This window comes from Azospirillum palustre (assembly GCF_002573965.1).
In the GTDB taxonomy this organism is placed as follows: domain Bacteria; phylum Pseudomonadota; class Alphaproteobacteria; order Azospirillales; family Azospirillaceae; genus Azospirillum; species Azospirillum palustre.
This window is the reverse complement of sequence record NZ_PDKW01000040.1, coordinates 736446-792264: the sequence shown is the minus strand read 5'-3', so window position 1 is coordinate 792264 and position 55819 is coordinate 736446. Positions and strand designations below refer to the sequence as shown.

The window sequence follows — 55819 nt, the reverse complement described above, 5'->3', positions numbered from 1 at the left end:
CCGACTTCCACGGCAACCGCTCGCCGCGGGCGGACGCCAGCCTGCGCGGTGCGATCAGCGGGCTCCGCCTGTCGGACGGGCTGGAGGATCTGGCGCTGCTCTATCTGGCGACGGTGCAGGCGGTGGCCTATGGCACCCGGCACATCGTCGCGGCGATGAACGAGCGCGGCTATGCCATCGACACCATCCTCGCCTGCGGCGGCGGCACCAGGAACCCGGTGTTCCTGCAGGCCCATGCCGACGCCACCGGCTGCACCCTGGTCCTGCCGGAGGAGCCGGAGGCGGTGCTGCTGGGCGCCGCGGTGCTGGGAGCGGTGGCGGGCGGCGCCTTCCCCGACATCGCCGCCGGCATGGCCGGGATGAGCCGCGCCGGCCGCCGCATCACGCCGGCCGAGGGGCCGCTGCGGGCCTATCACGACGCCAAATACGCCGTGTTCCTGCGCATGCACGAGGACCAGATGGCCTATCGCGCCCTGATGGAGACGGGGATGGAAAAGGCCGGCTAGACCTCACATCATCACGCACTCGCTCACCCCCTCCCGCTCCATCGGCGCCTTCTGCTTCTCGCACAGGTCGCCCGGCAGATCCTCGCCCTGGAGCAGGGGGCAGCGCTCGAACAGTTCGGCCAGCCAGTCGACGAAGACCCGCACCTTCGGCGACAGGTGGCGGTTCTGCGGGTAGACGGCGGAGATCGGCATCCGCGGCGGCCGCCAGTCCGGCAGGATCTCGCGCAGGGCGCCGCTGCGCAGGTGCGGCAGAACCATGAAGCGGCCGGGCTGCAGAATGCCCTGCCCTTCCAGCCCGCAGGTGACATAGGCGTCGGCGTCGTTGACGGAGATGACGCCCTTCATGGCGATGTCGACCACCTCGTCGTCGCGGCGGAAGCTGAGGTCGAGGTTGCGCCCGGTGCGGTTGCTGAAATAATTCACCGCGATGTGGCGCTCCAGATCCTCGATGGTCTTCGGCACGCCATGCTCGGCGAGATAGGCCGGGCTGGCGCAGGTGACCTGCTGGATGGCGCCGATCCGGCGCGCCAGCAGGCTGGAATCGGCAAGCTCGCCGATGCGGACGACGCAGTCCACCCCCTCCTGCACCAGATCGATGGGCCGGTCGCCCAGCCCCAGCATCAGCTCGATGTCGGGGTATTTGGCGTGGAATTCGTGGATCGAGGGGATGATGACCAGCCGGCCGATGGAGCCCGGCATGTCCACCCGCAACCGGCCGCGCGGCGTCTTGCGGGCGCTGGTGAAGGTGGATTCGATCTCGTCGATTTCCGACAGGATGCGGCTGGCGCCCTCCAGATAGGCGGCACCGTCCAGCGTCAGGTTGAGCTTGCGCGTGGTGCGCTGGAGCAGGCGGACGCCCAGCGCCGCCTCCAGATTCTGGATGGTCGTCGTCACCGAGGCGCGCGGCAGCCCCAGCGTTTCCGCCGCCTTCGAGAAGCTGTTCGCCTCGACCACCCGGATGAAGACGCGCATCGCATGCAGCTTGTCCATACGGACCCCGTCCTTTCAATCGCGGCTCCCGCAAGTGGGGAGAGTGTCCGCCGAAGAAGGGCGAATAGCAATCGGGCGGGCGCTGTTCAAGGGGGGGTATGTCGCGATGGGATGGAACGGCGTGGAACGCTTTCCGGCGGCTGTTCCATCTAGCGCCGGCCGGAGAAGGCGCCGATGGCGCGGCGGCTCACCGGGCCGGGGTTGAGGTTGGGGTATTCCTCATACTGGTTGAGCGTGTAGGGGAAGAGGCCCTTCGGTCCCGCCGCCTCCGGCTGGGCCAGGACGGCGGCGACCAGGGCCGGGCTGGGCGGGGTGCGCTCACGCAGTTCGCCGGGGATGTCGTCGTCGAGTTCGGGAACGGTGACGGCGGGCGGGTCTTCAGGACGGGGGGCAGGCCGGGGATCAGGCTTGGGATCAGGCTTGGACGCGGGTTCGCGGGCGGGCTGATCGAGGCCGGCGAACAGGCCGAGCCGTTCGGCCAGCCAGCGCACGGTGGCGGGATCGCCAGCGGAGACCAGACGCTCGATCTGCTCGGCCACCAGCACCCGCAGCGAGGACAGGCGCAGCTCGGCCTCGCGGTTCAGCGCCTGCCGCTCCCACCACACCCTGTGACGGAAATCCTTGGAGCCGTAATAGGCGCGCCACAGGGTGGTGCGGCTGCACCCCATGGCGCGCGAGACCTGAAGGAAGCTGTTGCCGCGGGCCAGCATGCCGGCGGCCATGATCCATTGTTCTTCATGGAACTGCGAACCGGGGACCAGCGCGCCTTCGGACGGCGTCGGCGGCTCTTCGGCCCAACGGGGGAAGTTGTCGTCGGTGAAGCTGCGGGGATCGAGAGGCATAGCGAGGCTCCGCAAGTGGGTGGACCAAATGCGGAGAGGGTATGGGACTTTAGTCCTTTAATGGAGAGTTTTTGTGAAAAGCCGGAGGCGGACACCGGGGAACGGGTGCGCCGCCGCTGTCGCCGGCAAGTGCCGGGAGAGCGGCGGCGCGGGACGCGCCGTCAGTGGAGCGTCGCGCCGTTCGACTGGGGGGCCGGGCCTGAGCCGGTGCGGACGGCCTCGCGCGCCCGCCCGATGCCGAGCAGCTGGTAGAGGCCGAGGGCGGCGATGGTGGCGGTGCCGATGCCACCGATGGAGAAGCCGCCGGCGGTGACGGTGAAGTTGCCGGCGCCGAGCACCAGCGTCACGCCGACGGTGATGAGGTTGCGCGGATCGGAGAAATCGACGCGGTTGTCGACCCACAGCCGCACCATCGCCGCGGCGATCAGGCCGAAGACGACGGTCGCCAGCCCGCCCAGCACCGGGGCCGGGATGGTCCGCAGCAGGGCGCCGAACTTCGGCGAGAAGCCCAGCAGGATGGCGGCGACAGCGGCGACGACGAAGATCAGGGTGGAGAAGACGCGGGTGACCGCCATCACGCCCATGTTCTCGACATAGGTGGTGACGCCGGTGCCGCCGCCGCTGCCCGAGACGATGGTGGCGATGCCGTCGCCGATGAAGCCGCGGCCGATGAAGCGGTCGAGGTTGCGCCCGGTCATCGCGCCGATGGCCTTGATGTGGCCGAGATTCTCGGCGACGAGGATGAAGGCGATGGGGGCGACCAGCGCCATGGCGCCGGCATCGAAGGTCGGCGTGCGGAAGGCCGGCATGCCGAACCAGGGGGCGGCGTCCAGCTCGGCGAAGCTGACTGGCGGCAGCAGGCCCATGCCGTTGGCGAGCACGAGATAGAAGACATAGCCGGCGGCGATGCCGACGAGGATCGACACCCGGCGGATGGCGAGCGGGGCGTAGACCGCGATGAGGGCGGTGGCGAGCAGCGTGAACAGGGCGACGAGGATGTGCGGACCGCTTCCCTCGATGCCTTTGACCGCGACCGGCGACAGGTTGAGGCCGATGGCCGCACCGACCGCACCGGTGACAGCCGGCGGCATCAGCCGCTCGATCCAGCTGGTACTGGTGTAGCTCACCAGCAGGCCGATCAGGACATAGACGGCACCGGCCGCGATGATGCCGCCGAGCGCCGGCCCGATGTTCGGGTTCGGCCCCTGGCCGCTGTAGCCGGTCACCGCGATCACCACGGCGATGAAGGAGAAGGAGGATCCCAGATAGCTCGGCACCCGCCCGGCGGTGAGCACGAGGAACAGCAGGGTGCCGATGCCGGAGAACAGCACCGCGAGGTTCGGATCGAACCCCATCAGCAGCGGCCCGAGGATGGTCGAGCCGGACATGGCGACGAGATGCTGGACGCCGAGCGTCAGGGTCGAGCCCCAGGGAAGGCGCTCGTCCGGCTGGACGACGGGGCCGGTCGCGAGCGGCCAGCGCGGGAAGAAATCTGCCATGGAAGGTCTGTCCGAAGAGGGGTGGAGCGGCAATGGTGCCGGTGGGATGTACGTCGCCCGCTTTTTGGCGTTTGCGGGGGCGTTGCGCCACATTTTTGTGCGAACTGTGGTGACTGAGGGGAGCGGGGCATAGCGAGGAATGGCCCAGCTCTGTCTCGCGGCTCAGCGCATCGTGTTTTCATCAAAGGCGGCGATGAGAGTTCCTCGGTCTGTAAAAGACGCGTCAGGGCGAGTAGCGGCAGCGCCGAAGGTTGGAGCTTTGCGCGAACGCTATAATGCGCCCCCATCGAATCAGGCGACGAGACCACTCTCCGTTAAGAGTGGGAAACGCTCATATCCAGCTTTGGGGCGCATCATACACATAACTTGGATCTCCAATACATTATGGATGCATAAGAAAATTCATTCATAAATATCATGTGCATAATTCAAGATTTTGTACATAACATTTGCGGCTCTTTACGAGTGAGGATTGATGTTATCCGCCCATTTACTTGCACATAAAAAACGCTCGGGGATTTCTGCTATCGCCTCACGAGGGCCAGAAACATCCCAAATATGCTCCCATCCGCCACTCGAATAATCTACGACCACCACCTGTCCGTTCCATCTTTTCAGCCATCTCTCGACCCAAGCGTAGTCAAAGGAAGGGACATCATAAGAGTCCATGGTGAATATTGTTGCATTGATAATTTCTTTCGTCACTAAACGACCCTCTTTTCTTGTAGCAATTCCTGAAGTATGCAATGTAACAATAATCAGAATTATTGCGAGCGACCGATCTGTCGCAAAATACTACATGATACCATCGAGCGTAAAGCCTGACACATCAGGCTTTACGCTCGCCCTCAATCGGCGGGCGCGGCCATCCGGCCGCTTGCCTTCGCAGGCATGGGCCTGCGGGGCCGCAGTCGCGGCCCTTACCGTCGAGCGTAAGTCAGAACTTACGCTCGACGGTATGACATATGTTCTCAGGCCATTGCCAGGTCCCGGATAATCTGATCACTTTCGTATAGTGACCCCAAGTTTCTGCCATTTAGCATGAACAGCCAGAGAGTTTAACCCATCAGATTCTCAACGTGCGATAACTCGTTGCGTTTGCTCCACACCGACAGGTAAGTCGCTGAACTATTTGGATTTCTGCCTTCGTGATTAGGCGCTCACCAACATGAATTGGCGTGCTTCTCAACGGCTCCGCATCGTTCTCCCCTTCATCCGTGCAAAAGTGGAGATGACGGAAGTCCCCAAACAGGAGCTTAGATTTCAAATATGGTCGCCCTGAACGTCGCCTTGTCGGCATCAGGCACGTGCATGTCGAATGGCGTCCGGCATAACGGTGGCGACGGCGTGGAAGGGTTTCGCGAACTCAACCTCGTAGGCGGCACCACCCCGGTATATGCCGACGACTGTTCCCACCGACCCGGCAGGCAGCACGCCGTCCTCGGGCTCCACCGGCTTGGACAGTTCCACCCGCGTAAGTTCCTCGATTGGCTCGTGCGCTCCGGTGTCAGTCGGGCGCTTTTGCGGATTCCACGTGGAGCGCTCCATGGGCACGGACATCACCACCTCCCCTGCCGGATAGCTGCTCTTATGGGACTCTGGAACATCGCCCTGGAGCTTGATGAACCGGGCATAGTCCACATCCCCGCCAAAGGCCCCCTCCACTGCTTCCAGATACGCTTTTTGCTCATCAACGGTTGTTCAGCCGGCTGCGCAGTCGCCCAACATCACGATGGCAGACTGCCCAGCGGGCCTTTAGGCAAGGCTCAATTCCCTGCCTGATTGCCGTCAGGCAACGGCTCTTTGACGACGTCTCCCGTCTCGATATCAATGATCTGCACGTCGTTATAGATGCCTTGTTGGCGGAGTTCGTTGGCCTTCTTGAGCGCACCTTCGAGAGTGTCCCGCTTCAGGCCCATAACGCCAACTTGAGAACTCCCCGTGATGTGATAGCGCATTTTCGCTTCCTCCACCGTTATGCTTTCCGTTGAGCATATAGGATCGTGCAGCCGGATGCGAATGCCCTTCACGCCGGGAGGACATCGGCCCGAATAGCCCATCCCCCACAAACAGCCACCGCCACCCTGCCGCGATTGTTCGTCCCGGCTGAATTCTGTTCCCAGCCGCAGCCGCTTTATCCCACCCGTGCACCTGCACATTATCGCTCTTGCCGCATTGCAGGAGGGGCGCTGGTCGCCGGATCGGGATGGAACGTTCACGCACGTCGCTGACGGTGGAGGGTCGCAAGGTTCCGCTGTGCCTGTTCAGGCCCGCGGTTGCCGGGCCGCTGCCCGGACTGCTGTATTTCCATGGCGGCGGCTTCACCTCCGGCTCCGTCGAGGAGGTGGAGATCACGGCGACGGCGCTGGCGGAGAGCATTCCGGCGCTGGTGGTGGCGGTCGGCTACGCGCTGGCTCCCGCCCATCCCTTTCCCGCCGCCATCGAGGATGCCCATGCGGCAGCGATGTGGCTGGCCGAGCGGGCCGGACCGCTGGGCGTCGCCGGCCACGATGCCGGCGGGCATGTCGCGGTGTCGCTGACCCTGCTCGCCCGCGACCGCGGCGGGCCGGAGATCGCGGCGCAGGCGCTGTTCGGGCCGATGCTCGATCCCAGCCTGACGCGGGTAGGAGATGGCGAGGGCAGCGTGACCGACTGCGCGCGCTGTTACCGCGCCTATCTGCCGGAGGCGGCGCTGCGGCTGCATCCCTATGCGGCACCGCTGGAATCGCGCCGGCTCGGCCGGTTGCCGCCGATCCTGATCGCCACGGCGCAGAACGACGTGCTGCGGCCGGAGGCGGAAAGCTATGCCGCCCGGCTGATCGATGCCGGGGTGCCGACCGAGGTCACCCGCTTCGCCGGGGTCAGCCATGCCGGCCTCGCCCACCACCCGCCGGCGCTGGCCGCCGCGGCCGATTTCTTCCGGCGCCGCCTGACCGGCGCTCCTCCCCATCCTTCGAGCCACAGGTAACGTCATGTCCCGCAAGACACTTTCCCTTCTGATCGCGGCCGGTGTTTCCGTGGCGGCGCTGACCGGCGCCGTCACCCTGCGAAGCCCGGCCGAAGCGCAAACGGCCTCGCCCGCGCCGCCGCCGGCCGAGGTCGATGTCGCCACCGTGCTGGCCCGGCCAGTGACGGACTGGCAGTCCTATTCCGGCCGGCTGGAGGCGGTCGACCGCGTCGACATCCGGCCGCAGGTGCCGGGAACCATCGTCGCCGTGCATTTCCGCAACGGCGCCCTGGTGAAACAGGGCGACGTGCTGTTCACCATCGACCCCCGCCCCTATGAGGCGGAGGTGGCGCGGGCCGAGGCACAGGTCGCCGCGGCGCAGGCGCGGGTGCGCTTCACCGTCGCCGACCTCGACCGCGCGCAGAAGCTGGTGCGCGACGACACCATCTCGCGCAGCACCATGGACCAGCGCGACAATGCCGCCCGCGAGGCGGCCGCCAACCTGAAGGCGGCGCAGGCGGCGCTGGACATCGCGCGGCTCAATCTCGGCTACACGCGGGTGACGGCGCCGGTGTCGGGCCGGGTGTCGCGGGCCGAACGGACGGTCGGCAATGTGGTGGCCGCCGGTGCCGCCGCCGAGCCGCTGACCACGCTGGTGTCGCAGTCGCCGATCTACGCGTCGTTCGACGTCGATGAGCAGACCTATCTGCGCCACATCGCGCCGATGCGCGATTCGGGCACGATCCCGGTGCGGCTCGGCCTCGCCAACGAGGAGGAGTATTCGCGGTCGGGCATGGTCGAGCATGTCGACAACCGGCTGGACAGCGTGTCCGGCACCATCCGCGTGCGCGCCCGCTTCGACAATGGCGACGGCACGCTGGTGCCGGGGCTCTATGCGCGGGTGAAGGTGGGGGGCACCAAGCCCTATGACGCGCTGCTGGTGGACGACCGCGCCATCGGCACCGACCAGGACAAGAAGTTCGTCCTGGTGGTGACGGCGGAGAACAAGGTGGAATACCGGCCGGTGAAGCTCGGCACCTTGCAGAACGGGCTGCGCGTGGTGACGGCGGGGCTGTCGGCCGGGGAGCAGGTGGTGGTCAACGGCATGCAGCACGCCCGGCCGGGCATGGCGGTGACGCCGAAGACGGTCGCCATGGGGACGGAGAAAACCCAGACGGCGGCCCGCTAAGACACGAACAAGACGGGCATGCGCCTTACCTAACCCTCCTCGCAAAACGCGGGGAGGGATGGGGAGCGTGCAGCCTGGGAGACCCCAGATGAACATCTCGAAATTCTTCATCGACAGGCCGATCTTTGCCGGCGTGCTGTCGGTGGCGCTGTTCCTGGCGGGGGCCATCGCGGTCTTCCGCCTGCCGATTTCCGAATATCCGGAGGTGGTGCCGCCATCCGTCGTGGTGCGCGCGCAGTTCCCCGGCGCCAACCCCAAGGTCATCGCCGAGACCGTCGCCTCGCCGTTGGAGGAGCAGATCAACGGCGTCGAAGGCATGCTCTACATGCAGTCGCAGGCCAACAGCGACGGCAACCTGGCGCTGACGGTGACCTTCAAGCTGGGCACCGACCCGGACAAGGCGCAGCAGCTGGTGCAGAACCGCGTGGCGCAGGCGATGCCGCGGCTGCCGGCCGACGTGCAGCGGCTGGGCGTCGCAACGGTGAAAAGCTCGCCGACGCTGACCATGGTCGTGCATCTGCTGTCGCCCAACGACCGCTATGACATGACGTATCTGCGCAACTACGCGGTGCTGAACGTCAAGGACCGGCTGACCCGCATCTCCGGCGTCGGCGAGGTGCAGGTCTGGGGGGCCGGCGACTATGCCATGCGGGTGTGGCTCGACCCCGGCAAGGTGGCGCAGCGCGGGCTGACCGCGACCGACGTGGTCAATTCCATCCGCGAGCAGAATGTCCAGGTGGCGGCCGGCGTGATCGGCGCCTCGCCCTCGCTGCCCGACGTGCAGATGCAGCTGTCGATCAACGCGCGCGGCCGGCTGAAGACCGCCGACGAGTTCGGCGACATCGTGCTGAAGACCGGCGATGAGGGCGGCGTCACCCGGCTGCGCGACGTGGCGCGGGTGGAGCTGGCCGCGGCCCAGTATGGGCTGCGCTCTCTGCTCGACAACAAGCCGGCGGTGGCGCTCGGCATCACCCAGACGCCGGACGCCAACGCGCTCGCCATCTCCGACGAGGTGCGCAAGGTGATGGCGGAGCTGAAGGGCGACATGCCCGACGGCGTCGACTACTCCATCGTCTACGACCCGACGCAGTTCGTCCGCTCCTCCATCGAGGCCGTCGTCCACACGCTGCTGGAAGCGGTGGCGCTGGTCGTGCTGGTGGTGATCGTCTTCCTGCAAACCTGGCGGGCGTCGATCATCCCGCTGCTGGCGGTGCCGATCTCAATCGTCGGCACCTTCTCGCTGCTGCTGGCCTTCGGCTTCTCGATCAACGCGCTGTCGCTGTTCGGCATGGTGCTGGCCATCGGCATCGTGGTGGACGACGCCATCGTCGTGGTCGAGAATGTCGAGCGCAACATCGCCTCCGGCCTGTCGGCCCGCGACGCCACCATCCGCGCCATGCAGGAGGTCAGCGGCCCGATCATCGCGATTGCGCTGACCCTGGTCGCCGTCTTCGTGCCGCTGGCGGCGATGACCGGTCTGACCGGCGAGTTCTACAAGCAGTTCGCGATGACCATCGCGATCTCCACCGTGATCTCCGCCTTCAACTCGCTGACGCTGTCGCCGGCCCTGGCGGCGGTGCTGCTGCGCGGCCATGACGAACCGCAGGACTGGCTGACCCGCGCGATGAACCGGGTGTTCGGCGGCTTCTTCCGGCTGTTCAACCGGGTGTTCCACCGGGCGTCGGAGGGCTACGGCCGCGGCGTCGGCGGGGTGGTGCGGCGCAAGGGCGTGATGCTGGCGGTCTATGCTCTGCTGATCGGCGCCACGGTGCTGCTCGGCCGCTCGGTGCCGTCGGGCTTCGTGCCGATGCAGGACAAGGAGTATCTGATCAGCTTCGCCCAGCTTCCCAACGGCGCCTCGCTCGACCGCACGGAGGCGGTGATCCGCGAGATGACCGACATCGCGCTGAAGCGCCCCGGCGTGCAGAGCGCCGTCGCCTTCCCCGGCCTGTCGGTCAACGGCTTCACCAACTCGTCCAGCGCCGGCATCGTCTTCGTCACGCTGAAGCCCTTCGCCGAACGCAAGGATCCGTCGCTGTCGGCCGGCGCCATCGCCATGGATTTGCAGCAGCGCTATGCCGGGCTGAAGGAGGCCTTCGTCGCCATCTTCCCGCCGCCGCCGGTGATGGGGCTGGGCCAGCTCGGCGGCTTCAAGATGCAGCTGGAGGACCGCGGGAACCTTGGGTACGAGGCGCTGAGCGAGGCGGTGAACGCCTTCGTCAAGCGCGCCGCGCAGACGCCGGAGCTGGGGCCGACCTTCTCCGCCTACCAGATCAACGTGCCGCAGCTGGACGTCGATCTCGACCGGGTGAAGGCCAAGCAGCTGGGCGTCAACGTCGCCGACGTGTTCGACACCATGCAGATCTATCTGGGTTCGCTCTACGTCAACGACTTCAACGCCTTCGGCCGCGTCTACCAGGTGCGGGTACAGGCCGACGCGCCCTTCCGCGACACCGCCGACGACATCGGCGTGCTGAAGACCCGCAACGCGGCGGGGACCATGGTGCCGCTGTCGTCGCTGGTCACGGTGCAGCCGGGCTACGGGCCGGAGATGGTGGTGCGCTACAACGGCTTCACCGCCGCCGACGTCAATGGCGGGCCGGCGCCCGGCTTCTCGTCGGGACAGGCGGAAGCGGCGGCGGAGCGCATCGCGGCCGAGGTGCTGCCGCGCGGCGTCAAGCTGGAATGGACCGACCTGACCTATCAGAAGATCCTGGTCGGCAATGCGGGCCTCTGGGTCTTCCCGATCAGCGTGCTGCTGGTGTTCCTGGTGCTGGCGGCGCAGTACGAGAGCCTGACCCTGCCGCTCGCCATCCTGCTGATCGTGCCGATGAGCGTGCTGTCCGCCCTGTTCGGGGTGTGGCTGACCGGGGGCGACAACAACATCTTCACGCAGATCGGCTTCATGGTGCTGGTCGGGCTGTCGGCGAAGAACGCCATCCTGATCGTCGAGTTCGCGCGGGAACTGGAGCATGAGGGGCGCGGCGTGGTGCAGGCGGCCATCGAGGCGAGCCGGCTGCGGCTGCGGCCGATCCTGATGACCTCCATCGCCTTCATCATGGGCGTGGTGCCGCTGGTCACCTCCAGCGGGGCCGGTGCCGAGATGCGGCACGCCATGGGTGTGGCGGTGTTCGCCGGCATGATCGGCGTGACGCTGTTCGGTCTGGTGCTGACCCCGGTGTTCTACGTGCTGCTGCGCAAGCTGGCCGGGGCGGAGCGCCGGGTGGAAGCGCCGGCGGAAGGCGGGGTGCCGCCGGCGGAGTGGAAGATGGGGTGATGACGAGAGGCTAACACTCCCTCTCCCCCCCGGGGAGAGGGTCGGGGTGAGGGGGATGCATGGGGTGGATTCTTGGGGATCCTCGCTGTGCGTCCCCCTCACCCTAACCCTCTCCCCGGGGGGGAGAGGGGATTATTCCCGGGGCGGGAGAGGGCGTTTATCCGATTTCCTCATTCGTCCGGCAGCATGTTCTTCGGCAGGTTTTCGCGGAAGATCACTTCCGCCCTTGGGCTTTCCACCGCCTGCATGGGCGGCCGGCCGGCGCGCAGGTTGGTGAAGATGCCGACGCAGGCCGACAGGGTGTTGCGCGGGTCCTGGGTGATCACCGCGTCCAGCGCCCCGTCGATCAGCAGGCCTCTGGTCTCGGTGGTCAGGCCGTGGGTGATGAAGACCATCTCGCGCTCGCGCCGCGTCTCCTTCAGCGCGCGGGCCACGCCCTCCGCCCCGCCGCCGATGTTGTAGACCCCGGCAAGGTCGGGATGCAGGCCCAGCAGCATGCGGGTCTGGCGGTAGCTCTTCCCCTCGTCGTCATGGCCTTCGCGCAGCCCCACAACCTCGATGTCGGGGGCGATCTCCTTCAGGACATGGAGGAAACCCATCTCGCGGTCCTCATGCGCGCGGTAGCTGAGGCTGCCGGCGATCATCGCGACCTTGGCCTGGCGGTGTTTCAAAAAACGCGCGATCAGGTAGCCGGCGGTGCGGCCGGCCGCACGGTTGTCCAGCCCAACATAGCCGGCGCGCCGGCAGTTCAGGATGTCGGAGATCAGCGTCACGCTCGGCACATTGCGGTCGGCCAGCGCGTCCACCGCCTCGCGCACCGCCGGATGCTCCAGCGCCATGAAGGCGACGCCGTCGGCGCGGCGGCCATGCTGGAACAGGCTGCGCGCCAGCAGTTCCGGATTGAAGCTCCGGATGAACTCCACCTGCGCCTTCACCCCGTGCGGGGCGAGCATGGCGTCGGCACGCCGGATCATCTCGCCCAGCCCGGTCAGGAAGCGGTTGTTGCCGGCGGGCAGCAGGAAGGACAGCCGCATCGGCTTCTGACCCGCCGCGGCATGGAGGTCGCCGTCGGGCAGATAGTCCAGCTCCGCCGCCGCCTTCAGCACCCGCTGCACGGTGGCGGCGCGCACCCCCGGCCGGTTGTTCAGCACGCGGTCCACCGTGGCGGTGGAGACACCCGCAGCCTGCGCGATGTCGACCACCCGCGGCAGGCTGCGGGGTCCGGCGGCAATTTCCGGATCGTCCTTCGTCGAGACCATCAAAAACCATCAATTTCGGTGTTTGACACTTGTCGGCGCTGGACATACCGTCCATCCAACAATCATCAATTGACATCAGATCACATCAGAAACGCAAGGCCGGAAACAGCAACGTCGGCCGGTAATCCATGGGAGGTTTGAAATGACCAGTCTGAGCCGCCGCACGATGCTGAAGGCCATCGCCGCCACCCCCGCCGCCATTCCGGCGATCGGTGCCGCCGGCGCCGTCATCGGCATGCCGCACATCGCGCGCGCCGCCGAGTTCGAGCTGAAATATGGCAACAACCTGCCGCTGAGCCATCCGCTGAACGTCCGCGCCAACGAGGCGGCGGAGCGGATCGCCAAGGAATCCAACGGCAAGGCCGTGGTCAAGATCTTCCCGAACAACCAGCTTGGCGGCGACACCGACATGCTGTCCCAGGTGCGCAGCGGCGGCCTGACCTTCTTCACGCCGTCGGCGCTGGTGATCGCCACGCTGGTTCCGGTCGCCGCGATCAACGCGGTCGGCTTCGCCTTCTCCGACTACGATCAGGTCTGGAAGGCGATGGACGGCAAGCTGGGCGCCCATGTCCGCGAAGCCATCTCCAAGGTCGGGCTCTATGCCTTCGACAAGATGTGGGACAACGGCTTCCGCCAGATGACCAGCGGCGACAAGGCGATCAATTCCGCCGCCGACATGAACGGGCTGAAGATCCGCGTGCCGGTCAGCCCGCTCAGCATCGCCATGTTCAAGGGGCTGGGCGCCGCCCCGGCCAGCCTGCAGTTCAGCGAGGTCTATTCGTCGCTGCAGACCCGGATCGTCGATGCGCAGGAGAACCCGCTGCCGATCATCCAGGTCGCCAAGCTGTACGAGGTGCAGAAGTTCTGCTCGCTGTCGAACCACATCTGGGACGGCTTCTGGTTCATCGCCAACGGCCGCGCCTGGAAGGGCCTGCCGGCGGACATGCAGACCATCGTCGCCAACGCCATCAACGATGCCGGCGTGGCCCAGCGCGGCGACATCAAGGCGCTGAACCAGTCGGTCAAGGCCGACCTGGAATCGAAGGGGCTGACCTTCAACCAGCCCTCGCCCGACAGCTTCCGCGCCAAGCTGCGCGACGCCGGTTTCTACGGCGAATGGAAGGGCCGCTTCGGCGACGAGGCCTGGGGCCTGCTGGAAGAAGCGGTCGGCAAGCTCGCCTGACCGCAGCCGCAGTCCATTCAGGTCTTCCCGCATGAAGGAACATCCCGCCATGTCCCACATGTCCGAGCCGGTCCACGGCTTCGCCGAGGCTCCCGGCACTCTGGGTGCCGGCGGCGGCTCGCTGCTGCGCAGGATCGACCACGGCCTGTCCGTCGGGGTCGAGGTCGTGGCGGGCCTTCTGGTGCTGGTCGAGATCGTCGTCCTGCTGGCCGGCGTCACCGCCCGCTACCTGTTCCACACCCCGCTGGTGTGGTCGGACGAGCTGGCCTCCATCCTGTTCCTGTGGCTGTCGATGCTGGGCGCCGTGGTGGCGCTGCGCCGGGGCGAGCATATGCGGATGACCGGGCTGGTCAGCCGCGTCGGCCCGCAGGCGCGCAGCCTCTTGGAATGCATCGCCATCACCGCCCCCATCGCCTTCCTGACGCTGGTGCTCTACCACGCCGTCGATTACGCGATGGAGGAGCAGTTCATCACCACCCCGGCGATGGAGATTTCCAACGCGTGGCGGGCGTCCGCCCTGCCGGTCGGGCTGGGGCTGATGCTGGTGGCCGCCCTGTTCCGCCTGCTGCGCGTCGCCCGGCCCCTGACCGTGCTGGCGGCGGCGCTGGTGACCGGCGCCATCGTCGCCGGCTTCTGGGTCGCCGGGCCGATGCTGAAGCCGCTGGGGCAGCTGAACCTCGTCATCTTCTTCGTCGGGCTGGTCGCCGCCAACGTCTTCGCCGGCGTGCCCATCGCCTTCTCCTTCGCGCTCGCCACCTTCTCCTATCTGGCGCTGACCACCTCGACGCCGCTCCTGGTGATGGTCGGCCGGTTGGACGAGGGGATGAGCCACCTGATCCTGCTGGCGGTGCCGCTGTTCGTCTTCCTCGGCCTCTTGATCGAGATGACCGGCATGGCCCGGGCCATGATCCAGTTTCTCGCCAGCCTGCTCGGCCATGTGCGCGGCGGCCTGTCCTATGTGCTGATCGGCGCGATGTATCTGGTCTCCGGCATCTCCGGATCGAAGATCGCCGACATGGCGGCCATCGCCCCGGTGCTGTTCCCGGAGATGAAGAAGCGCGGCGCCCCTCCGGGCGATCTGGTGGCGCTGCTGTCGGCGACTGGCGCGCAGACCGAGACCATCCCGCCCAGCATCGTGCTGATCACCATCGGGTCGGTCACCGGCGTGTCCATCGCGGCACTCTTCACCGGCGGCATGCTGCCGGGCGTGGTGCTGGGCGCCTGCCTGTGCTTCGTGGTCTGGCGGCGCTACCGCAACGAGGATCTGAGCCATGTCGAGCGCACCGCCGGCCGCGAGATCGCCCGGCTCGCCATGGTGGCCTTGCCCGCCATCGCCCTGCCCTTCGTCATCCGCGCCGCGGTGGTCGAGGGCATCGCGACGGCGACCGAGGTGTCGACCATCGGCATCGCCTATTCCACCGTGGTCGGGCTGCTGATCTACCGCCAGTTCGACTGGCGCCGGCTGAAGCCGATGCTGATCGAGACGGCGTCGCTGACCGGGGCCATCATCTTCATCGTCGGCTGCGCCACCTCGATGGCCTGGGGCCTGACACAGTCCGGCTTCTCCTCCGATCTGGCGCGCTTCATGGCCGGCATCCCCGGTGGCGCCTACGGCTTCCTCGCCATCTCCATCGTCGCTTTCATCATCCTGGGCAGCGTTCTGGAGGGCATCCCCGCCATCGTCCTGTTCGGACCGCTGCTGTTCCCCATCGCCCGCGCGGCCGGGGTGCATGAGGTCCACTATGCGATGGTCGTCATCTTCGCCATGGGCATCGGCCTGTTCGCCCCACCCTTCGGCGTCGGTTACTACGGCGCCTGCGCCATCAGCAAGGTCAACCCCGACGACGGTCTGAAGCACATCTGGGGCTATGTCGGCGCTCTGCTGGTCGGGCTGGTGATCGTCGCCGCCATTCCCTGGATTTCGACCGGCTTCCTGGCCCGTTAAAGCCACCCGTTTTCCTCTTATTCGGAGTTCCCTCAATGAGCCGATTCTTCGGCCAGATCCGTCAGGCTGGCTACGTCGTGCGCGACATCGAAGCCGCCATGGACTATTGGAGCCGCACGCTCGGCATCGGGCCCTGGTTCTACAACGAGCGGGTTCCGATCCGGAACTACAGCTACCGCGGCGAATCCTACGAGGTTCACAATTCGGTGGCGCTGGCCAACTCCGGCCCGTTGCAGATGGAGCTGATCCAGACCCGCAACGACGCGCCGTCGATGTACCGCGACTTCCTCCAGGCCGGAAACACCGGGCTGCAGCATGTCGCCTACTGGACCGAGGATTACGACGCCGATCTGGAGCGTCTGCTGGCGCAGGGCTTCAAGCCGGTGATGAGCGGCGAGGTCGGCGAGAAGGGCCGCTTCATCTATTTCGACACCGAATACCACCCCGGCACGGTGATCGAGCTGTCCGAGGTCGCCGGGCCGAAGGGCAAGATGTTCGACCTGATCCGCGAGGCGTCGGTGGGCTGGGACGGCAGCGACCCGGTGCGGCCGTTCCCGGACCTGAGCAAGCTGTAAGGGGCGGCCGACATGCACGCCGACCGCATCGAAGCCACATACCTGATCGAAACCCCCCTCGCCCCGGCCAAGGTGGCCGAGGTGATGGCGGGCGAACAGTCCTGCGGCACCTTCACCCGCGTCCATGGCGAGACCGACGATTTGCGCGCCCGCGCCCGCGCCATCGTCGAATCGGTGGAGAAGCTGGACGTCGCCGAGACCCCTGCCCTGCCGAACACCTGGCTGGAGCGGCAGCGCAACCCAGGGCCCTGGCAGCGGGCGCGCGTCACCATCTCCTTCCCGACCGCCAACATCGGCGCCAACCTGCCGACGCTGGCGGCGACGGTCGCCGGCAACCTCTATGATTTGGGCGAGGTGACGGGGCTGCGGCTGGAGAGCTTGCGCCTCCCGCAGGCCTACCGCGCGCAGTTCGACCTGCCGCGCCACGGCGTCGCCGGCACGAGGCGGCTGACCGGGGTGGCGGACGGGCCGCTGGTCGGCTCGATCATCAAGCCGAATGTCGGGCTGTCGGCCGAAGAGACCGGCGATCTGGTCGGCACGCTGTGCGCCGCCGGGCTGGACTTCATCAAGGACGACGAGATCTGCGCCGATCCGGCCCATGCGCCGCTGGCCCAGCGCATCCCGGCGGTGATGGACCGGGTGCGCCGCCACCAGGACCGCACCGGCAAGCATGTGATGGTCGCTTTCAACATCACCGACGAGACCGACGCCATGCGCCGCCACGCCGATCTGGTGGAGCGCGAAGGCGGGTCCTGCATCATGGTCAGCCTGAACTGGTGCGGTTATTCGGCGGTGCAGACCTTGCGCCGGCACAGCGGGCTGGCGCTGCACGGCCACCGCAACGGCTTCGGCGCTTTGTCGCGCCATCCGCTGCTGGGCATCGGCTTCGACGCCTATCAGGCGCTGTGGCGGCTGGCCGGGGTGGACCACATGCATGTCCATGGGCTGAACGGCAAGTTCGCCCAGCCCGACGACGAGGTGATCGAGGGGGCGCGGGCCTGTCTGGCGCCGCTGGCGGCAGATGCGGCGGACGCGTCGGATGCCGTGATGCCGGCCTTTTCCTCCGGGCAATGGGCCGGCACGGTGCCGGTCACCTGGGAGGCGGTGGGGACCGCCGATCTGATGTTCATGTCCGGCGGCGGCATCATGGCCCATCCCGACGGTCCGGCGGCCGGCGTGCGGAGCATCCGGCAGGCCTGGGACGCCGTGCGGGCCGGGCGCACGCTCGACGAAGCGGCGGCGGGGCAGCCGGAGCTGCGGCGGTCGCTCGACTTCTTCGGAAAGAAGGGCTGAGGACGATGGCGGCGACTCCCCGACTGGGCTGGTACGGCGACGACTTCACCGGGGCGACCGACACGCTGGCCGCCTTGGCGAAGGCCGGGCAGCGGGCGCTGCTGTTCCTCGACGTGCCGGACGTCGCCCGGTTGGGGGAAGCCCAGATGGACGCCGGGGGGCCGCTCGATGCGGTGGGCATCGCCGGGGCGGCGCGCAGCATGGCGCCGGACGCCATGCGGGCGGAGCTGGAGCCGGTCGGCCGCTTCTTCGCCGCACTCGGCGTGGCGGTGATGCATTACAAATGCTGCTCCACCTTCGACAGCGCGGCCCAAGTCGGCAGCATCGGCGAAGCGGTGCGGACGCTGGCGCCGCATTTTCCCAACCGCTTCCGGCCGGTGGTGGGCGGGCAGCCGAACATCGGGCGCTATTGCCTGTTCAGCACCTTGTTCGCGGCGGCGGGCACCGGTGGGATGGTCCATCGCATCGACCGCCACCCGACGATGAGCGTCCATCCCGTCACCCCGATGGCGGAGGCCGACCTGCGCCGGCATCTGGCCGCGCAGGGGCTGTGGGGGATGGCGGCGCTGCATTTCCCGGAGTACGGGCTGGACGGCGATGGGCTCGACCGGCTGATGGAGCGGTTGCTGGCGGAGGGGCCGTCGGCGCTGCTGCTGGACGTGGCGCGGGCCGAGGATCTGGCGGTTGTCGGGCGGCTGATCTGGCAGCGGGCGGTGAGCGAGCCTCTGCTGGCGGTCGGGCCGAGCAGCGTGGCGCAGGCGCTGGTCGCGCATTGGAACGCCGGGTCCGACGCTTCAGTGACGGAAGAGACGCCGCTGGCCGCGGCGGACAGGCCGGTGTTCCTGATGGCGGGCAGCCTGTCGCCAGTGACGCGGCGGCAGATCGAGGCGGCGGGCTCCTACACGCGCATCCAGGGCGATGCGGCGGCGCTGTGCGGCGATCCCGGCTATGCGGAAACTTTGTTGGGAGAGGTGGCAGCGTCGCTGGCGGCCGGGCGCCACACGCTGGTGTGGACGGCCCCGGCAGAGGCCGGGACGGCGGACACCGCCCAGGCCGGGCGGGTCGCGGCGGCGACGGCGGAGTTCGTCGCGGCGGTGCTGCGGCGGGTGCCCGTGCGCCGGGTCGGCATTGCCGGCGGCGACACATCCAGCCTCGCGGTGCGGGCGCTGGGCTGCTGGGGCCTGTCCTACCGCTGCACGCTGGCGCCGGGCGTCACCGTCAGCCGCACCCATGCCGACGACCCTTCGGTCGATGGGCTGGAACTGATGCTGAAAGGCGGGCAGATGGGCGGCGAGGATCTGTTCGAGCGCTTGCTGGGGTAGCCCTCTCCCCGAGGGGAGAGGGAACCTTGCAGCCCCCGATCAGACGGCGGCGGTGACGACCACTTCGATCAGGATTTCCGGCTTGCCGAGATCGGCGACGCCGATGGTGGCGCGGGCCGGCAGGTCGTTGCCGTCCAGCCAGGACAGCCACGCGTCGTTCATCTCGTCCTTCAGGCCCATGTTCGTGATGAACAGCTGGGCGGACAGCAGCTTGGTCTTGTCGCTGCCGGCCAGCGCCAGCACCTGGTCGAGCTTGCCGCAGATCTGCGTGACCTGGCCGCCCATGCCGACGCTGACGTCGTCGGCGATGATGCCGCCGAGATAGGCCGTGCCGTTGTTGACGACGACGCGGTGCATGATCTTGGTCTTCTCGATGCGCTTGATCACGGGGAACTGCTCCTTGGTTTTTTGAAAGAACTCTGGGGTTTTTTGAAAAGAACTCAGGGGGTGATGGAGAAATCGACGTAGCGGGCGGCGATGCGCGCCAGCGTGCCGTCCTGCACGACCGCGCGGATCGCCTCGTCGAAGGACTGCTTCAGGCCAGTGTCCTCCTTGCGCAGGCCGACGCCGATGCCGGGGCCGAACACCTCGGCGTCGATCACCGGCTGGCCGACCAGCTTGACCGACTTGCCGCCGTCGCCCTTCACCCAGTCGGACGCGGTGGCGCCGGTGGTGATGGCGGCGTCGAGCCGCCCGGCCTTCAGGTCGGCCAGCAGGTTGGACGCGGTGTCGTAGGTCTTCAGCGTCGCGTCGCTGCCGAGATGCTTCTCGACATAGCGGGAATGGGTGGTGGAGACCTGGGCGCCGATGGTCTTGCCGCGCAGGCTGGCCGGCGAGCCGTCGATGGTCGAGTTGGCCGGCGCCACGAAATAGGCCGGCACCACCATGTAGGGGGTGGAGAAGCCGATGGCCTTCGCCCGCTCCGGCGTGATGTTCATCGTCGCCATGATGGCGTCGTACTTCTTCGCCAGCAGGCCCGGAATGATGCCGTCCCATTCCTGCGCCACGACGGTGCAGGGACGCTTCATCCGCTCGCACAGGGCCTGCGCGAGGTCGACCTCCAGCCCCGCCACCTTGCCGTCGGGCTGGGTGAAGTTGAAGGGCGGATAGGCGCCTTCGGTGGCGATGCGGATCTCCTGCGCGGCGGCGACACCGCCGGACGCAAGCAAGAGGAGGGCGGCAACGCCCGTGACGAGGCGCTTCATGGCAGGCTCCGGAAGTGGCGAAGATGGGTGGGGTTAGAGGCCCGCGACGACCACGATCTCGACCAGGATCGACGGGTCGGCCAGGCGGGCCTCGACCGTCGCGCGGGCGGGCGGGTTGGCCTTGTCGACCCAGGCGTCCCAGGCGGCGTTCATCTCGGGGAAGGTGGCGATGTCGGCGAGATAGACCGTGGCGGTCAGGAGGTTGCTCTTCGACGTGCCGGCCTCGGCCAGCAAATTGTCGATCTGGCGCAGCACGTCGCGGGTCTGCGCCTCCACATCGGTGGAGCCGTCGTCGACGATCTGGCCGGCGAGATAGACGGTGTCCTTGTGGATGACCATGTCGCAGAGGCGCGGGGTCAGGTGGAAGCGCTGGATCGTCACGATGGGATGCTCCAAAGGGTCAGGCGGCGAAGCGGCCGATGCTGAACGGGGCGATGGGCAGGTCGGTGGACCCGCCCGTGATCAGGTCGGCGGTGATGCGCCCGACAATAGGGCCAAGCTGGAAGCCGTGCGCGGAGAAACCGAAGGAATGGTAGAGGTCCGGCTCGGTACCGCTGGGGCCGATCACCGGGATCTGATCCGGCATCCGCGCCTCGATCCCCGCCCAGGAGCGGACGATGGTGGCGCCGCGCATGCACGGGAACAGGTCCCACACCGTGCGGGCATTGACCGACACCTGCGAGAAGTCCAGCTCCGTCCGGTTCTCGTCGCGCACCGCCCGGCCGAGCAGCCCGCCGCCGATCAGCACGGTCCCGTTGGGGAACTGCTTGAAGGACAGGGTGCGGCCGGTGGCGCCGACCACCGGCTTGATGAAGGGGGCGACGCGGGCGGTGATCATCAGCATGGGTGCGATGACCTCCAGCGGCACCGGTTCGCCCACCTGCGCGGCAATGCGGTCGGCCCAGGCGCCGGCGGCGTTCACCACCACCGGGGCCTCGAAGCGGGCACCATCGGCGGTCTCGACGGTCCACAGGCCGCCCTGGCGGGACAGCCGCGTCACCGCCCCGCCCTCCTGGAAGCGGGCGCCGAGCGCGATGGCCTTGCGGCGGAAGGCGAAGGTGGTGCGGAAGGGGATCGCCGCGCCATCGCCGCGCGACACCAGGGCACCGACGCAGTGATCGGCGATGGCCGGCACCAGCGCGCGCAGCTCGTCCTGCCCGATCACCTCCTCGTGGGTGAAGCCCAGCGCGTTGAGTTCGGCGACGCGGTCGTGCGAGGTTGCCAGCTCCGCCTCGCTCTCCGCCACCTTGATCTGGCCGTGGCTTTCGAAGCCGCAATCGTCGTCCACCAGATCCCGGATGCCGTGCCACAGCGCCATCGAGGCGACGGTCAGCGGCACCTCGGCGACATGGCGGCCGAGCTGGCGCACGCCGCCCGCATTGACGCCGGAGGCGTGGCGGGCGACATGGTCCTTCTCCAGCACCAGCACGCGGATGCCGCGCATCGACAGGTGCAACGCCGCGGAGCAGCCGTGCAGGCCGCCGCCGATGACGATGACGTCTGGTTTGAACGAGGCGGTCGCGGTCATCGGGCGCCTCCGGTCAGTGCTTGAACACGGCGTCGATGTCGGCGTCGGTCTTCGGCAGGGCCGCCAGCTCGGCCAGCGTGATCGGCTTCACCGGCGGGCGCAGCCGGTAATAGCCGACCTCTGCCGGGGAAACGCCGCGCTCCGCCGCGATGACCTCGGTCACCGTCGGGCCGCAGAGGCGGCCCTGGCACGGCCCCATGCCGCAGCGCAGAAAGCTCTTGGCCTGATTGGGACCAGAACAGCCGAGCCGCACCGCCTCGCGCACCGCACCGGCGGTGATCTCCTCGCAGCGGCAGACGATGGTGTCGTCGGCCGGCGCGCGGAAGGCTTCCGCCGGGGTGTAGAGCGTGTCGAGGAAGGCGCGGCCGGTCAGCGCGCGGTCGAGTGCTGCGCGGACCGGAGCGGCGGACTGGTCGCGCTGTTCGCGTCCGATGCGGCCCAGCCGGTGCAGGGCGTCAAGTGCCGCCAAGCGGCCGGCCTCCTCCGCCGCGCGGGCGCCGCCGATGCCGGCGCCGTCACCGGCCAGCGACACGCCCTCCACCGAGGTGGCGCCCCATTCGTCGGTGGTCGGACGCCAGCAGCGCTGCTGCTCGTCCCAGCGCTGGGCGCAGCCGGTGGCGTTGGCGAGGTTCAGGTTGGGGACGACGCCGTGATGCAGCAGCAGCGTGTCGGCGGGCAGCCGGTGCTCGGTGCCGTTGCGGGTGTAGACGACGCTCTTGAGGGCGCCCTCATCCCCGATGGCACCTTCGGCGCGGAGTGCGGTGACGTTGCCGATGACGGTCAGCTTGCGCCGCACGTCGAGCATCAGCTTCATGCCCTTACCGAGATAGGGCGAGCGCAGGAAGCCGGGCAGCAGCGGCAGGGCGGCGCGCCAGTTCTCCTTCGGCGTGGTGTCAAGGATGGCGTCGATCCGCGCGCCGGCCTGGAGATACTGCCAGGCGAGAAGCCAGAGCAGCGGGCCGCTGCCCGCCATCACCGTGGCACCCGACGGCACGAGGCCGGAGGTCTTCAGCAGCACCTGCGCCGCACCGGCGCCCAGCACGCCCGGCAGGGTCCATCCGGGGATCGGGAAGGGCCGCTCCAGCGCGCCGGTCGCCAGGATGACGTGGCGCACGGTCAGCATCGCCGCCGACCCGTTGCGCGACAGGCCGATCTGGATCGGGCGCTGCCCGTCGGCCGCGTCCTCACGGGGACGGGCGACGCTCCACACGATGGTGCCCGGCCAGTGGACGGCACCGCTGTCGCGCAACGGACCCAGCAGCTCGGCACCATGCCAATAGTCGGGGCCGAGCACCTTGCGGTCGCGCACAGGCGTCTCGGTGACGGCGCGGTAAATCTGGCCGCCGGGCTCCGCCTGCTCGTCGAGCAGGACGACCGAGGCGCCCTTGGAGGCGGCGAGAGCGGCGGCGGCGAGGCCGGCCGGACCGGAGCCGACGACGGCGATGTCGAAATCGAAGTCGAACTTGGGGTTGGGGGCGCTCATCGCTCCACCTCGCGCTTGCCGTTCTGGGTTTCCACCGCCATGCCGGGGGCCACGCGCACCTGACAGCCCTGGCGGTTGCCGGTGCCGTCGATGGTGACGAGGCAGTCGTAGCAGACGCCCATCATGCAGTAGGGACCGCGCGGCGCGCCGCTGACGGCCGTGGTGCGGCAGGCGGTGACGCCGTTCGCCAGCAGGGCGGCGGTGACGCTGTCGCCGGCCCGCGCGCTGGCCGGACGGCCGTCGATGGTGAAGGAAACCGTGTGGCTGGCGGTTTCGATCTCAGGCAGCCTGCGGAACATGGAACCTCCGGGCGCTGAAGGGCGTGAAGCTGTCGCCGAGGCCGCCGGCCGCGATCAGCGGCGCCAGCGTCAGCGCATGGTTGGCGGCAAGGGTGACGCCGCTGTGGCAGGTGGCGACGAAGGCGCCGGGTGCCGTCTTCGATTCCTCGTAGATCGGGAAGCCGTCCGGCGTCAGCACGCGCAAGGCCGCCCAGCTCCGCACCACGTTCAGCTTGCCCAGCAGCGGGAAGAAGCGAATGGCGCGCTCTGCGATGGCCGACGACACGCCGGGCTGGAGCGTGGTGTCGAAGCCGGCCTCCTCGAAGCTGTCGCCGATCATCACCCCGCCCTCGTCGGTCTGGCGGACATAGACGGTGGGGTGGTGCAGGAAGGGCGCGGTCTTCTCGGTGACGATGACATGGCCGCGCTGCGGACGGACGGGGGCCGACAGACCGACCATCGGCGCCAGCCGCGCGCTGTCATGGCCGGCGGCCAGCACGATCTTGCCGGCGCGGACTTCGCCGCCTGCCGTGCTCATGTGGAAGCCGCCGTCGCGATGCTCGATGCGCTCGACCCGGTGGTTGGGCCGGTAATCGACGCCCAGCAGGCCGATGCCCTTGTGCAGGGTGCGCAGGAGCCGCAGCGAGTTGCAATGGCCGTCCAGCGGGCAATAGGTGCCGCCGACCACGTCGGGTCCGATGAAGGGCAGTTCCTTGCGCAGCGTCTCGCGGTCCATCACCTCGTAGGGGTAACGGATCATGTCGGGCTGGTTGTGCAGCCGCATCATGGTGTTGGCGCGGGCCTGCAGATCCTCTTCCGACAGCATCGGCATGAAGCCGCCGGGACGGCGGTAGGCGACGTCCAGCCCGGTCTGTTCGCGCAGCAGGTCGGCGAAGCCGCTCCAGTCGTCGGAGGACTTCTTGGTCCAGCCGGCATATTCCGGCATGCCAAGGCCCTTGCCCTGCACCCAGACCAGGGCAAAGTTGCCGCGCGACGGCCGCACGGCGATGTCGCCCTCGTCCAGCATGGCGACCTTCTGGCCGGCACGGGCGAGGCCCCAGGCCAGCGCCGATCCGACCAGCCCGCCGCCGATCACGGCGACGTCGTATTCTCCGCCCCGACTGGGCTGCGTCATCGTCTCCACTCCCGCCGCCGCCGCACCGTTTCCCGTGCGCATCGGCCGCCGCATTTATCGTGTGGCGCGCATCGCCGCATCCGGCACCCGCATACAGTGTCGAATATTTGACGATACGCCGTAAATCTTTGAGGTCGCGCCGGATCTGCCGGCGTTACACATGGATGTATTGCAAACCGCAGGGTTTTCTTTGCCGAGACGCCGGGAGATTCTGGCCGGAGACACCCGGCCGTTCCCGTGATCCTTGCGACAGCATCGGCAGCCAACCTATAACTGTCAAATCAGATCGAAGGGGTGTTTCATGACTGAATGTTATGATTCGGTGGGGTGTGGTCTCCCTCTTCCCCCCGGGGAGAGGGTCGGGGTGAGGGGGAGGCATTGCGTGGCGCTCCCGAGAATCCTCGCTATGCGTCCCCCTCACCCTAACCCTCTCCCCGCTTTCGGCGGATCTTCGATCCGCCTGTCGCGTCAGCGCAAACTTCGTTTGCGCGTGAGCGGGGGGGAGAGGGGATTGTGTCCGCTTTGGGCAAAGGGGCGGGCGCCATGATCAATCCGCGCCAGATCGAGGCCTTCCGCGCCGTCATGCTGACCGGCGGCATCACCGCGGCGGCGGAGCTGCTGAACATCTCGCAGCCGGCGGTCAGCCGCCTGATCGGCGACCTGCAATATGCGCTGAAGCTGACGCTGTTCGAACGGCGCGGCCCGCGCATCGCCCCGACCAGCGAGGCGATCTCGCTCTATCAGGTGGTCGACCGCGCCTTCGTCGGGCTGGAACTGATCGAGCAGACGGCGCGCGACCTGACCGCGCGGCGCAGCGGGGCGCTGCGGGTGGCGGCGATGCCGGCGCTGGGGGTGGGGTTCCTGCCGCGCTATGTCGCGCGCTTCCTCAGCGACCGGCCGCGGGTGGACATCGCGCTGCGCGGCAGCACCTCGCCGATCATTCTGGACTGGGTGGCGACCGGCCAGTGCGAGCTTGGGTTCGCCCACACTCCCATCGACCATGCGGCGGTGCTGACCGAGAAGATCCACGGGATTCCCGCCGTCGCCATCCTGCCGCCCGGCCATCCTCTGGCCGCCAAAGACGTGCTGGCACCGAAGGATTTCGAGGGGGAGAGCTTCATTTCCACCAGCCCGCCGGCCCTGCTGCGCTCCCGCATCGACACCATCTTCGCCGATCATGACGTGGCGCGGCTGATGCGGGTGGAAACCCAGCTGACGATGAACGCCTGCGCCATGGTGGCGGCCGGCTACGGCATGTCGATCGTCGACCCCTTCACCGCCCAGGATTACGTGCCGCACGGGCTGGTCGTCCGCCCGTTCGAGCCGCGCATCGGCTTCGACATCGCCATCCTGCGCTCCGCCCAGGTGCCGCTGTCGATGATCGCCGAGGACTTCCTGGCCGGCTTCCTGGAGGAGGCGACCCGCTTCCGCGACAGTTTTCTCGGGATCGGCGGCACCGGAAACCCCGCTCAACTCGTTCGCAGCACGGAATTATAACATTAGCGGATGAATGATGGCGGGAATTCGATTTGACGGTTATGTGACTGCACCATCACCCTTGGTCCATGTCCTGGGCGCGAAGCCTCAAGAAATAAAGCCCGCAGCAGACGGCCGGAAAGGTCAGATGCGGTAAAAGCGGTGCTCCGGAACGCAATGGACATGCGGTCCGCAGATCGGGCTCCGATGAATCCGGGATCGTAAACAGGGACATAGGCTCTAGAGGAGAATGACGATGCGCTCGGTGATGTGCGGGTTGATGGCGACGGCGGCCCTGTGGTGCGGCATGGCCGCGGTGCAGACGGCGGCAGCCCAGGAAAAGACGCTCTATGTCGCCGCCTATGGCGGGTCGTTCGAGCAGACCATGCGCAAGGACATCATCCCGGCCTTCGAGAAGGCGAACGGGGTGAAGATCGAGTATGTCGCCGGCAACTCCACCGACAACCTCGCCAAGCTGCAGGCCCAGCGTGGCAACCAGCAGATCGACGTCGTCATCCTCGACGACGGCCCGATGTACCAGGCGGTGGCGCTGAACTTCTGCGCCGACCTGGAGAAGGCGCCGGTCTATGACCAGCTCTACGATCTGGCGAAGATGCCGTCGGGCAAGGCGATCAACTTCGGCGCGGTCGGCACCGGCATCCTCTACAACAAGGCCTGGTTCGACGAGAACAAGATCCCGGCCCCGACCTCGTGGAAGGACATCGAGGATCCGCGCTTCAAGAAGAAGCTGGCGATCCCGCCGATCAACAACAGCTACGGCCTGCACGCGCTGGTGATGATGGCCCGCCTGAACGGCGGCGGCGAGACCAACATCGAGCCGGGCTTCAAGGAGTTCAAGGACAAGATCAACCCGAACGTGCTGGCCTATGAGCCGTCGCCGGGCAAGATGACCGAGCTGTTCCAGAGCAACCAGGCCGTCATCGCCGTCTGGGGCTCGGGCCGCGCCAAGGCGCTGGCCGACACCGGCTTCCCCGCCACCTTCGTCTATCCCAAGGAAGGCGGCATCGTGCTGGGTTCCGCCGCCTGTCAGGTCGCCGGCAGCAAGAATGCGCCCGAAGCGCAGAAGTTCATCCAGCACATGCTGGGCGTCGAGGCGCAGACCGCTCTCGCCGTCAGCGCCGGCTTCGGCCCGGTGAACAAGACGGTCGAGCTGCCCGCCGAGAAGCAGGCCGGCATTCCCTACGGTCCGGAACAGGTCGGCAAGCTGCTGGTGGTGGACTGGGACACCATCAACAAGAACCGCGAGATCTGGAACAAGCGCTGGACCCGCGAGATCGAGCGCTGAGGTAAGGCTGCTTATCCCCTCTCCCCCCCGGGGAGAGGGTTAGGGTGAGGGGGTCGCAAGGTAAGGATTCTCGAGAATCCATGCAGTGCATCCCCCTCACCCCGACCCTCTCCCCGGGGGGGAGAGGGGGACTAAGGGGAAGAGGGAGACGACGGCATGGCTTATCTGGTTCTCGACCAACTGACCAAGCGCTTCGGAAACTGGACGGCGGTCGACAACGTCTCGCTGACCGTTGAGAAGGGCGAGCTGATTTCGCTGCTGGGGCCGTCGGGCTGCGGCAAGACCACCACCTTGCAGATGATCGCCGGCTTCCTCGACGCCGATGGCGGCCGGGTGATGCTGGACGGCCAGGATCTGCTGGCGAAGAAGCCGAACGAGCGCGGGCTCGGCATCGTCTTCCAGAGCTATGCCCTGTTCCCGCACATGACCGCCGCGGAAAACGTCGCCTTCGGGCTCGAGATGCGCAAGATCAATCGCGCCGACCGCGACCGCATGGTCGCCGACGCGCTGAAGCTGGTCGGGCTGGAGCAGTATGGCGACCGCCACCCGCGCCGGATGTCGGGCGGCCAGCAGCAGCGCGTCGCCCTGGCGCGCGCGCTGGTGATCAAGCCGAGCCTGCTGCTGCTGGACGAGCCGCTGTCGAATTTGGACGCCAAGATGCGCGAGGAGATGCAGATCGAGCTGCGCCGCATCCAGCGCACCGTCGGCACCACCATGATCCTCGTCACCCACGACCAGTCGGAGGCGATGGCGCTGTCCGACCGCGTGGTGGTGATGAACAAGGGCCGCATCCAGCAGGTCGCCACCCCGCAGGACGCCTACGACCACCCGGCCAACGCCTTCGTCGCCAACTTCCTGGGCCGCACCAACCTGCTGCCGGGCATGGTCGGCGGCGGCTCGGCCGGGACCGTCATCACGGTGGCCGACAGCGTCTGGCCGGTGGCGCAGCCGATGGCGGCGGGTCCGGGGGCGCTGGCCGTGCGGCCGGAGAAGATCGGCTTCGTCGATGCCGGCGGCCTCAGCGGCACCGTGCTGGCCCGCGTCTTCCAGGGCACGCAGTGGCTGTTCGAGATCGAGACCGCCGCCGGGCGGCTGATGGTGATCCGCCAGCATGACGGCTCGCCCCTGCCGGCGGAGCGCGAGCGGGTGATGGTCGGCTGGCGGGCCGACGACATGGCGGTGATGCCTGCTGGCCCGGATACGGTCTTCAATGCCCAGGAGGCGGCATGAGCATGGCGGCCTCCACCGAAAGCCAAGTGCAGGCGACTGCCGCAAATCCCTCCACCCACGCACCGCCGCCGCGCCGGCCGCGCCGCTGGCCCTGGACACCCTATCTGCTGAGCGCGCCGGGTCTGGCCCTGTTCGCGGTGCTGCTGCTGGTGCCGCTGGCGATGACCTTCCTCTTGTCGCTGAACAGCTTCAGCTTCTATGGCGGCATCGAGAATGTCTGGCAGATCGGCAACTATGCCGACATCATCGCCGACAGCTATTTCCACGAGGTCTTCCTGCGCACCTTCCGCATCGCCGCGGTGGTGACGCTGCTGTGCGCGCTGTTCGGCGCGCCGGAGGCCTACATCCTGCGCCGGATGAAGTCGCCGTGGCGGGGCTTGTGCCTGCTGATCGTGCTGGGGCCGCTGCTGATCTCGGTGGTGTCGCGGACGCTGGGCTGGGCGCTGCTGTTCGGCTCGACCGGGCTGGTCAACCAGGGGCTGATGGGGCTGGGGCTGATCGCAACGCCCATCGAGTTCATGTACACCGAGACCGGCGTGATCATCGCGCTGACCCATGTGCTGGTGCCCTTCATGGTGCTGTCGGTCTGGGCCTCGCTCCAGCGGCTCGACCCGCAGGTGGAGAATGCGGCGCTGTCGCTGGGGGCCGGGCCGCTGACGGTGATGCGCCGGGTGGTGCTGCCACAGATCGTGCCGGGCATCCTGTCGGGGTCGATCATCGTCTTCGCGCTGGCGGCCAGCGCCTTCGCCACCCCGGCGATCATCGGCGGGCGGCGGCTGAAGGTGGCGGCGACGCTCGCCTATGACGAGTTCCTGAACACGCTGAACTGGCCCTTGGGCGCCACGGTGGCGGTGCTGCTGCTGATCGCCAACGTCGTCATCATCGTCGGCTGCAACCGGCTGGTCGAACGTCGCTACAAACAGGTGTTCGAATGAACCGCAACGGCCCGCTCGCGCTGATCTTCCACGTCCTGTTCTTAGGCTTCCTGCTGGCGCCGATCCTGATCGTCTGCGCGGTGGCCTTCACCTCGCAGGGCTATCTGTCGCTGCCGACCGAGGGGCTGTCGCTGCGCTGGTTCCGCGCCATCGGCGACAATCCGGAATTCATCCGCGCCTTCAAGGACAGCCTGCTGCTGGGGGCGGTGTCCTCCACCCTGGCGATCCTGGTGGCGGTGCCGGCCGCACTCGCCATCGCGCGCCACCAGTTCTTCGGGCGCGAGGCGATCCAGGCGCTGTTCCTGTCGCCGCTGATGGTGCCGCACATCGTGCTCGGCATCGCCTTCCTGCGCTTCTTCACCATGATCGGGCTGGGCGGCACCTTCGCCGGGCTGGTGCTGAGCCATGTCATCATCATCCTGCCCTTCGCGCTGCGGCTGATCCTGGCGGCGTCGACCGGCATGGACCGGGCGGTGGAGAATGCGGCCGCGTCGCTGGGTGCCTCGTCCTGGACCTGCTTCCGCCGGGTGACGCTGCCGCTGATCCTGCCGGGCGTCGCCAGCGGCTGGGTGCTGGCCTTCATCAACAGCTTCGACGAGGTGACGATGACCGTCTTCATCGCCTCGCCGGAGACCACCACCCTGCCCGTCCGCCTGTTCCTCTACATCCAGGACAACATCGATCCGCTGGTGGCGGCGGTGTCGGCGGTGCTGATCTTCCTGACCGTGGCGGCCATGCTGGTGCTCGACCGCGTCTATGGGCTGGAGCGGCTGCTGGTCGGCAAGGGCCGCGACTGACACGGCACCTCTTCCTCAAGGTTTCCTCCCTGACCTGCCCCGCGCCTCCCCGGTGCGGGGTATTTTTTTGCGCGGCATCGGAGCCGTTCCGCCGATGGTTCGGAAAGCAAATGATTCGTCCGCGCCATTTTCTGTGTTGACCGCAGGGGGCATGCGGACGTACTTTTAACCAGCCGGTTAAAACATAGCGACCGCCACACTGGTCGCCCCGAGCCCGCCGGCCGGAGGAGACGCATGGAACCCCGCTCTCGCTCGGGCGCAGCGTTGCGCCTGCTCAATTCCGACTGGGTCCGCCCCATCCTGCTGATGGTCATCCTGCTGGTTCTGTGGGATCTGTCGGTCCGGGTGTTCGGCGTTCCCGCCTATCTCGTGCCGAAGCCCGGCGACGTCGTGCTGGCGATGATCGACGAATGGCCGCGCCTGCTGGCCGAATCCGTCCCCACCTTCACGGCCACGCTCGGCGGCTTCGCGCTGTCGGTGCTGTTCGGCATTCCCATCGCGATGCTGATCGCCGGATCGCGCGTGGTCGAAGCCTATGTCTACCCGCTGCTGGTCTTCTCGCAGTCGATCCCCAAGGTCGCCATCGCGCCGCTGTTCGTGGTGTGGTTCGGCTTCGGCCTGATGCCGAAGGTCATCGCCGCCTTCCTGCTGGGTTTCTTCCCGGTGGTCGTGTCGGCGGTGCAGGGCTTCAAGTCGGTCGACAACGAGATGATGGACCTCGCCCGCTCGATGAAGGCGTCGCGCCTCCAGACCTTCCAGATGGTCAGCCTGCCGCATGCGCTGCCGGCGATCTTCGCCGGGCTGAAGGTCTCGATCACGCTGGCCGTGGTCGGGGCGGTGGTCGGCGAATTCGTCGGCTCCAACTCCGGCATCGGCTTCGTCCTGCAACGCTCCATCGGCAATTTCGAGCTGCCCTTGATGTTCGCGGCGCTGACCGTGCTGGCGCTGATGGGCGTCGTGCTGTTCTGGGTCATCGACGTGGTCGAGCGCTTCTCCATTCCCTGGCACTCCAGCCAGCGCCACAAGGCCAATCTCGGGGCCTGACGGCACTTCAAAGCATCCATTCATCGACAAGAACCCCGACGCCGCACACCGCAGGCCGACGGGGCGATCCACCACCCATGGGAGGACCAACGGTCGTGATGAAGAAAACCATCGTCGCGGCGCTCTGCGCCTTTGCCGCCTCCACCCTGCCGGCGCAGGCCGCCGACAAGGTGACGCTGATGCTGAACTGGTACGTCTATGGCGAGCACGCGCCCTTCTATTACGGCAAGGACAAGGGGCTGTACGAGGCCGAGGGCATCGACCTGGAAATCCAGGAAGGCCGCGGATCGGCGGTGACGACGCAGCTGGTCGCCGCCAAGGGCGTCACCTTCGGCTATGTCGACGTGCCGACCATGATCAAGGCCGCCATGAAGGGCGCGCCGGTGACCTCGCCGGGTGTGCTGCTGCAGACCAGCCCGATGTCGGCGATGGGCTTCACCGAGAAGAACATCCGCAAGCCGGAGGACATCAAGAACCGCATCGTCGCCATGACGCCGGGCGACAGCATGTCCCAGATCTGGCCGCTGTTCCTGAAGAAGACCGGTCTGAAGGAGCGTGACTTCGAGGTGGTGTCGGGCGACGCCCAGACCAAGCTGAACGCCGTCATCAACGGTCAGGCCGATCTGCTGCTGGGCTATGTCATGGACCAGAGCATGAAGATCAAGGACGCCACCGGCAAGTCGGTGACGCCGATCCGCTTCGCCGATTACGGCGTCAACATGGTCTCGTCGGGCATCATCGCCAACACCGACATGATGAAGAGCAACCCGGACCTCGTCCGCCGCTTCATGGCCGCCACCACCAAGGCGGTCGAAGAGGCGGAGAAGGCGCCGAAGGACGCCGCAGCATCCATCCTGAAGGCCAACCCGAAGGGCGGCAAGCCGGACACCTTGCAGGAAGGCTTCGAGCTGACCATCCCGCTCTACCGCACCAAGGAGACGGAGAAGCTGCGGCCCTTCCAGGTCACCGACGCCAACATGAAGGAGACGGTCGATCTGCTGGTCGAGTATGGCGGGCTGGACGCGGCGGCCAAGGAGAACCCCAAGCGCTTCTACACCCGCGAGTTCCTGCCGCCCGACCCGGCCGCCGCCGCCGTGAACGCCGCCGCCAAGTAAGCGCGAGCCAGACGTGACCGACCGGCCCACCGCACGGCCCACCGCCCAGCCCACAGCAGGGAGCGACGAGGAGAGCATGGCACAGCCTCAGTTGAAACTGGTCGGCGAGGCGGCGACGCAGCGCCTGTCCGGCGAGCCGCTGATCCGCATCGACGGCGTGACCAAGACCTACCGCACCCGCGACGGCGAGGTGCCGTCGCTCCGCCCGATCACCTTCGACGTGCGGCCGGGCGAGTTCCTGGTGGTGGTCGGTCCGTCCGGCTGCGGCAAGTCCACCCTGCTGAAGATGCTGGCCGGCCTGCTGCCGGTCAGCAGCGGCACCATCAAAATCGAAGGCGACACGGTCACCGAGCCGCACGACGACACCGGCATCGTCTTCCAGAGCCCGACCCTGCTGGCCTGGCGGTCGGTGCTGCGCAACATCATGCTGCCGGTGGAGATCCGCCGCCTGCCGCGCGAGCGTTATCTGGAACGCGCCCACAAGCTGGTCGAGATGACCGGGCTGAAGGGGTTCGAGAACAAGTATCCCTGGCAGCTGTCGGGCGGCATGCAACAGCGCGCCGCCCTGTGCCGGGCGCTGGTGCACGACCCGAAGATCCTGCTGATGGACGAGCCGTTCGGCGCGCTCGACGCCATGACGCGGGAGCGGATGAATGTCGAGCTGCAACGCATCCAGCACGAGACCGGCAAAACGGTGATCCTGATCACCCACTCGATCCCCGAGGCGGTGTTCCTGGCCGACCGGGTGATGGTGATGTCGGAACGGCCCGGCACCATCGCCGCCACCTACGAGGTCCCGCTGCCGCGCCCGCGGACGCTGGACGTCATGGGCGACCCGACGTTCATCCAGCTGACCCAGACCATCCGCAAGCATTTCGCGGCGCAGGGTCACCTCGACTGAGGCTGCCGCGCGGCAGTCGACCCCTCCTTGAAAACCCCTCTCCTGCCTTGGGGAGGGAATGGCCCCTTGCGTCCGCAGGGGGAGGGAGGGCGCACGGCACATCCCGACACGAAGGACCATCCCATGTCCGCCCCCCGTCTCCGCATCCGCGCCATCGAGCTGTACGAACGGCCCGTCCGTTTCGTGAAGCCGTTCCGCTTCGGCGCGGTGACGGTGGAGGCCGCCCCGCAATCCTTCGTCCGCGCCCTGGTCGCGGTCGAAGGACAGGGGGAGGCCTGGGGGGCGACGGCCGAGATGATGATGCCGAAATGGTTCGACAAGACGCCGGATCGCAGCCCGGCCCAGACGGTGGACGGGCTGCGCCGCTCGCTGATCGAAGCGCGCGACGCCTATCTGTCGGACGACCGCCTCGACACCGCCTTCGGCCATCACGCCGCCTACAGCCCGATGCTGGAGCCCAAGCTGGCCGCCGCCTTCGGGCCGGCGCAGATCGACAAGGCGGTGTTCGACGGGCTGCTGCGGGTGCTGGGCCTCAGCGCCTTCGACGGGCTCGGCGGCAATGTCGGCGGGCTGGATGCGCGGCTGGCACCCGACCTCGCCGGCTTCGATCTCGACGGGTTCCTGCGCGGGCTGTCCCCGCTGCCGGAGGTGGAGCTGCGCCACACGGTCGGGCTGCTCGACAAGGCGGAAGATTTGCGCGCCCTGCTGGAGCGTTCGCCGCTGCGCTGGTTCAAGATCAAGCTGGGCGGCGACGCTGCCGCCGATGCCGAGCGGCTGGCGGAGCTGGCCGGCGTGCTGGAAACCGCCGCCCCCGGCTACCGCGCCACGCTGGACGGCAACGAACAGTATCGCGACGCCGCCCATGTCGCGGAGCTGCTCGACCGCATCGACGCCTCCCCGGCGCTCGCCGGCTTCCGCAGGGCGCTGGCCTATCTGGAACAGCCGATCGCGCGGGAGGCGGCGCTCGCCCGGCCGCTGGGCGCGGTGGCGGAACGGGTGCCGGTGATCATCGACGAGTCCGACGACGGCTACGACGCCTTTCCGCGCGCCCGCGCGATGGGCTATCGCGGGGTGTCGTCGAAATCCTGCAAGGGCCTCTACAAGGCGATGGTCAACCGCGCCCGCTGCGCGGCCTGGGGGCCGCCGCACTTCATCTCCGCCGAGGATCTGACCTGCCAGGCCGGTCTGTCGGTGCAGCAGGACACCGCGCTCGTCGCCTTCCTCGGCATCCCGCATGCCGAGCGCAACGGGCACCAGTATGGCGAGGGCTTCGGCAGCCCTGCCGAGGCCGACGCCTTCCTAAAAGCCCATCCCGGTTTCTACGACCGCCGCGCCGACGGCACGGTCAGGCTCGCCACCGGCTCCGGCCGGCTGCCGACCGCCGCGCTGCGCGGTCCCGGTTTCGCGTCTTCCGCGGGTCCCGACCGGACCACGCTTTCCCCCCTTTCAAACCCGACATCAGCGTTTTCCGAAGGAGTCCTCCCATGAGCACCAAGCGCCTTGGCCTCATCATGCACGGTGTCACCGGGCGGATGGGCATGAACCAGCACCTGATCCGCTCGATCCTGGCGATCCGCGCCCAGGGCGGCGTCACCCTGTCGGACGGCTCGCGCGTCATGCCCGACCCGATCATCGTCGGCCGCAATGCCGAGAAGATGCAGGAGCTGGCCCGACGCCACGGCATCGAGCGCTGGAGCGACAACATCGACGCAGCACTGGAAAACCCGGACGACGTGATCTTCTTCGACGCCGGCACCACCCAGATGCGCCCGACGCTGCTGGAAAAGGCGATCCGCGCCGGCAAGCATGTCTATTGCGAGAAGCCCATCGCCACCAACCTGGACGAGGCGCTGCGCGTCGTCCGGCTGGCCGCCGAGGCCGGGGTGAAGAACGGCACGGTGCAGGACAAGCTGTTCCTGCCGGGCCTGGAGAAGCTGCGCATGCTGCGCGACAGCGGTTTCTTCGGCCGCATGCTGTCGGTGCGCGGCGAGTTCGGCTATTGGGTGTTCGAAGGCGACTGGCAGGCGGCGCAGCGTCCCTCGTGGAATTATCGCGAGGAAGACGGCGGCGGCATCATCCTCGACATGATCTGCCACTGGCGTTACGTGCTCGACAACCTGTTCGGCACGGTGAAGAGCATCTCCTGCCTGGGCGCCACCCACATTCCGGAACGCTGGGACGAGAAGGGCAACCCCTACAAGGCGACCGCCGACGACGCCGCCTATGCGATGTTCGAGCTTGAGGGCGGGGTGATCGCCACCATCAACTCGTCCTGGTGCACCCGCGTCTACCGCGACGATCTGGTGACCTTCCACGTCGACGGCACCAACGGCTCGGCGGTCGCAGGATTGACCGACTGCGTGATCCAGCCGCGCCAGGGCACGCCGCGCCCGGTGTGGAACCCCGACCAGAAGCAGACCATCGACTTCTACGACACCTGGCAGCCGGTGCCCGACAACGCCGTGTTCGACAACGGCTTCAAGGTGCAGTGGGAGTCCTTCATCCGCCATGTGGTCGAGGACACCCCCTACAATCACGGCCTGATCGAAGGCGCCAAGGGCGTCCAGCTGGTGGAATGCGCGATGCAGAGCTGGCGCGAACGCCGCTGGGTCGACGTGCCGGCCATCGAGGGCTGAGGCGTTCGCCGGGGAGGGGTGCCGCGACCGCCCCCTCCCCCACCCCTCCCCCGGCCCCTCCGCTGCGACTTATCCCAGGAATACCGCCCATGCCGACCATCCGCCTCCCCCGCGCCGACCGCAGCATCGAAAGCTACACGCTGGCCCCGCCGCGCGGCTTTCCCGCCCGCACCGAACGGCCGCTGACCCGCATCGCCTTCGCCGCCGCCCATATGGTCGCCGACCCGCTGGCCGAGTGCGACCCGTGGCTGGCCCCGGCCATCGACTGGGACCGCACCATCGCCTTCCGCGAGCATCTGTGGGACCTCGGCCTTGGCGTCGCCGAGGCGATGGACACGGCGCAGCGCGGCATGGGGCTGGACTGGCCGACCTCGCTGGAGCTGATCCGGCGGTCGCAGTCGGCGGCCAAGGCGCGCGGCGGGGTGATCGCCTGCGGCGCCGGCACCGACCATCTGCCGCCGGAGAACGCCCGCAGCGTCGACGACGTCATCCGCGCCTATGAGGAGCAGATCGAGGCCATCGAGGATCTCGACGGCCGCATCATCCTGATGGCGTCGCGCGCGCTGGCCCGCGTCGCCACGGGACCGGAGGATTACGTCCGCGTCTATGGCCGCATCCTGTCGCAGGTGAAACAGCCGGTGATCCTGCACTGGCTGGGCGACATGTTCGACCCGGCGCTGGCCGGCTATTGGGGCACGGCCGACGTCGATGCGGCGATGGACACCGCGCTGTCGATCATCGGCGACTTTGCCGCCAAGGTGGACGGCATCAAGATCTCGCTGCTCGACAAGGACAAGGAGATCGTCATGCGGCGGCGTCTTCCGGACGGCGTGCGCATGTACACCGGCGACGACTTCAATTACGCCGAGCTGATCGCCGGCGACGGGCAGCACAAGTCCGACGCGCTGCTCGGCATCTTCGACGCCATCGCTCCCGCCGCAGCCGCGGCGCTGGCCCATCTGGCCGAGGGCGACGAGGCGGGGTTCCACGACATTCTGGCGCCGACCGTGCCGCTGTCGCGCCACATCTTCAAGGCGCCGACCCGCTTCTACAAGACCGGCGTCGTTTTCATGGCCTATCTGAACGGCCATCAGGACCATTTCACCATGGTCGGCGGGCAGGAGAGCACGCGCTCCACCCTGCATCTGGCCGAGCTGTTCCGGCTGGCCGACAAGGCCGGGCTGCTGTCCGATCCCGACCGTGCGGCCCAGCGGATGGCGGCGGTTCTGGCGGTGCGGGGGATTTCGTGATGCGCGATTTCTCCACGGACCATCGCTGGCTGTCGATCAACACGGCCACGGTGCGCAAGCAGGGCAATCTGGTGGAGATCCTCGACGCCTGCGCCCGCCGCGGCATCCGTGCCGTCGCGCCCTGGCGCGATCAGGTGGCGGCGGTCGGGCTCGACGCCGCGGTGCAGGCGGTGCGCAGCGGCGAGCTGGCGCTGTCCGGCTATTGCCGCGGCGGCATGTTCCCGGCCGACCCGTCCAAGGCGGCGGAGGTGCGCGACGACAACCGCCGTGCGGTGGACGAGGCGAAGGCTTTGGACGCGGCGTGTCTGGTGCTGGTGGTCGGCGGGCTGCCGCAATTCTCCCGCCCCGGATCGGCCGCAAGCAAGGACATCGCGCTGGCCCGCTCGCAGGTCGAGGACGGCATCGCCGAGCTGCTGGACTATGCCCGCAAGGCCGGCATGCCGCTGGCCATCGAGCCGCTGCACCCGATGTATGCCGCCGACCGCGCCTGCGTGAACACGATGGCCCATGCGCTCGACCTCTGCGACCGGCTGGATCCAGGGAAGTCGGGGGCGCTGGGGGTGGCTGTCGATGTCTACCATGTCTGGTGGGACCCGGATCTGGAGGCGCAGATCGCCCGCGCCGGTAGAGAACGGCTGCTGGCCTTCCATGTCTGCGACTGGCTGGTGCCGACCACCGACCTGCTGCTCGACCGCGGCATGATGGGCGACGGCGTCATCGACATCCCGCGCATCCGCGGCTGGGTCGAGGCCAACGGCTTCGCCGGCTATTCGGAGGTGGAGATCTTCTCGCAGGCCAACTGGTGGGAAAAGCCGATGGGCGAGGTGCTGGACACCTGCATCGAGCGGCACCGCAGCGCGGTTTGAATTCACGGCTCGACGCTTCTACCATGGGGGAGAACCAGCCCCCTCCCCCGGACCGCAGGAGCCGGCTTCCCGCATGGACAGCCTGACCGACACACCCGAGACGGTGCCGCCCGCCCCCGCACCCGCCAGAGGCGCCGCGGCGCCGGCCAAGGTGACCCGCGACCCGGAGGGCACGCGGGCCCGCATCATGGCCGCCGCGACGGAGGAGTTCGCCCGCTACGGCCTGGGCGGCGCCCGCGTCGACCGCATCGCCGAGCAGGCCGGCACCAACAAGCGCATGCTCTATTACCATGTCGGCAACAAGGAGGAGCTGTATCTGGCGGTGCTGGAGGATGCCTATGCCCACATCCGCGAGACCGAACGCACGCTGAACCTGGACAAGCTGGCGCCGCCCGAGGCCATCGCGCGGCTGATCGGCTTCACCTGGCAGTATTTCATCGACCATCCCGAATTCATGGCCCTGCTGAACATCGAGAATCTGCACCGGGCCGAGCTGCTGAAGACCTCGGGGCAGGTGCAGTCGATGCACTCCCCCTTCGTGCAGATGATCGGCGACGTGCTGGCGCGCGGGGTGAAGCAGGGGGTGTTCCGCGCCGGGGTCGATGCGGTGCAGCTCTACATCTCCATCGCCGGGCTGTCCTACTTCTATTTGTCCAACGTCCACACCCTGTCGGTAATCTTCGGCCGCGACCTGCTGGCCGACCCGGCGCGGAAGGAGCGGCTGGACCATATGGTGGAGCTGGTGCTGAAGTCGCTGCGGCCGTGAGACGATGGGAGGGGTGGTCGGAGTCTGACCACTCCTATTGTTTGGGCGCCGGGCGCAGCAGGGCGATCAGCAGCAGGCCGCCGACGATCAGCCAGGCGATGACGACGAAGCCGTCGATGTAGGCCAGCACATAGGCCTGCTTGCGCACCGCCGCCGCCAGCAGCGACAGGGCGCGGTCGGTCGCCTCCTCAGGCCCGGTGGAGCGGGCGGCGAGCCGCGCCATGCCGCCGGCCAGCCGGTGGACGGTGTCGGTGCCGCCAGCCACCACGTCGGACACCAGCCGGAAGCTGTGGAACTGCTCGCGCACACGGACGAAGGTCTGCATGAAGGCGGCGCCGAGCTCGCCGCCGAGCAGGCGCGAGGTCTGCAACAGGGCGCCCAGCGCCAGGATGTGGGCCTGGGACAGGTTCTTGATGTTGAAGTAGATCAGCGAGGTCATGGCGAAGGACTGGCCGAAAGCCTGGAGCATCTGCGACGGCAGGAAATCGGCGCCGACCCAGTCCGCCGTCAAATGCGAGGCGAGCCAGCAGGCGAGCCCCACCGCGGCGAAGCCCGCCGCCATCACCACCCGCGGATCGGCATGGCGCAGCAGCGTGCCGACCAGCGGCGCCAGCAGGAACTGCGGCAGCGCGATCAGCAGCAGCGTGTCGCCGACCTCCAGCGCGCGGTAATTGTTCACGGTGATCATGAACTGCGGCACCAGATAGGCGGTGGACAGCATGACCAGCCGCAGAAGCACCAGCAGCAGGCACAAGAGCGGGATGTTGCCGCGGAAGAGCGCGCTGAAGGTGATCCAGGGCTTGGGGCAGGTCAATTCCTGCACGACGAAGGCGCCGACCAGCAGGCCGCCGGACAGGAAGAGGCCGGTGATCAGGCCGGAATTGAACCAGTCCAGCCGGTTGCCCTGGTCGAGCCCGGCATAGAGCAGGGCGAAGCCGAGGCTGGCATAGGCGATGCCCCACCAGTCGCCGTCCTTCAGCAGGTCGCGGCGGACCGGCTCGGCCGGCATGCCGAAATGGACGCACAGCGCCATCAGCGGCGCCAGCAGCGCGGTGTCCCAGAACAGCCAGCGCCAGTCGAGGTGCTCGATCACCCAGCCTTCGACCGAGGCGGCGAAGTTCAGCGACAGCTCGACATTCATCGCATAGACGGCGATGCCGTAGACGACGTAGCGCGGCGGCAGGTTGCGGACGATGAAGCCGATGGTCAGCGGGATGAAGGTGCCCGACGACAGCCCGGCCAGCAACTGGAAGGTCAGCACCCCGGTCAGCGTGCCGGTCAGCGGCAGGGCCAGCATCGCCAGCCCGTAGGTGAGGGAGGACACCAGCAGCACCCGGCGCGGCCCGAACACCACGCCGAGGAAGGCGGCGGCCGGAGCGACCAGCATCTGCGCCACGGTGTAGGCGGTGGTGATCCAGGCCCCCTCGTCGAAGCCGGCGCCGATGGCGCCGCGGATGTCGGCCAGCCCGAAGGTGGTGATGCGCGAGGTCAGGGTGGAGATCAGCGCCCCCAGCATGACGCCGAGCAGCCCGACGATGGGATGATGGGTCAGGATCGGCTGGGCCGGGCGCAGCAGGATCCGGGACAGCCGCCCGCCGGCCAGTCCGACGCTCACGATCCCTCCTCCTTCACGTCACCATCCGTATCAATGGTGACGACGACGGACATGCCGGGCCGCAGCCGGTCCTGCAACGGGTGGGGGCTGTCGAGAACGATCTTCACCGGGATGCGCTGGACGATCTTGGTGAAGTTGCCGGTGGCGTTGTCGGGGGGAAGCAGGGCGAACTGGCTGCCGCTGGCCGGCGACTGGGCGGCGACCCGGCCGGTCAGCGTCACGTCGGGGAAGCTGTCGATGCGGACCGTCGCCGGCAGGCCGGACCGGATCCGCGTCATCTGGGTTTCCTTGTAGTTGGCGATCACCCACACCGCCGGCAGCGGCACCAGCGTGACGATCTGGCTGCCCTGCCCGACATACTGGCCGGGGCGGACCTGCCGCTGGCCGACCATGCCGTCGGCCGGAGCGCGGATCGTCGTGCGGTCGAGCGTGATGCGGGCGAGGTCGAGATCGGCCTGCCGTTGCAGCCGGGTCGCCTTGGCCTGGCGCACCTGCACGTCGATGCCGTCGAGCGCCGCCTTCTGCTGGTCGACCTGGGCCTGTCCGGCCTCCAGCGCCGCCTGGGCCCGGCGCGAGGTCGCCTGCGCCTGTTGCAGCGCCTGGAGCGTGCCGGCGACGCCCTGCTCGGTCAGGGAGCGCTGGCGCGCCTCCTCCAGCCGCGCCCGCCACGCCTCGGCCTCCAGCCCATGGACGTTCGCCTCGGCCTGATCGACCAGGGCGCGCTGGGTGCGCTTCTGGATGTCGAGCTGGGCGATGGCCGCATCGGCGGCTTCAAGCGCCGCGTCGGCCTGCTGCACGCGGGCGCGGTAGTCGTCATCGACGATCGTCGCCACCGGGTCGCCGGCCTTCACCCGCTGGAAGTCCTCGACCGGCATGTCGCGGACGACGCCCGCCACCTGGGCCGACAACGGGGTGATGTCGGCCTGGAGATAGGCATCGTTGGTGGACTGGCGCGCGGCGGAGCCGAGCCAGCGGTCCCAGCGCGTGGCAAAGGCCACCAGCAGAACCACCGCCAGCCCCAGCACCGCCAGCCGCACCAGCCAGGGGCTCCAGGCAACCGGCGGGGCCGGCGGCGGAGCGGCCGGAGGCGGTAAGGGCTGTTGGGCCGCTTGCTGGCCCACCGGCTGGGTTGGCGCTGCGGCATCGCTCATGCGGGGCTCTCCATCGGAATCGGCCTGTCGAGATGGCCGACCCTACGCGATGGCCCGCGGAAAAGCGCCTTGCACCAAGGTGTAGCTCCGCTTGGGGAGCCGGTCAGGACAGGACGATGCCGCCGTCGACGTTCAGCGTCTGGCCGGTGACGAAGGCGCTGTCGTCGGAGCAGAAGAAGGCCACCGGGCCGGCGACATCCTCCGGCGCGCCGATCCGCGCCATGGCGGTCTTGGCCTTCCAGCCGTCGCGGATCGCCGGATCGTCGAGGTTCACCCGCCCCATGTCGGTCAGGATGATGCCGGGGCACACACAGTTGGCGGTGATGCCGAGCGGCCCGACCTCCTGCGCCAGCACGCGGGTGAAGCCCATCACCGCGGCCTTCGACGCCGAGTAATGCGCCTGCTCCGGCGCGCCGTGCTTGCCGCCGATGGAGGCGATGTTGCAGATGCGGCCGTAGGCTTGCGCCTTCATCAGCGGCAGCACCGCCTGGGTGACGAGGAAGGTGCCCTTGGCGTTCACGTCCATCACCTGATCCCAGGCGGTTTCCGGGCAGGCTTCCACCGTCGCGGCGATCAGGATGCCGGCATTGTTGACCAGCGCGTGGATGGTGCCGAGTTCGGCCACCGCGCGGTCGACCATCGCCTGCACCTCGTCCTTCGCCGACACGTCGGCGTGCAGTTCGACCACCCGGACGCCCTGCGCCCGCGCCTCCGCCGCCGTCTCGGCCAGCGCGCCGGCCTGCCGGGCGATGTCGTTCAGCGCGAGGTCGAAGCCGCGCTCCGCCAGTCCGAGAGCGATGGCGCGGCCGATGCCGCGGCTGGCGCCGGTGACCAGCGCGATCTTCCCCTGTGCCCTGTTGCCCTGTGCCATGTCGGTGTTCTCCTTCAATAAGCGGTGTAGCCGCCATCGACGGCCAGGACGGTTCCGGTGATGAAGCTCGCCGCGTCGGAGGCGAGGAAGGCGACGGCCAGCGCCACCTCGCGCGGTTCGCCCAGCCGGCCCATCGGCGTGGCGGCGAGCCAGCGCTCGAACCATTCGGGGCGGGAACGGCCGGCCAGCGTCAGTTCGGTGGCGGTGTAGCCGGGGGCGACGGCGTTGACCCGCACCCGGCCGGCCCATTCCACCGCCAGCGACTTGGTCAGCAGGTTGACGCCCGCCTTGGCGGCGTTGTAGGCGGCCTGGGGCTGCGGATGGACGACGATCTCGCCGCACATCGAGCCGATGTTGACGACCGATCCCCTGCCCGCCTCGACCATCGGGCGGCCGAAGGCGCGGGCGGTGTGGAAGACGCCGTGCAGGTTGACGTCGATCACCCGGCGCCAGTCGGCCAGATCGACCTCCAGCGCCGGCCCGTTGTGGACGATGCCAGCGTTGTTGACGAGGATGTGCGGCACGCCGGCCTCGGCGACCAGACGGGCGGCGGTCTCCTCGGCCGCTGCGGCGTCGGTGACGTCGAGGGTGTAGGCGAGGCCGCCGACCTCGTCCGCCAGCCGGCGGGCGGCGTCGCCGTCGCGGTCGAGGATGGCGACGCGGGCGCCGGCCTCGGTCAGGACGCGGGCGATGGACTGGCCGATGCCGGCGGCCCCGCCGGTGACGACGGCGAGCCGGCCGCTGAGGTCGAACTCCTTCATGGCGCGGGCTCCCTGACCGGGGTTGCGACCGGAGTTGCGGCCGGCGTTGGCACCGGCCCGTTCAGCACGCCCTTCAGCGCCGGATAGAGGGCGAGATAGCGCTGGTAGATCTCCTGGTAGAGGGCGGATTCGCGCGGGCGCGGCTCGATGCTGGTGCCGGGGCGGACCATCGCGGCGATGCCCTCGTCGATGCTGGCGAAGCGGCCGGCGCCATGGGCGGCCAGCACCGCCGAACCGGTGGACGGCGCGTCGGCCGAGGCCGGGATGCGGACCGGCAGGCCGGCGGTGTCGGCATGGATCTGCATCCACAGCTGCGAGGCGGTGGCGCCGCCGCCGACCGTGATCTCGGTCGAGCTGTAGCCGCCGGCCTTGAAGGCGTCGAGGATGGCGCGGGTGCCGAAGCCGATGCCCTCGACGATGGCGCGGAAGACGTGGTGCGGTTCGTGGGCCAGCGTCAAGCCAACGATGGCGCCGCGGCTGAGCGGGTCGGTGTAGGGGGTGCGGTTGCCCTGGAAATGGTCGAGCACCAGCAGCCCGTCCGATCCCGGCTCCAGCGCCGCCGCCTTGGCGTTCAGGGCTGCGAGGTCGAGCGTGCCGCCGCTGAAGCGGCGCAGCCAGTTGACGATGGAGCCGGTGGAGGTCTGGCCGCCCTCGACGATCCAGCGGCCGGGATAGACGATGTCGGGATAGCTGCCCCAGACGCCGGGGGCATGCAGCGGCGCCTCGGTGACGCCGAATTGCAGGTGCGAGGAGCCGGTGATCAGCGCGAGCTGGCCCGGCTGGGCGACGCCGAGCCCGATCATGCCGATCAGCGCATCGGCCCCGCCCTGCACCAGCCTGACCGACGGCCGCAGCCCGAGGGCCGCGGCGGCCTCGGGCCTCAGCGTGCCGACCACCGCGCCGGGGGCCAGCACGCGGGCCGGCCATTTGCCTTCAAGCTCCTCGAGGTCGAGCGCCTTGAGGATGCCGCGCGCCCAGCCGCCGTCGCGGCTGGAGTAGTGCCAGCGCAGGCCGGCATTGTCGAGGCTGGCCACCCGCTCGCCGGTCAGGCGCAGGGTGAGGAAATCCTGGTATTCGCAGATGGTGTGGGCGGCGGCGAAGACCGCCGGCTCGTTCCGCTTCAGCCACAGCGCCTTGGGGATCATCCACTCGGCGGAAACCGGGCCGCGCCCGGCGCCGTTGATCTTCAGCGCCGGGTCGCCGGTGGCGAGCACCGCCTCCGCCTCGGCATGGGCGCGCACGTCCATCCACAGCAGCGCCGGGCGCAACGCGCGTCCGTCGGCGTCGAGCGCCACGACGGTGCAGCAGGTGGTGGCGAAGCACATCGCCTCGATCTCCGCCGCGTCGATGCCGGCATCGGCGACGGCGCCGTGGGTGGCGTCGGCCAGCGCCCGCCACCAGTCCTCCGGATCCTGCTCCGCCCTGGCGCCGGGACCGAACTGCGTGTCGTAGGCGACGGCCTTCTGGCCGAGGCAGCGTCCGCTCAGGTCGTAGATGCGTGCCCGCAGGCTTTCGGTGCCGCCGTCGGCGGTCAGGTAATAGGCCATTCCCTTGTCCTCCCTGGAGACACGCAGCCCTTTGCGGGCCGCTTTATGGATGCCGGGATCCCCTCTCCCCCCCGGGGAGAGGGTTAGGGTGAGGGGGACGCGTGGCGAGGATTTTCAAGCATTGCAGACTCCCCGGTCCTGACTTGATCCACCCTGTGCATCCCCCTCACCCCGACCCTCTCCCCGGGGGGGAGAGGGGGAAGTGCCGAGGCGAGAGGGAGCACCCTCCCCTCAGCCGAGCGAGCGGAAGGCCGCCAGCGCCTTGCCGGCATACATCACGGCGGGACCGCCGCCCATCTCGACCGCGACCTCAAGCGCCTCGACAAGCTCGGCCTCGCCAGCGCCGTGCCGGCGGACGCCGTCGACATGGTAGAGGATGCAGTCCTCGCAGCGGGTGGCGACGGAGATCGCAACCGCCATCAGTTCCTTCTGGGCGGGGGTGAAGGAGCCGGCGGCGCTGGCCGTCCGGCTGACCTCGGCGAAGCCCTTCATCAGGGCGGGGGAAGCCTTGGCGAAGGCGCCGAGCCGCGCCTTCGCCGCCGCCAGATCGGTCTTTGCGTCATCCATGCTGGGTCTCCTCGTCGATCAGGGCCGCCACATCGCGCGGGGCGTCCCATTGCGGCATGTGGCCGGACGGCAGGAAATGGGCCGCCACGCGCGGCGGCAGGTTGAGCGCGTCGGTCGCGGACACGATGCGGTCGTCCAGGCCGAAGACGGCGCGGACGGGGATGCGCTCCGCCAGCTCGGCCAGCGGGCGCAGCAGGTCGATGCGCTGCCGGCCGTCAGGCGTGGCGAGCGCCGTGGCCAGCGTGCGCAGGCGTCCGCGCGCCATCTCGCGCGTCATGGCGGCGAGGGCGGCGTCGGAGAGCTGGCCGCCGCGCGGTCCCAGCAGGCGCAGCAGATGCGACACCTCTCCCGTGGTTTCCGCCGCCGCCATGCCGTGGACGAACTCGGCGCCGATCCGGGAGCCGCAGCCGGCGGGGGTGAGCAGGACGAGACGCGAAACCCGGCCGCCGAGCCGGCGGGCGGCGTGAACGGCGGCGGCGGCACCCAGCGAATGGCCGACCAGCACCAGCGGTCCGGGCAGGCTTTCCGCCAGCGCCGTCACCGCGGCGGCCAGACCGTCCACATCGGTCGCTTCGATGGCCGTCGCGCCATGGCCGGGGAGATCCGGCATCACCACGCGCTTGCCGGAGCGGGCAAGACCGGAGGCCAGATTGGCCCAGGCGCTGCGGTCGCCGGCAAAGCCATGGACCAGCAGATGCACCGGGCCGGCGCTTCCGGCCTGCGCATAGGCCAGCCGGCCGGCGGGTGTGTCGAGCCAGCGCAGGTCGGCCGGCGCAGGACCGGTCGAACCGGCGGCGCTTTCGACATCGGCGCGCTCGATCCGGCCGCGCCGGCCGCTGCCCTGGAGGGTTTCCAGCGCGACGCCCTGCTGGCGGGCCAGCCGCCTTGCGGTCGGGGTGGCGCGCAGCCGGTCGTCGGAGGAGCGCTCCGGAGCCGGCGTGCCGGCAGTGGCGCCGGCGGGTGGGGAAGGTGCTGCCGATGCGCCGGCCGCAGGGGCTGCTTCAGCCTCGGCTTCCGCCGTATCGGGAAGGGCGGCGGCCCAGTCCTCGGCCGACAGGACGGCGACGCGGGCAATCGGGGCGCCGACCGGCACACGGTCGCCGGCCGACACCAGCGTCCCGTCGAGACGGCCGTCGCCAAGGGCGGGATATTCGACGACGGTCTTGTCGGTCTCCAGCTCCAGGATGGCGTCGCCGCGGCGGAACTGCTGTCCCGGCTCGACCAGCCAGCCGACGATGACGCCCTCCTCCATCGTCTCGCCCAGCCGGGGCATGGTGAGCGTGAGGGTCGTGGTGCTTGCGGTCGTCATGCCGGCACCCGTCCAGCCAGCATCCGGAGAGCGGTGTCGGCGATCAGCTGCGGGCCGGGCACCGATCCGGCTTCCAGCGCGGTCGACACCGAGATCGGGATGTCCTCGCCGGCGACGCGGACCACCGGATCCTCAAGGAAGTCGAAGCATTCCTCGGTGATGCGCGCCGACAGTTCGGCGGCGACGCCCGCGGTCATCACGCCCTCGCTGACCACCATGGCGCGGCCGGTGCGCTCGACATGGGCGCGGATGGTGTCGAAATCGAGCGGGTTCAGCGTGCGGATGTCGATCACCGTCGCCTCGACGCCCCGGGCCGACAGCTGGCGCGCCGCCTCCAGGCAGTAGTGAAGCTGGCGGGAATAGGTGACGATGACCAGATCGCGCCCCTCACGCCGCACCGCCGCCTTGCCCCAGGCCAGCGGCTCGGCGTCGAGATCGACGGTCTCCTTCATGGTGTAGAGCGCCTTGTGCTCGATGAAGACGACCGGGTCGGGCTTGGTCAGCGCCATGCGCAGCAGGTGATAGGCGTCGGCCACCGTGGCGGGCATCGCCAGCCGCAGGCCCGGCGTGTGCATCACATAGGCTTCCAGGCTCTGGCTGTGCTGGGCGCCGGCCGACCGCCCGGTGCCGCCCTGGGTGCGCAGAACCATCGGGACGCCGATCTGGCCGCCGAACATGTAGCGGATCTTGGCAGCCTGGTTGGCGAGCTGGTCCATGGTCATGCCGATGAAATCGACATACATCAGCTCCGCCACCGGGCGCAGGCCGGTCATCGCCGCACCGACCGCGGCGCCGACGATGGCCGGTTCGGAAATCGGCGTGTCGATCACCCGCTCCGCCCCGAACTCCTTGATCAGGTCCTTGGTGACGCCATAGGCGCCGCCGTAGCGGCCGACCTCCTCGCCGAGGATCACCACGTCCGGGTTTTCGGTCATCGCGTCGGCCAGCGCCTTGCGCAGGGCATCGCGATAGGTCAGTTCCTGAAGTGCCATTCTGGGTCTCCTCAGTCCCGCGCCAGAACGCGGTCGATGCGGGCGCGCACCGGTTCGGGTTCGGGTTCCTCGGGCGCATAGACGTCGCGGAACATCGAGGCGAGCGGCGGTTCGGTCTGCGCCACGGTGAAGTCGATGGTCGCGTCCATCTCGGCGCCGATCTCCGTATCCAGCCGGTCCAGCTCGCTCTCCGATTCCAGCCCGCGGTCGATCAATGCTGAGCGGGCGAAGGCGACCGGGTCCTGCCGGCGGCCGGCCTCCTCCTCCACCGGGTCGCGGTAGGGCGACTTGTCCTTGCGGGCATGGCCGTAGAAGCGGTAGCAGGACACCGCCAGGAAGGCGGGCTTGCCGGCCCGCGCCCCTTCGACAAGGCGCTCGGCGGCCTCGGCCACCGCCTCGACGTCAAGGCCGTCCACCGTCTCCGCCGCGAGGCCGAAGGCGGCGGCGCGTTCGTGCAGGTTGGGGTTGGCGGTCGCCTGGGCGATGTTGGTGCCCATGCCGTACTGGTTGTTGATGCAGACGAAGACGCAGGGCAGGCCCCACAGGGCGGCCATGTTCATGCTCTCGTACAGGATGCCCTGGCCGGTGGCGCCGTCGCCGAAGAAGGCGACGCTGACGGCCCCGGTCTTGTGGTGGCGGGCGGAGAGGCCGGCGCCGACCACCGCCGGGATGCCGCCGCCGACGATGGCGTTGGCGCCGAGATGGCCCAGCCCCATGTCGGCGATGTGCATCGACCCGCCCTTGCCGTGGCAATAGCCGGCTTCCTTGCCGCCGATCTCCGCCATCATGCGGGCCGGGTCGGCGCCGCGGGCGAGGAAGATGCCGTGGCCGCGGTGGTGGGTGGTGAAGCTGTCGCCGTCGCGCAAGCTTGCGCAGACACCGGCGGCAGCGCTTTCCTCGCCGATGGACAGGTGCAGCATGGAACCGGCCGACTGGCCGCGGACGAACAGCTCGCCCACGCGCTCCTCGAAGGTGCGGATCCGGCGCATCGTCCGGTAGAGTTCGGGAAGGCGCGTGTTGGCGCCCGCCCCGACCCGGCCCGCCATGCTGTGGCCGGCCGTGGCCCGGAGGTCAGCCTCGTACATCGAAGACTCCGATTTCAAAGAAGGTTGAGCTTGGTGCTGCGCGAGACGACGGCGACGGCGGCAAGGATGATGACGCCCTTCACGATCGCCTGGATGTAGGTGTCCATCCCCATCAGGTTGAGGCCGTTGTTGATGACCCCGATGAAGAGCGCGCCGAAGAAGGTGCCGGGCACGGTGGCCGTACCCGGCCGGAACATGGTCATGCCGATGAAGACCGTCGCCAGCCCGTCCAGCAGGTAGCGTTCGCCGGCATTGGGCTGGCCGGAGCCGAGCCGGGCGGCGAGCAGCGTGCCGGCCATCACGGCGAAGAGGGAACAGACGACCAGCGCGGCGGCGCGGTACTTGCGCACGCGGATGCCGGACAGCTCGGCCGCCTTCTGGTTGCCGCCGACGGCGTAGATGTAGCGGCCGAAGATCGTCCGCTCCATGACGAACCAGGCGACCAGAACGGCGGCCAGCATGAAGAAGGCGAGGATCGGAATGCCGGCGACGCGCCCCTGGCCGAGCCAGAGATAGGCCTCGTCCAGCCCGCCATAGATCGCCCGGCCGCCGGTCATCAGGAAGTTGATGCCGTAGAGGATCGAGCCGACGGCCAGCGTGGCGATCAGCGACGGGATGCCGACCAGCGTGACGAGGAGGGCGTTGACGGCCCCGACCGCCAGACCGGCGCCGAGTCCGGCCAGCAGGGCGAGCGGAAGCGGCACGCCCTTGACCAGCAGCAGCGGCACCAGCACGCCGGCAAGGCCGACGGTGTAGCCGACCGACAGATCCATCTCGCGGGCGGCGAAGCCGAAGGTCAGGCCGGCGCCGACGATGGTCAGCATCGAGATCTGCTGCGCGATGTTCAGCAGGTTCTGTCCGGTCAGGAAGCGGTCGACGCCGAGCGAGAAGACCAGGAACATGGCGACCAGCACGACCAGCGTGCTGTAGCGCTGGACATGCTCCTTGCGCAGCCCGAACAGCCGGTCGTGGCTGGGAAGGGATCCGGTGGCGGTGTCGGTCATGCGGGAATTCCTGATTTTGCAGTCTCCGGGACGGCTCCGGAGATGGCGGCGATGAACGCGCTCTCGGAAAAGCCGGTGCCGGGGATTTCCGGGCCGGGCCGCAGGTGATGGAAGGGGATGACGCGGTGCGCCAGCGCCTCGATCTCCAGCAGGTCGGAGGACGCGATGACGATCCCCACGCCGGTGGCGGCGAGGCGCCGCATCTCGGCATAGATCTCGGCCTTGGCGCCGATGTCGACGCCCTCGGTCGGCTCGATGAAGATCATCACGCGGTAACGGCCCTCGGCGCCGTAGAGCCATTTGCCGATGGAGATCTTCTGCTTGTTGCCGCCCGACAGCGTGCGCAGAAGCTGGCCGGAGGAATGGGCCTTCACGTTCAGGAGCCGCATGATGCGGCGGGATTCGGCCTCCTCCCGGCCGGGCGACAGGATGCCGGCGGCGATGGCGCCGTGGCCGGGATGGACCATCGCCAGATTCTCGCGGAGCGTCCACTCGCCGATCAGCGCATATTCCATGCGGTGGTCGGGGACCAGCGCGATGCCGGCCGCCTGCATGTGGGCGGGCGGTCCCGGCTTCACCGGCCGGCCACCGACCGCCAGCCCGGCGCAGCGCACGCCGGACGGGCTGTGCAGCGAGCGGGCGAAGCCGAAATGGCCGGCACCGGTCAGGCCGATCAGCCCGACGATCTCACCGGCATGCAGGGTGAAGCGCGGCACATGCAGCCGCCCGACCCGCCAGTCGCGGATGTCGAGCACGATTTCGCCGCGGCCGGCCCGCGCCGCCTCTTCCGATTTGCGCTGCGGGCCGGAGCCGCTGCGGCGCAGCATCATGTCCACCAGCATCTGCTCGTCGAGCGCGTCGGCGGATTCGGTGCAGATGCGCCGGCCGTCGCGCAGCACGGTGATGCGGTGCGACAGCGCCTTGATTTCGGAGAGGAAATGGCTGATCAGCACCACGCCGACGCCACGGGCCGGCAGCGTGCGGATGATCGCCCACAGCTGTTCCTTCTCGCGGGCGGGCAGCGTCGCCGTCGGCTCGTCGAGGATGACGATGCGGGCGGAGCCGCGCAGCGCGCGGACGATCTCGATCACCTTGCGGTCGGCCATCGGCAGCTCGGCCACCGGGCAGCCGAGGTCGATGGCGACCTGCGGAAACCACTTCGCCAGCAGGGCCGCGGCCTGGGCCTTCAGGGCCGAGGCGCGGATCATGCCGCCGATGCGGCGCGGCTCGACGCCGAGCAGGATGTTCTCCGCCCCGGTCAGGCCGGGAACGAGGCTGCCCTCCTGGCTGACATGGGCGATGCCCTGGGACAGTGCGTCCTGCGGCGAGCCGAAGCGGACGGTGCGCCCGTCGATGGCGATGGTGCCGCCGCTGGGCTGAAGGCTGCCGCCCAGGATGCTGACCAGCGTCGATTTGCCGGCGCCGTTCTCGCCGATCAGGCCATGCACCTCGTCGCTGCGGAAGACGACGTCCACGCCATCCAGCGCCCGCGTTCCCGGAAACTGCATGGCGATGTCGGCCAGATGGATTTCCATGGCGACCTCTTGCAACAGCAGGGGATGAAGCTGGCCACCGCCGGCCCGGATGCGGAGGGATCCGCCATCGCGGGCCGGCGGCACCCGGTCACATGAACTGCTTGCAGTTCTGCTTGGTGATCAGCGGCGCGTCGAGATAGACGGTCTTGGTCGGGATCACCTCGGCGGCGGGCTTGCCCTTCACCACCACGTCGTCCAGCCACTGGCCGACGGTCTTGCCCATCTCCTCGAAGGGCTGGCGCACGGTGGCGATCATCGGGCTGTCGGGCTTGCAGACCTCGGCGACCGCCTGCGGGTGGCCGTCGATGCCGATCACCTTCACGTTCTTCAGGCCTGCGCCCTTGATGACGTTGACGGCGGCCTGCGCCGGCTCGTCCCACGGCGCCCAGACGGCGGTGATGGTGTTGCCGAAGCGCGCGACGTAATCCTCCATCGTGCGGTTGGTGTCCTCGAAGAAGGCGGTGTAGTTGATGTTGTGCTCCGCCAGCACCTTCACGCCGGAATATTCCTTCAACACCGTCGCCATCACGTCACCGCGCTTGCGGGTGCCGTGGTGTTCGGCCATGCGCAGGAAGACGAGGTTGCCCTGCCCGCCCATCTGGTCGAGCAGATAGACCGAGACGTTGGCCGACATCGCCCAGTTGTTGGTGGTCACATCGACCAGCACCCCGTCGACATAGCCGGAATCGACGGCGAAGACCGGGATCTTGGCGGCCTTGGCGGCGTCGAGTGCCGCGCGGCTGGCGCGCAGGTCGGCCATGGTGATGACGATGGCCTTCACGCCGCGGTTGGCGGCGTCCTGGATGTTGGACGCGGTCGCCTCGCCCGAGCCGCCGCTGTCGAGAACGCTGATGTTCCAGTCTTTCTTGCCGCTCTGCTTGGCCCAGGCGTCGAAGCCGGCCTTCACCCGCTGCTCGGACTGCGCGGCGGCGTTGGCATGAACCCAGGCGATGTCCAGCGCCTGCGCCGCACCCGCGGCGGTCATCATCGCGACCATCGAGACAGCCGCAAGCATTCCGGAAAGCCGGTTTTTCATTTCCATTCTCCTCCCATTGCCAGCTATCTGGCTGGCGAATTCTCGATGCCGGTCTTGCGCCGACGACGATGAGCTTGTGATGGGGCGTGACAAATGTCAACACCAGATACATTTGTCACCTGACAGGGGTAGAGGGGGAAAGCGCGCGATGCGGAACGGGACCAGCGAGGGGCCGGAGGACGAGGTGCTGATGGCGCGGGCGGCCTGGCTGTACTATGTCGGCGGCCTGAACCAGGAGGCGGCGGCGCGCCGGCTGGGCGTCACCCGCGCGCGTGTCAACAAGCTGCTTTCCGACGCCCGCGACAGCGGTATGGTCAGCATCACCATCAATTCCGCGAATGTCGGGTTGCTGCCGGTGGAGGAGGCGATCCGCGAGCGCTACGGGCTGGACGTCTGCATCTGCACGCCGGCGCTGACCCTGGATGCCGGCGGCGACCGCGACGACGCCCTGCTCGCCCCCTTCGCCTTCCGGGCGGTGGGGGCCGCCGCCGCCGCCCATCTGCGCCGCCATCTGGCGGAGACGGAGGAGGCGGTGGTCGGCACCGGCTGGGGCCGGACGCTGGAGCAGATGACCTTGCAGATGGCGGGGGTCAGCGCGCCCCGGGCGAAATTCATCAGCCTGATGGGGTCGCTGACCGCGCGCTCGGCCTACAACCCGTTCGACGTGGTGCATGCGCTGGCGCGGACCACCGGGGCGGAGGGCTATTTCCTGCCGGTGCCCTTCATCGCCGACAGCCTGGAGGCGCGCGACGTGCTGCTGTCGCAGCAGTCGGTGCAGACGGCGCTCCAGCTCGCGCGCTCGACGACGGTGGCCTACATCTCCATCGGCGAGCTGCGCGAGGCGTCGCTCCTGCGGACCCAGGGCATGATCAGCGCCAGCGAACTGGCGGAACTGCGGGCGGCCGGGGCGGTCGGCGACACCAACGGGCTGTTCTTCGACCAGGACGGCAAGGCGGTCGATCACCCGCTGAACCGCCGCACGCTGGCGCTCGGTCTCGACGGGCTGAAGCAGACCTACACGGTGGCGCTGGTCGCAGGCCGGACCAAGCTCCAGGCCGCCCGCGCCTTCCTCGCCAGCGGGGTGGCGCGCGCGTTGATCATCGACGGCGACACCGCGCTGGAGCTGGTGAAATGAGGGAGTGCCTGAACTGCCGCCCGGTGGAAACGGCCGTCCTGCTCCCTTGACAGCGGCGGTTCGGTTGCGGAATGGTGACGCGGCCGACCGATCCCGGTCGGCGACATAGGCTTGTTCTCAGGGCAGGGTGAAACTCCCGACCGGCGGTATCCCTTCGACAGAAGGGGAGCCCGCGAGCGCTCAGCGGCTTTTGGCAGTCCCAATTGGCGGTGAGGTCAGCAGACCCGGTGTGAGGCCGGGGCCGACGGTTACAGTCCGGATGGAAGAGAATGAGCAGACCGCGCCGGAGGCTTGCCGCGAGCAGGCCCGCCGTCGTCGGTTCGCGCCATCGCGTCGGGTTCCGGTCCGGCGCGCTGGAGGTCTCTTTGCGCCCTGATTCAGGCTCACCCTTCAGTGGATGTGAGAACCATGAATCAGATTTACCGTCAGAACGACCTTCTCGCCCGCTTCGGCACGCCGGGCGAACGCGTCGCCCGCGCCCTCGACAGCCTCAAGCAGGGGCAGGGAGTGATCGTCGTCGATGACGACGACCGCGAGAATGAAGGCGACATCATCTACCCGGCCGACAGCATCACCGTCGAGCAGATGGCCCTGCTGATCCGCGCGTGCAGCGGCATCGTCTGCCTGATCCTGCCCGACGAGCATCTGCAACGGCTGGAGCTGCCGGCGATGGTGCCGGCCAACAGCTCGCGCTTCGGAACCGCCTTCACCGTGTCCATCGAGGCCCGCGAGGGCGTCACCACCGGCGTCTCGGCGGCCGACCGGGTGACGACGATCCGCACCGCGATTGCCGACGACTGCCGTCCGGAGGATCTGGCACGGCCGGGCCATGTCTTCCCGATCCGCGCCCATCCGCAAGGGCTGGCGGCCCGCCGCGGCCACACGGAAGCCACCATCGAGCTGATGGCGCGGGCCGGACGCAAAGCGGCGGGCGTGCTCTGCGAGATCATGAACCCGGACGGCACCATGGCCCGCCTGCCGGAACTGATCGTCTTCGCGGAGGAACAGTCGATGCCCATCGTCAGCATCGCCGATCTGGTGGCGGAGAGCGGCCTGCAATCGGATCGCTGAGCGGGTCCAGCCACAGGCAAACGGGGACCGCCCTGTCGGATGCGTTCGCTCCGGCAGGGCGGCCCCCGTTGCTTGGTGTCGAGGTGGGAAGAGCGGTTCGTTACAGGGAGTCGAGAAAAGCGCCGATGACGGTGCGCTGCGCCTCCGGGATCATCATGTCGATCAACAGGCGCCTGACATGGGCACGGTCGAGATGACGGATGCGATGATACTCGCGGATAAAATCCTTGTCCTTGTCACGCAACGCCAGCAGCTTCGAAACGATCAGGTCGGTCATCGCCGGCGCGATGGCGCGCACGGTGACGCCGTTGACTTCAACCTCGCGTGTGACCGCCCGGCTCTTCCAGCCTGGAGGTAGTTTGGCAGTCCCCTCGTCAACGCCGTCGATGTAGAAGCCATGCGCATGGTGAAATGACGAACCCTGTCCGAAGCGGGCAAAGATCTCCTCGCTGGCCTCTATGTCATGGCCCTCAGCGCGTCGCTCCGCTTCCCATTGGCGCGCGTTCCCCGGATAAGCGTCTATTTCGGGCGATGTGCGAAACAGGATTGGGGCATCGGGCCAGCCGACAAGGGTCGCCTGACTGCCGACGATGACCGTGGTATCGCATTTGAAGTGGGTGGCTAAAGCGCGGACGGCGCGGTCGAGGTCGTCGAGCGTCCGTGCTTCCTGGCCTTCCGCCACATCCGTCTCCTCGTCTGCTCGTCCTGCACCGAAAGCTCGGGCAGCATAGGGAATGGAGACGTGATGCGCAAACGGGTGGCGTCCTGGTTCCGCGAGACGATGAAATGGCGGACCGTATCGCTGGGTTGCGCCAGCAGGGCTTTCCATTCGAAAACATGCGAACGCTGGTTCGGCTTGGCCGACAACTCCTCGACGATCTTGCGCGCGCGCTCGATCAGTGCCGGGTCGCGCCTGATTTCGCGCGCCACCAGACGGTGATAGATCAGCTTGACGCGGTCGTCGGTCGTTTCCATGCCAAACACCAGTTTTCGCCCGGTCAGGATAACCGCCTGCGGTAACCGTCTCAAGCACGGCAAGTCGAAAATATTTGGCTCGCGAGTGGTAACGGTGACCTTCCTGACCAAGCGGTGTTCCCAAATGGAAAGCCCTCGGGCCGGAGGCTTCCGCCCCGGCCCAAGGGTCCCCGTTGCTTGGTGTCGATGTGCGGGAAACCGGCTACTCGGCCGCCGTCTTCTGGCCGACGACAGTCAGCCCCGCCGGGGTGTGCTCGCCCGCCGGCTCGACGTAAGCGCGTCCGTAATAGCTGTCGATCAGCAGCTGCCTGATCTCGGCGACCAGCGGATAGCGCGGGTTGGCGCCGGTGCACTGGTCATCGAACGCCGCTTCGGCAATCGCATCGA

At 68.4% G+C, this 55819-nt stretch carries 53 protein-coding genes, 1 pseudogene and 1 riboswitch (1 of these 55 running past the window's edge); of the genes and pseudogenes, 24 read left to right on the top strand and 30 right to left on the bottom strand.

The annotated features are described in order from the left end of the window. On the top strand, positions 1 to 506 hold the end of the coding sequence (locus CRT60_RS13425; RefSeq protein WP_098736872.1) for an FGGY-family carbohydrate kinase. It extends 1147 nt beyond the left edge of the window; the window shows 506 of its 1653 coding nt (coding positions 1148–1653); its start codon lies off the left edge, out of view; the stop codon is at positions 504 to 506. Positions 507 to 509: 3 nt separating this feature from the next. Here the strand turns inward: CRT60_RS13425 and CRT60_RS13420 are convergent, their stop codons facing one another. The 7 genes and pseudogenes from CRT60_RS13420 to CRT60_RS13400 form a co-directional block, all read right to left on the bottom strand. After that, entirely contained in the window at positions 510 to 1496 is a 987-nt protein-coding gene (locus tag CRT60_RS13420) for a LysR family transcriptional regulator (protein ID WP_098736871.1), read from the bottom strand. A gap of 149 nt (positions 1497 to 1645) precedes the next feature. Beyond that, the gene (locus CRT60_RS13415; RefSeq protein WP_098736870.1) at positions 1646 to 2338 is read right to left on the bottom strand and encodes a hypothetical protein; all 693 of its coding nucleotides are present in this window, start codon (positions 2336 to 2338) and stop codon (positions 1646 to 1648) included. Positions 2339 to 2499: 161 nt separating this feature from the next. Beyond that, positions 2500 to 3837, bottom strand: a complete 1338-nt coding sequence (locus tag CRT60_RS13410; RefSeq protein ID WP_098736869.1) for a solute carrier family 23 protein — start codon at positions 3835 to 3837, stop codon at positions 2500 to 2502. A gap of 459 nt (positions 3838 to 4296) precedes the next feature. Then, positions 4297 to 4542, bottom strand: a complete 246-nt coding sequence (locus tag CRT60_RS36190; protein ID WP_161958044.1) for a hypothetical protein — start codon at positions 4540 to 4542, stop codon at positions 4297 to 4299. A gap of 594 nt (positions 4543 to 5136) precedes the next feature. Next, complete coding sequence (locus CRT60_RS13405) at positions 5137 to 5397, bottom strand: DUF4926 domain-containing protein (RefSeq protein WP_204561862.1); 261 nt, start codon at positions 5395 to 5397, stop codon at positions 5137 to 5139. A 45-nt stretch (positions 5398 to 5442) separates the two neighbouring features. Next, positions 5443 to 5535, bottom strand: a pseudogene (locus CRT60_RS37785) (IS1 family transposase); the annotation flags it as partial. A gap of 68 nt (positions 5536 to 5603) precedes the next feature. Next, positions 5604 to 5795 (bottom strand): hypothetical protein, encoded by a 192-nt coding sequence (locus CRT60_RS13400; protein WP_098736868.1) that lies wholly within the window; start codon positions 5793 to 5795, stop codon positions 5604 to 5606. 248 nt (positions 5796 to 6043) lie between these two features. On the opposite strand from CRT60_RS13400, the gene CRT60_RS13395 reads away from it, so the two are divergent. From CRT60_RS13395 to CRT60_RS13385, 3 genes are all read left to right on the top strand, one after another. Further along, positions 6044 to 6805, top strand: coding sequence for an alpha/beta hydrolase (locus CRT60_RS13395; RefSeq protein ID WP_098736867.1), 762 nt, complete (start codon positions 6044 to 6046; stop codon positions 6803 to 6805). 4 nt (positions 6806 to 6809) lie between these two features. Further along, entirely contained in the window at positions 6810 to 7973 is a 1164-nt protein-coding gene (locus CRT60_RS13390) for an efflux RND transporter periplasmic adaptor subunit (RefSeq protein ID WP_098736866.1), read from the top strand. Positions 7974 to 8061: 88 nt separating this feature from the next. After that, on the top strand, positions 8062 to 11250 hold the full coding sequence (locus CRT60_RS13385) for an efflux RND transporter permease subunit (protein WP_098736865.1): 3189 nt from the start codon (positions 8062 to 8064) through the stop codon (positions 11248 to 11250). Positions 11251 to 11420: 170 nt separating this feature from the next. Here the strand turns inward: CRT60_RS13385 and CRT60_RS13380 are convergent, their stop codons facing one another. Continuing rightward, complete coding sequence (locus tag CRT60_RS13380; protein ID WP_098736864.1) at positions 11421 to 12509, bottom strand: LacI family DNA-binding transcriptional regulator; 1089 nt, start codon at positions 12507 to 12509, stop codon at positions 11421 to 11423. A gap of 142 nt (positions 12510 to 12651) precedes the next feature. On the opposite strand from CRT60_RS13380, the gene CRT60_RS13375 reads away from it, so the two are divergent. Genes CRT60_RS13375 through CRT60_RS13355 form a run of 5 tightly spaced genes read left to right on the top strand, consistent with a single transcriptional unit; the run spans position 12652 to position 18827 of the window. Continuing rightward, positions 12652 to 13692 carry a TRAP transporter substrate-binding protein gene (locus tag CRT60_RS13375; RefSeq protein WP_098736863.1) on the top strand — a complete coding sequence of 347 codons (1041 nt, stop codon included), beginning with the start codon at positions 12652 to 12654 and terminating at the stop codon, positions 13690 to 13692. A gap of 49 nt (positions 13693 to 13741) precedes the next feature. Further along, a complete protein-coding gene (locus tag CRT60_RS13370) occupies positions 13742 to 15637 on the top strand; it encodes a TRAP transporter large permease (protein WP_098736862.1) in 1896 nt (631 codons plus the stop codon). 35 nt (positions 15638 to 15672) lie between these two features. Beyond that, positions 15673 to 16212: a VOC family protein gene (locus CRT60_RS13365; protein ID WP_098736861.1), complete on the top strand. Its 540-nt coding sequence runs from the start codon at positions 15673 to 15675 to the stop codon at positions 16210 to 16212. A gap of 12 nt (positions 16213 to 16224) precedes the next feature. Next, complete coding sequence (locus tag CRT60_RS13360; RefSeq protein WP_098736860.1) at positions 16225 to 17505, top strand: ribulose-bisphosphate carboxylase large subunit family protein; 1281 nt, start codon at positions 16225 to 16227, stop codon at positions 17503 to 17505. A gap of 5 nt (positions 17506 to 17510) precedes the next feature. Then, positions 17511 to 18827 (top strand): four-carbon acid sugar kinase family protein, encoded by a 1317-nt coding sequence (locus CRT60_RS13355; RefSeq protein ID WP_098736859.1) that lies wholly within the window; start codon positions 17511 to 17513, stop codon positions 18825 to 18827. Between the two features lie 39 nt (positions 18828 to 18866). On the opposite strand, the gene CRT60_RS13350 is transcribed toward CRT60_RS13355, so the two are convergent. From CRT60_RS13350 to CRT60_RS13320, 7 genes are read right to left on the bottom strand one after another with little or no spacing between them, the layout of a single operon-like run. Continuing rightward, complete coding sequence (locus CRT60_RS13350; RefSeq protein ID WP_098736858.1) at positions 18867 to 19214, bottom strand: RidA family protein; 348 nt, start codon at positions 19212 to 19214, stop codon at positions 18867 to 18869. A gap of 53 nt (positions 19215 to 19267) precedes the next feature. Then, on the bottom strand, positions 19268 to 20032 hold the full coding sequence (locus tag CRT60_RS13345) for a transporter substrate-binding domain-containing protein (RefSeq protein WP_098736857.1): 765 nt from the start codon (positions 20030 to 20032) through the stop codon (positions 19268 to 19270). Positions 20033 to 20065: 33 nt separating this feature from the next. Then, entirely contained in the window at positions 20066 to 20413 is a 348-nt protein-coding gene (locus tag CRT60_RS13340) for a RidA family protein (protein WP_098737035.1), read from the bottom strand. A 19-nt stretch (positions 20414 to 20432) separates the two neighbouring features. Continuing rightward, the gene (locus tag CRT60_RS13335) at positions 20433 to 21560 is read right to left on the bottom strand and encodes an NAD(P)/FAD-dependent oxidoreductase (RefSeq protein WP_098736856.1); all 1128 of its coding nucleotides are present in this window, start codon (positions 21558 to 21560) and stop codon (positions 20433 to 20435) included. Positions 21561 to 21573: 13 nt separating this feature from the next. After that, a complete protein-coding gene (locus tag CRT60_RS13330) occupies positions 21574 to 23043 on the bottom strand; it encodes an FAD/NAD(P)-dependent oxidoreductase (protein ID WP_098736855.1) in 1470 nt (489 codons plus the stop codon). Next, positions 23040 to 23342: a (2Fe-2S)-binding protein gene (locus tag CRT60_RS13325; protein ID WP_098736854.1), complete on the bottom strand. Its 303-nt coding sequence runs from the start codon at positions 23340 to 23342 to the stop codon at positions 23040 to 23042. The genes CRT60_RS13330 and CRT60_RS13325 overlap by 4 nt, the downstream gene beginning before the upstream one ends. Further along, positions 23323 to 24456: an NAD(P)/FAD-dependent oxidoreductase gene (locus CRT60_RS13320; protein ID WP_098736853.1), complete on the bottom strand. Its 1134-nt coding sequence runs from the start codon at positions 24454 to 24456 to the stop codon at positions 23323 to 23325. The genes CRT60_RS13325 and CRT60_RS13320 overlap by 20 nt, the downstream gene beginning before the upstream one ends. A 543-nt stretch (positions 24457 to 24999) precedes the next feature. Here CRT60_RS13320 and CRT60_RS13310 point away from each other — a divergent pair. From CRT60_RS13310 to CRT60_RS13250, 13 genes are all read left to right on the top strand, one after another. Continuing rightward, the gene (locus CRT60_RS13310; RefSeq protein WP_098736852.1) at positions 25000 to 25953 is read left to right on the top strand and encodes a LysR substrate-binding domain-containing protein; all 954 of its coding nucleotides are present in this window, start codon (positions 25000 to 25002) and stop codon (positions 25951 to 25953) included. Between the two features lie 229 nt (positions 25954 to 26182). Beyond that, positions 26183 to 27238: an ABC transporter substrate-binding protein gene (locus tag CRT60_RS13305; protein WP_244592465.1), complete on the top strand. Its 1056-nt coding sequence runs from the start codon at positions 26183 to 26185 to the stop codon at positions 27236 to 27238. 156 nt (positions 27239 to 27394) lie between these two features. Continuing rightward, positions 27395 to 28468 (top strand): ABC transporter ATP-binding protein, encoded by a 1074-nt coding sequence (locus tag CRT60_RS13300; protein WP_098736850.1) that lies wholly within the window; start codon positions 27395 to 27397, stop codon positions 28466 to 28468. Further along, positions 28465 to 29403: an ABC transporter permease gene (locus CRT60_RS13295; RefSeq protein ID WP_098736849.1), complete on the top strand. Its 939-nt coding sequence runs from the start codon at positions 28465 to 28467 to the stop codon at positions 29401 to 29403. Before CRT60_RS13300 ends, CRT60_RS13295 begins: the two co-directional genes overlap by 4 nt. Then, a complete protein-coding gene (locus CRT60_RS13290) occupies positions 29400 to 30200 on the top strand; it encodes an ABC transporter permease (RefSeq protein WP_098736848.1) in 801 nt (266 codons plus the stop codon). Before CRT60_RS13295 ends, CRT60_RS13290 begins: the two co-directional genes overlap by 4 nt. Before the next feature lie 234 nt (positions 30201 to 30434). After that, positions 30435 to 31244, top strand: coding sequence for an ABC transporter permease (locus CRT60_RS13285; protein WP_098736847.1), 810 nt, complete (start codon positions 30435 to 30437; stop codon positions 31242 to 31244). Between the two features lie 98 nt (positions 31245 to 31342). Next, on the top strand, positions 31343 to 32359 hold the full coding sequence (locus tag CRT60_RS13280) for an ABC transporter substrate-binding protein (protein WP_098736846.1): 1017 nt from the start codon (positions 31343 to 31345) through the stop codon (positions 32357 to 32359). Positions 32360 to 32435: 76 nt separating this feature from the next. Then, positions 32436 to 33260 (top strand): ABC transporter ATP-binding protein, encoded by an 825-nt coding sequence (locus tag CRT60_RS13275; protein ID WP_098736845.1) that lies wholly within the window; start codon positions 32436 to 32438, stop codon positions 33258 to 33260. A gap of 123 nt (positions 33261 to 33383) precedes the next feature. Then, complete coding sequence (locus CRT60_RS13270; RefSeq protein ID WP_098736844.1) at positions 33384 to 34748, top strand: enolase C-terminal domain-like protein; 1365 nt, start codon at positions 33384 to 33386, stop codon at positions 34746 to 34748. After that, complete coding sequence (locus tag CRT60_RS13265) at positions 34745 to 35896, top strand: Gfo/Idh/MocA family protein (protein ID WP_098736843.1); 1152 nt, start codon at positions 34745 to 34747, stop codon at positions 35894 to 35896. Before CRT60_RS13270 ends, CRT60_RS13265 begins: the two co-directional genes overlap by 4 nt. 89 nt (positions 35897 to 35985) lie before the next feature. Then, a complete protein-coding gene (locus tag CRT60_RS13260) occupies positions 35986 to 37146 on the top strand; it encodes a dihydrodipicolinate synthase family protein (protein ID WP_098736842.1) in 1161 nt (386 codons plus the stop codon). Beyond that, positions 37146 to 38012, top strand: a complete 867-nt coding sequence (locus CRT60_RS13255; protein WP_098736841.1) for a sugar phosphate isomerase/epimerase family protein — start codon at positions 37146 to 37148, stop codon at positions 38010 to 38012. Before CRT60_RS13260 ends, CRT60_RS13255 begins: the two co-directional genes overlap by 1 nt. A 73-nt stretch (positions 38013 to 38085) precedes the next feature. Then, positions 38086 to 38778, top strand: a complete 693-nt coding sequence (locus CRT60_RS13250; RefSeq protein ID WP_098736840.1) for a TetR/AcrR family transcriptional regulator — start codon at positions 38086 to 38088, stop codon at positions 38776 to 38778. Between the two features lie 34 nt (positions 38779 to 38812). On the opposite strand, the gene CRT60_RS13245 is transcribed toward CRT60_RS13250, so the two are convergent. The 12 genes from CRT60_RS13245 to CRT60_RS13190 all read right to left on the bottom strand — a co-directional run bounded on the left by CRT60_RS13245 (position 38813) and on the right by CRT60_RS13190 (position 52251). Next, complete coding sequence (locus tag CRT60_RS13245) at positions 38813 to 40393, bottom strand: MFS transporter (RefSeq protein ID WP_098736839.1); 1581 nt, start codon at positions 40391 to 40393, stop codon at positions 38813 to 38815. Further along, positions 40390 to 41544, bottom strand: coding sequence for an HlyD family secretion protein (locus CRT60_RS13240; protein WP_098736838.1), 1155 nt, complete (start codon positions 41542 to 41544; stop codon positions 40390 to 40392). Before CRT60_RS13240 ends, CRT60_RS13245 begins: the two co-directional genes overlap by 4 nt. Before the next feature lie 103 nt (positions 41545 to 41647). Continuing rightward, complete coding sequence (locus tag CRT60_RS13235) at positions 41648 to 42415, bottom strand: SDR family NAD(P)-dependent oxidoreductase (RefSeq protein ID WP_098737034.1); 768 nt, start codon at positions 42413 to 42415, stop codon at positions 41648 to 41650. 14 nt (positions 42416 to 42429) lie between these two features. Further along, positions 42430 to 43176 (bottom strand): SDR family NAD(P)-dependent oxidoreductase, encoded by a 747-nt coding sequence (locus tag CRT60_RS13230; protein WP_098736837.1) that lies wholly within the window; start codon positions 43174 to 43176, stop codon positions 42430 to 42432. Beyond that, complete coding sequence (locus CRT60_RS13225; protein ID WP_098736836.1) at positions 43173 to 44723, bottom strand: FGGY-family carbohydrate kinase; 1551 nt, start codon at positions 44721 to 44723, stop codon at positions 43173 to 43175. The genes CRT60_RS13230 and CRT60_RS13225 overlap by 4 nt, the downstream gene beginning before the upstream one ends. Positions 44724 to 44954: 231 nt before the next feature. Beyond that, complete coding sequence (locus tag CRT60_RS13220; RefSeq protein WP_098736835.1) at positions 44955 to 45290, bottom strand: carboxymuconolactone decarboxylase family protein; 336 nt, start codon at positions 45288 to 45290, stop codon at positions 44955 to 44957. Then, positions 45283 to 46599 (bottom strand): acetoin dehydrogenase dihydrolipoyllysine-residue acetyltransferase subunit, encoded by a 1317-nt coding sequence (locus CRT60_RS13215; protein WP_204561859.1) that lies wholly within the window; start codon positions 46597 to 46599, stop codon positions 45283 to 45285. The genes CRT60_RS13220 and CRT60_RS13215 overlap by 8 nt, the downstream gene beginning before the upstream one ends. Then, positions 46596 to 47591, bottom strand: a complete 996-nt coding sequence (locus CRT60_RS13210; protein WP_098736834.1) for an alpha-ketoacid dehydrogenase subunit beta — start codon at positions 47589 to 47591, stop codon at positions 46596 to 46598. Before CRT60_RS13210 ends, CRT60_RS13215 begins: the two co-directional genes overlap by 4 nt. Positions 47592 to 47602: 11 nt before the next feature. Next, a complete protein-coding gene (locus CRT60_RS13205) occupies positions 47603 to 48676 on the bottom strand; it encodes a thiamine pyrophosphate-dependent dehydrogenase E1 component subunit alpha (RefSeq protein WP_204561858.1) in 1074 nt (357 codons plus the stop codon). A 14-nt stretch (positions 48677 to 48690) separates the two neighbouring features. Beyond that, positions 48691 to 49680, bottom strand: a complete 990-nt coding sequence (locus CRT60_RS13200; RefSeq protein WP_098736833.1) for an ABC transporter permease — start codon at positions 49678 to 49680, stop codon at positions 48691 to 48693. Then, a complete protein-coding gene (locus CRT60_RS13195; protein ID WP_098737031.1) occupies positions 49677 to 51215 on the bottom strand; it encodes a sugar ABC transporter ATP-binding protein in 1539 nt (512 codons plus the stop codon). The genes CRT60_RS13200 and CRT60_RS13195 overlap by 4 nt, the downstream gene beginning before the upstream one ends. 88 nt (positions 51216 to 51303) lie before the next feature. Continuing rightward, positions 51304 to 52251, bottom strand: coding sequence for a sugar ABC transporter substrate-binding protein (locus CRT60_RS13190; RefSeq protein ID WP_204561856.1), 948 nt, complete (start codon positions 52249 to 52251; stop codon positions 51304 to 51306). 148 nt (positions 52252 to 52399) lie between these two features. Here CRT60_RS13190 and CRT60_RS13185 point away from each other — a divergent pair, with 148 nt between their 5' ends. Then, complete coding sequence (locus CRT60_RS13185; RefSeq protein ID WP_204561854.1) at positions 52400 to 53386, top strand: sugar-binding transcriptional regulator; 987 nt, start codon at positions 52400 to 52402, stop codon at positions 53384 to 53386. 109 nt (positions 53387 to 53495) lie between these two features. Continuing rightward, a riboswitch (FMN riboswitch) is annotated at positions 53496 to 53661 on the top strand. A gap of 133 nt (positions 53662 to 53794) precedes the next feature. Further along, positions 53795 to 54457, top strand: coding sequence for a 3,4-dihydroxy-2-butanone-4-phosphate synthase (ribB, locus tag CRT60_RS13180; protein ID WP_098736832.1), 663 nt, complete (start codon positions 53795 to 53797; stop codon positions 54455 to 54457). A gap of 100 nt (positions 54458 to 54557) precedes the next feature. Here ribB and CRT60_RS13175 read toward each other — a convergent pair whose 3' ends face one another. The 3 genes from CRT60_RS13175 to CRT60_RS13165 form a co-directional block, all read right to left on the bottom strand. Further along, on the bottom strand, positions 54558 to 55139 hold the full coding sequence (locus tag CRT60_RS13175) for a DUF6036 family nucleotidyltransferase (protein ID WP_193548424.1): 582 nt from the start codon (positions 55137 to 55139) through the stop codon (positions 54558 to 54560). Further along, positions 55079 to 55432, bottom strand: a complete 354-nt coding sequence (locus CRT60_RS13170) for a hypothetical protein (RefSeq protein ID WP_098736831.1) — start codon at positions 55430 to 55432, stop codon at positions 55079 to 55081. Before CRT60_RS13170 ends, CRT60_RS13175 begins: the two co-directional genes overlap by 61 nt. A gap of 202 nt (positions 55433 to 55634) precedes the next feature. Further along, positions 55635 to 55819, bottom strand: a 185-nt coding sequence (locus tag CRT60_RS13165) for a hypothetical protein (protein WP_143273252.1), incomplete at its 5' end; no start/stop codon positions are given.

Bases quoted from the DNA above. Each gene is read 5' to 3' on its own strand.
- CRT60_RS13420 (WP_098736871.1), bottom strand. From the start codon at position 1,496: ATGGACAAGCTGCATGCGATGCGCGTCTTCATCCGGGTGGTCGAGGCG.
- CRT60_RS13415 (WP_098736870.1), bottom strand. From the start codon at position 2,338: ATGCCTCTCGATCCCCGCAGCTTCACCGACGACAACTTCCCCCGTTGG.
- CRT60_RS13410 (WP_098736869.1), bottom strand. From the start codon at position 3,837: ATGGCAGATTTCTTCCCGCGCTGGCCGCTCGCGACCGGCCCCGTCGTC.
- CRT60_RS13405 (WP_204561862.1), bottom strand. From the start codon at position 5,397: ATGTCCGTGCCCATGGAGCGCTCCACGTGGAATCCGCAAAAGCGCCCG.
- CRT60_RS13400 (WP_098736868.1), bottom strand. From the start codon at position 5,795: ATGCGCTATCACATCACGGGGAGTTCTCAAGTTGGCGTTATGGGCCTG.
- CRT60_RS13395 (WP_098736867.1), top strand. From the start codon at position 6,044: ATGGAACGTTCACGCACGTCGCTGACGGTGGAGGGTCGCAAGGTTCCG.
- CRT60_RS13390 (WP_098736866.1), top strand. From the start codon at position 6,810: ATGTCCCGCAAGACACTTTCCCTTCTGATCGCGGCCGGTGTTTCCGTG.
- CRT60_RS13385 (WP_098736865.1), top strand. From the start codon at position 8,062: ATGAACATCTCGAAATTCTTCATCGACAGGCCGATCTTTGCCGGCGTG.
- CRT60_RS13380 (WP_098736864.1), bottom strand. From the start codon at position 12,509: ATGGTCTCGACGAAGGACGATCCGGAAATTGCCGCCGGACCCCGCAGC.
- CRT60_RS13375 (WP_098736863.1), top strand. From the start codon at position 12,652: ATGACCAGTCTGAGCCGCCGCACGATGCTGAAGGCCATCGCCGCCACC.
- CRT60_RS13370 (WP_098736862.1), top strand. From the start codon at position 13,742: ATGTCCCACATGTCCGAGCCGGTCCACGGCTTCGCCGAGGCTCCCGGC.
- CRT60_RS13365 (WP_098736861.1), top strand. From the start codon at position 15,673: ATGAGCCGATTCTTCGGCCAGATCCGTCAGGCTGGCTACGTCGTGCGC.
- CRT60_RS13360 (WP_098736860.1), top strand. From the start codon at position 16,225: ATGCACGCCGACCGCATCGAAGCCACATACCTGATCGAAACCCCCCTC.
- CRT60_RS13355 (WP_098736859.1), top strand. From the start codon at position 17,511: ATGGCGGCGACTCCCCGACTGGGCTGGTACGGCGACGACTTCACCGGG.
- CRT60_RS13345 (WP_098736857.1), bottom strand. From the start codon at position 20,032: ATGAAGCGCCTCGTCACGGGCGTTGCCGCCCTCCTCTTGCTTGCGTCC.
- CRT60_RS13335 (WP_098736856.1), bottom strand. From the start codon at position 21,560: ATGACCGCGACCGCCTCGTTCAAACCAGACGTCATCGTCATCGGCGGC.
- CRT60_RS13330 (WP_098736855.1), bottom strand. From the start codon at position 23,043: ATGAGCGCCCCCAACCCCAAGTTCGACTTCGATTTCGACATCGCCGTC.
- CRT60_RS13325 (WP_098736854.1), bottom strand. From the start codon at position 23,342: ATGTTCCGCAGGCTGCCTGAGATCGAAACCGCCAGCCACACGGTTTCC.
- CRT60_RS13320 (WP_098736853.1), bottom strand. From the start codon at position 24,456: ATGACGCAGCCCAGTCGGGGCGGAGAATACGACGTCGCCGTGATCGGC.
- CRT60_RS13310 (WP_098736852.1), top strand. From the start codon at position 25,000: ATGATCAATCCGCGCCAGATCGAGGCCTTCCGCGCCGTCATGCTGACC.
- CRT60_RS13305 (WP_244592465.1), top strand. From the start codon at position 26,183: ATGACGATGCGCTCGGTGATGTGCGGGTTGATGGCGACGGCGGCCCTG.
- CRT60_RS13300 (WP_098736850.1), top strand. From the start codon at position 27,395: ATGGCTTATCTGGTTCTCGACCAACTGACCAAGCGCTTCGGAAACTGG.
- CRT60_RS13295 (WP_098736849.1), top strand. From the start codon at position 28,465: ATGAGCATGGCGGCCTCCACCGAAAGCCAAGTGCAGGCGACTGCCGCA.
- CRT60_RS13290 (WP_098736848.1), top strand. From the start codon at position 29,400: ATGAACCGCAACGGCCCGCTCGCGCTGATCTTCCACGTCCTGTTCTTA.
- CRT60_RS13285 (WP_098736847.1), top strand. From the start codon at position 30,435: ATGGAACCCCGCTCTCGCTCGGGCGCAGCGTTGCGCCTGCTCAATTCC.
- CRT60_RS13280 (WP_098736846.1), top strand. From the start codon at position 31,343: ATGAAGAAAACCATCGTCGCGGCGCTCTGCGCCTTTGCCGCCTCCACC.
- CRT60_RS13275 (WP_098736845.1), top strand. From the start codon at position 32,436: ATGGCACAGCCTCAGTTGAAACTGGTCGGCGAGGCGGCGACGCAGCGC.
- CRT60_RS13270 (WP_098736844.1), top strand. From the start codon at position 33,384: ATGTCCGCCCCCCGTCTCCGCATCCGCGCCATCGAGCTGTACGAACGG.
- CRT60_RS13265 (WP_098736843.1), top strand. From the start codon at position 34,745: ATGAGCACCAAGCGCCTTGGCCTCATCATGCACGGTGTCACCGGGCGG.
- CRT60_RS13260 (WP_098736842.1), top strand. From the start codon at position 35,986: ATGCCGACCATCCGCCTCCCCCGCGCCGACCGCAGCATCGAAAGCTAC.
- CRT60_RS13255 (WP_098736841.1), top strand. From the start codon at position 37,146: ATGCGCGATTTCTCCACGGACCATCGCTGGCTGTCGATCAACACGGCC.
- CRT60_RS13250 (WP_098736840.1), top strand. From the start codon at position 38,086: ATGGACAGCCTGACCGACACACCCGAGACGGTGCCGCCCGCCCCCGCA.
- CRT60_RS13240 (WP_098736838.1), bottom strand. From the start codon at position 41,544: ATGAGCGATGCCGCAGCGCCAACCCAGCCGGTGGGCCAGCAAGCGGCC.
- CRT60_RS13235 (WP_098737034.1), bottom strand. From the start codon at position 42,415: ATGGCACAGGGCAACAGGGCACAGGGGAAGATCGCGCTGGTCACCGGC.
- CRT60_RS13230 (WP_098736837.1), bottom strand. From the start codon at position 43,176: ATGAAGGAGTTCGACCTCAGCGGCCGGCTCGCCGTCGTCACCGGCGGG.
- CRT60_RS13225 (WP_098736836.1), bottom strand. From the start codon at position 44,723: ATGGCCTATTACCTGACCGCCGACGGCGGCACCGAAAGCCTGCGGGCA.
- CRT60_RS13220 (WP_098736835.1), bottom strand. From the start codon at position 45,290: ATGGATGACGCAAAGACCGATCTGGCGGCGGCGAAGGCGCGGCTCGGC.
- CRT60_RS13215 (WP_204561859.1), bottom strand. From the start codon at position 46,599: ATGACGACCGCAAGCACCACGACCCTCACGCTCACCATGCCCCGGCTG.
- CRT60_RS13210 (WP_098736834.1), bottom strand. From the start codon at position 47,591: ATGGCACTTCAGGAACTGACCTATCGCGATGCCCTGCGCAAGGCGCTG.
- CRT60_RS13205 (WP_204561858.1), bottom strand. From the start codon at position 48,676: ATGTACGAGGCTGACCTCCGGGCCACGGCCGGCCACAGCATGGCGGGC.
- CRT60_RS13200 (WP_098736833.1), bottom strand. From the start codon at position 49,680: ATGACCGACACCGCCACCGGATCCCTTCCCAGCCACGACCGGCTGTTC.
- CRT60_RS13195 (WP_098737031.1), bottom strand. From the start codon at position 51,215: ATGGAAATCCATCTGGCCGACATCGCCATGCAGTTTCCGGGAACGCGG.
- CRT60_RS13190 (WP_204561856.1), bottom strand. From the start codon at position 52,251: ATGAAAAACCGGCTTTCCGGAATGCTTGCGGCTGTCTCGATGGTCGCG.
- CRT60_RS13185 (WP_204561854.1), top strand. From the start codon at position 52,400: ATGCGGAACGGGACCAGCGAGGGGCCGGAGGACGAGGTGCTGATGGCG.
- ribB (WP_098736832.1), top strand. From the start codon at position 53,795: ATGAATCAGATTTACCGTCAGAACGACCTTCTCGCCCGCTTCGGCACG.
- CRT60_RS13170 (WP_098736831.1), bottom strand. From the start codon at position 55,432: ATGGAAACGACCGACGACCGCGTCAAGCTGATCTATCACCGTCTGGTG.